Annotated in this window: 32 protein-coding genes, 1 tRNA gene and 2 pseudogenes (2 of these 35 running past the window's edge); 26 read left to right on the top strand and 9 right to left on the bottom strand. The window is 72.0% G+C overall.

Annotation, left to right across the window (positions count from 1 at the left end):
- Window positions 1–693 carry the 3' portion of an ABC transporter ATP-binding protein gene (locus D6270_RS15025; protein WP_109164935.1) on the top strand. 1,083 nt of this gene lie to the left of the window's left edge, so only the last 693 of its 1,776 coding nucleotides appear in the window; the start codon falls outside the window, past its left edge; its stop codon occupies window positions 691–693.
- Window positions 694–753: 60 nt separating this feature from the next.
- On the opposite strand, the gene D6270_RS15020 is transcribed toward D6270_RS15025, so the two are convergent.
- Window positions 754–5,775 (bottom strand): non-ribosomal peptide synthetase, encoded by a 5,022-nt coding sequence (locus tag D6270_RS15020; protein ID WP_109164936.1) that lies wholly within the window; start codon window positions 5,773–5,775, stop codon window positions 754–756.
- 478 nt (window positions 5,776–6,253) lie between these two features.
- Between D6270_RS15020 and D6270_RS15015 the strand changes: the two genes are divergently transcribed.
- The 8 genes from D6270_RS15015 (at window position 6,254) to D6270_RS33080 (ending at window position 14,264) form a co-directional block, all read left to right on the top strand.
- On the top strand, window positions 6,254–8,152 hold the full coding sequence (locus D6270_RS15015) for a hypothetical protein (RefSeq protein WP_158650520.1): 1,899 nt from the start codon (window positions 6,254–6,256) through the stop codon (window positions 8,150–8,152).
- A 403-nt stretch (window positions 8,153–8,555) separates the two neighbouring features.
- Window positions 8,556–8,939, top strand: coding sequence for a hypothetical protein (locus D6270_RS15010; protein WP_109164938.1), 384 nt, complete (start codon window positions 8,556–8,558; stop codon window positions 8,937–8,939).
- An 80-nt stretch (window positions 8,940–9,019) separates the two neighbouring features.
- Window positions 9,020–10,333: a radical SAM protein gene (locus tag D6270_RS15005; RefSeq protein WP_158650519.1), complete on the top strand. Its 1,314-nt coding sequence runs from the start codon at window positions 9,020–9,022 to the stop codon at window positions 10,331–10,333.
- A gap of 79 nt (window positions 10,334–10,412) precedes the next feature.
- Window positions 10,413–11,321: a radical SAM protein gene (locus tag D6270_RS15000; RefSeq protein WP_109164940.1), complete on the top strand. Its 909-nt coding sequence runs from the start codon at window positions 10,413–10,415 to the stop codon at window positions 11,319–11,321.
- Window positions 11,322–11,328: 7 nt separating this feature from the next.
- Complete coding sequence (locus D6270_RS14995; RefSeq protein ID WP_109164941.1) at window positions 11,329–12,084, top strand: aldo/keto reductase; 756 nt, start codon at window positions 11,329–11,331, stop codon at window positions 12,082–12,084.
- Window positions 12,081–12,749: a phytanoyl-CoA dioxygenase family protein gene (locus tag D6270_RS14990; RefSeq protein WP_109164942.1), complete on the top strand. Its 669-nt coding sequence runs from the start codon at window positions 12,081–12,083 to the stop codon at window positions 12,747–12,749. The genes D6270_RS14995 and D6270_RS14990 overlap by 4 nt, the downstream gene beginning before the upstream one ends.
- Before the next feature lies 1 nt (window position 12,750).
- Window positions 12,751–13,425 carry a phytanoyl-CoA dioxygenase family protein gene (locus tag D6270_RS14985; protein ID WP_109164943.1) on the top strand — a complete coding sequence of 225 codons (675 nt, stop codon included), beginning with the start codon at window positions 12,751–12,753 and terminating at the stop codon, window positions 13,423–13,425.
- A 512-nt stretch (window positions 13,426–13,937) separates the two neighbouring features.
- Window positions 13,938–14,264 (top strand): GNAT family N-acetyltransferase, encoded by a 327-nt coding sequence (locus D6270_RS33080; RefSeq protein WP_318780020.1) that lies wholly within the window; start codon window positions 13,938–13,940, stop codon window positions 14,262–14,264.
- A gap of 682 nt (window positions 14,265–14,946) precedes the next feature.
- On the opposite strand, the gene D6270_RS14975 is transcribed toward D6270_RS33080, so the two are convergent.
- Window positions 14,947–15,213, bottom strand: a complete 267-nt coding sequence (locus D6270_RS14975; protein ID WP_225976860.1) for an MIT C-terminal domain-containing protein — start codon at window positions 15,211–15,213, stop codon at window positions 14,947–14,949.
- On the opposite strand from D6270_RS14975, the gene D6270_RS14970 reads away from it, so the two are divergent.
- The 4 genes and pseudogenes from D6270_RS14970 to D6270_RS14955 form a co-directional block, all read left to right on the top strand.
- Window positions 15,212–15,469: a hypothetical protein gene (locus tag D6270_RS14970; RefSeq protein ID WP_225976859.1), complete on the top strand. Its 258-nt coding sequence runs from the start codon at window positions 15,212–15,214 to the stop codon at window positions 15,467–15,469. The two genes, D6270_RS14975 and D6270_RS14970, sit on opposite strands and share 2 nt — an antisense overlap.
- A gap of 11 nt (window positions 15,470–15,480) precedes the next feature.
- Window positions 15,481–16,068 carry a class IV adenylate cyclase gene (locus tag D6270_RS14965; protein ID WP_109164944.1) on the top strand — a complete coding sequence of 196 codons (588 nt, stop codon included), beginning with the start codon at window positions 15,481–15,483 and terminating at the stop codon, window positions 16,066–16,068.
- Window positions 16,069–16,087: 19 nt separating this feature from the next.
- Window positions 16,088–16,462 (top strand): hypothetical protein, encoded by a 375-nt coding sequence (locus D6270_RS14960; protein ID WP_030422580.1) that lies wholly within the window; start codon window positions 16,088–16,090, stop codon window positions 16,460–16,462.
- Between the two features lie 183 nt (window positions 16,463–16,645).
- Window positions 16,646–17,047 (top strand): annotated as a pseudogene (locus tag D6270_RS14955) (NUDIX hydrolase); the annotation flags it as partial.
- Between the two features lie 66 nt (window positions 17,048–17,113).
- Here the strand turns inward: D6270_RS14955 and D6270_RS14950 are convergent.
- The 3 genes and pseudogenes from D6270_RS14950 to D6270_RS14940 form a co-directional block, all read right to left on the bottom strand.
- A pseudogene (locus tag D6270_RS14950) lies at window positions 17,114–17,537 on the bottom strand (mobilization protein); the annotation flags it as partial.
- A 70-nt stretch (window positions 17,538–17,607) separates the two neighbouring features.
- Window positions 17,608–17,681 (bottom strand) — tRNA-Thr (locus D6270_RS14945).
- A 108-nt stretch (window positions 17,682–17,789) separates the two neighbouring features.
- Window positions 17,790–19,322 carry an alpha/beta hydrolase gene (locus D6270_RS14940; protein ID WP_109164945.1) on the bottom strand — a complete coding sequence of 511 codons (1,533 nt, stop codon included), beginning with the start codon at window positions 19,320–19,322 and terminating at the stop codon, window positions 17,790–17,792.
- Window positions 19,323–19,517: 195 nt separating this feature from the next.
- Between D6270_RS14940 and D6270_RS14935 the strand changes: the two genes are divergently transcribed.
- The gene (locus D6270_RS14935; protein WP_264081509.1) at window positions 19,518–20,324 is read left to right on the top strand and encodes a thioesterase II family protein; all 807 of its coding nucleotides are present in this window, start codon (window positions 19,518–19,520) and stop codon (window positions 20,322–20,324) included.
- A 272-nt stretch (window positions 20,325–20,596) separates the two neighbouring features.
- Here D6270_RS14935 and D6270_RS14925 read toward each other — a convergent pair whose 3' ends face one another.
- Window positions 20,597–21,724 carry a helix-turn-helix transcriptional regulator gene (locus tag D6270_RS14925; protein WP_158650518.1) on the bottom strand — a complete coding sequence of 376 codons (1,128 nt, stop codon included), beginning with the start codon at window positions 21,722–21,724 and terminating at the stop codon, window positions 20,597–20,599.
- A gap of 380 nt (window positions 21,725–22,104) precedes the next feature.
- Window positions 22,105–24,996, bottom strand: coding sequence for an AAA family ATPase (locus tag D6270_RS14920; protein ID WP_109164947.1), 2,892 nt, complete (start codon window positions 24,994–24,996; stop codon window positions 22,105–22,107).
- Between the two features lie 275 nt (window positions 24,997–25,271).
- On the opposite strand from D6270_RS14920, the gene D6270_RS14915 reads away from it, so the two are divergent.
- Window positions 25,272–25,856, top strand: a complete 585-nt coding sequence (locus D6270_RS14915; protein WP_202418668.1) for a TetR/AcrR family transcriptional regulator — start codon at window positions 25,272–25,274, stop codon at window positions 25,854–25,856.
- 109 nt (window positions 25,857–25,965) lie between these two features.
- On the opposite strand, the gene D6270_RS14910 is transcribed toward D6270_RS14915, so the two are convergent.
- Window positions 25,966–26,211 (bottom strand): PqqD family peptide modification chaperone, encoded by a 246-nt coding sequence (locus D6270_RS14910; RefSeq protein WP_225976858.1) that lies wholly within the window; start codon window positions 26,209–26,211, stop codon window positions 25,966–25,968.
- A gap of 288 nt (window positions 26,212–26,499) precedes the next feature.
- Entirely contained in the window at window positions 26,500–27,264 is a 765-nt protein-coding gene (locus tag D6270_RS14905) for a thioesterase II family protein (RefSeq protein WP_109164950.1), read from the bottom strand.
- Window positions 27,265–27,755: 491 nt separating this feature from the next.
- On the opposite strand from D6270_RS14905, the gene D6270_RS14900 reads away from it, so the two are divergent.
- From D6270_RS14900 to D6270_RS14855, 11 genes are all read left to right on the top strand, one after another.
- Window positions 27,756–28,703, top strand: coding sequence for an ACP S-malonyltransferase (locus D6270_RS14900; RefSeq protein WP_225976857.1), 948 nt, complete (start codon window positions 27,756–27,758; stop codon window positions 28,701–28,703).
- Window positions 28,704–28,814: 111 nt separating this feature from the next.
- Window positions 28,815–29,684 (top strand): sugar phosphate isomerase/epimerase family protein, encoded by an 870-nt coding sequence (locus D6270_RS14895; RefSeq protein ID WP_109164951.1) that lies wholly within the window; start codon window positions 28,815–28,817, stop codon window positions 29,682–29,684.
- A 61-nt stretch (window positions 29,685–29,745) separates the two neighbouring features.
- Window positions 29,746–30,978 carry a cytochrome P450 gene (locus D6270_RS14890; RefSeq protein WP_109164952.1) on the top strand — a complete coding sequence of 411 codons (1,233 nt, stop codon included), beginning with the start codon at window positions 29,746–29,748 and terminating at the stop codon, window positions 30,976–30,978.
- A 12-nt stretch (window positions 30,979–30,990) separates the two neighbouring features.
- Window positions 30,991–31,185, top strand: coding sequence for a ferredoxin (locus D6270_RS14885; RefSeq protein WP_109164953.1), 195 nt, complete (start codon window positions 30,991–30,993; stop codon window positions 31,183–31,185).
- Window positions 31,186–31,380: 195 nt separating this feature from the next.
- Window positions 31,381–33,024 carry an AMP-binding protein gene (locus D6270_RS14880; protein ID WP_109164954.1) on the top strand — a complete coding sequence of 548 codons (1,644 nt, stop codon included), beginning with the start codon at window positions 31,381–31,383 and terminating at the stop codon, window positions 33,022–33,024.
- A complete protein-coding gene (locus tag D6270_RS14875) occupies window positions 33,021–34,280 on the top strand; it encodes a type III PLP-dependent enzyme domain-containing protein (RefSeq protein WP_109164955.1) in 1,260 nt (419 codons plus the stop codon). Before D6270_RS14880 ends, D6270_RS14875 begins: the two co-directional genes overlap by 4 nt.
- Before the next feature lie 77 nt (window positions 34,281–34,357).
- The gene (locus D6270_RS14870; protein ID WP_109167436.1) at window positions 34,358–34,780 is read left to right on the top strand and encodes a cobalamin B12-binding domain-containing protein; all 423 of its coding nucleotides are present in this window, start codon (window positions 34,358–34,360) and stop codon (window positions 34,778–34,780) included.
- A gap of 83 nt (window positions 34,781–34,863) precedes the next feature.
- On the top strand, window positions 34,864–36,204 hold the full coding sequence (locus D6270_RS14865; protein WP_225977056.1) for a methylaspartate mutase: 1,341 nt from the start codon (window positions 34,864–34,866) through the stop codon (window positions 36,202–36,204).
- A 219-nt stretch (window positions 36,205–36,423) separates the two neighbouring features.
- The gene (locus tag D6270_RS33075) at window positions 36,424–40,599 is read left to right on the top strand and encodes a type I polyketide synthase (protein ID WP_225976855.1); all 4,176 of its coding nucleotides are present in this window, start codon (window positions 36,424–36,426) and stop codon (window positions 40,597–40,599) included.
- Window positions 40,500–52,811, top strand: a complete 12,312-nt coding sequence (locus D6270_RS14860) for a type I polyketide synthase (protein WP_225976854.1) — start codon at window positions 40,500–40,502, stop codon at window positions 52,809–52,811. The genes D6270_RS33075 and D6270_RS14860 overlap by 100 nt, the downstream gene beginning before the upstream one ends.
- A 4-nt stretch (window positions 52,812–52,815) precedes the next feature.
- Window positions 52,816–57,671, top strand: the 5' portion of a protein-coding gene (locus D6270_RS14855) for a type I polyketide synthase (RefSeq protein WP_413251964.1). Its footprint extends 469 nt past the window's final position; the window shows 4,856 of its 5,325 coding nt (coding positions 1–4,856); its start codon is at window positions 52,816–52,818; its stop codon lies off the right edge, out of view.

The following is a 57,671-nucleotide window of genomic DNA, read 5'->3' as shown; positions in this document are numbered from 1 at the left end:
CCGGCGGTCAGGGACGTGTCGTTCCAGGTCGAGCCGGGTGAACGCGTGGCGATCGTCGGGCCCAGCGGTGCGGGGAAGTCGACGGTCGTGGGGATCGTCACGGGTATGCACACGCCCAGCCGCGGCTGGGTGACGCTGGGCGGGGTGCCCGTCCAGCGGCTCGACCCGAGGGCGACAGGGCTGGTCACCCAGGAAAGCCACGTCTTCGCCGGTTCGGTCCGGGACAACCTCTCGATCGCCCGACCCGACGCCGACGAAGCCGCGCTGATCGCCGCACTGGCCCAGGTGGGTGCGGTGGACTGGGCCCTGGAGCTGCCCGAGGGCCTGGACACGGTGGTCGGGCGGAGCGGACGGACGCTGTCCCCCGTCCAACGGCAGCAACTCGCCCTGGCCCGGCTGGTGCTCGCGGATCCACCCCTGGCTGTTCTCGATGAGCCCACCGCCGAGAGCTACGGCGGGGACCGGGCGGCGGTGAACGCCGCCGTCGACGCCGCGCTCAAAGGGCGTACGGGAATCGTCGTCGCGCACCGGCTCAGCGACGCCCGCGCCGCCGACCGGGTCCTGGTCCTCGACGAAGGCCGGGTGGTCGCGTCCGGCACGCACGAGGAGTTGCTGCGGGACGGCGGTCTCTACGCCGAGCTGTGGTCCACCTGGCAGGCCTCTCGGTCTCCCGCCGGGCTCGGCGGCCCCTGAGGCGACAGGCGTGGGTGGGCCCGCCTCACGGGCCCACCCACGGGGGATTCCCGTACCCGCTCAGCGGTACCGGACGTCGCCGTCGGCTCGGGACTCGATCTCGCCGGCCAGCGACATGAGCCTCGGCTTCTTCATCAAGGTGCGCACGGGAACGCGTACACCGAAGTGCTCCTTGACGCGCGCGATGAGGCGCATGGCGGTGAGGGAGTGGCCGCCGAGGTCGAAGAAGCTGTCCTCGTCCCGGACGTCAGGCTGGTCCAGCACCTCGGAGAACAGCCTCCGCAACACGGCGACCGTCTCCTCGCCCGCCACCACGCCCGGCTCCGCCTCGGACGCGCCCTCGGTCACCGACGGAACCCGCTGGACCGCGCGGATCACCCGCTCCTCCCCGGCCACCGCACCGTCCAGCAGCCTCTCCATCCCGTCCACCACCGCTCCGACCGTCGAACGGTCCAACACCTCCGCACCGAACTCCACCGTCAACTCCATCCCCCCACGGGGAAGTTCACTGAAGGCAATCGCGAGGTCGAAGGCGGCTTCGCCGGAGGCGACAGGAAACGGCGTGCTGACGGCTCCCCCGTCGAGGTCGGGAACCAGTCGCGTGTGGTGCTGTTGGGCGAGGAGTACCTGGAAGAGCGGGTTACGGCTCGGGTGCCGCGGCGGGTTGACCGCCTCCACCACACGGTTGAACGGCACATCACCCCGATCGAACGCTCCCAGATCCGCATCCCTCACCCGCACCAACAGCTCACCGAACGACACATCACCGCCGACGTCACACCGCAGGGCGACCGTGTTCACGAAGAACCCGACGACGTCCTCCAGTTCCTCCCCTCGACGCGTCGACACCGGACACCCCACCACCACATCCGGACCCGCCCCCGACTCCGCCAACACCGCCGCCAGAGCCGCGTGCACCACCATGTACACACTCGACCCCGCCCCCCGCGCCAACTCCTTCACCCCCGCGTGGCGTTCATCCGACCACCGCCGGACCAACCGCTCCCCCCGCACCACCGGCACATCAGGCCGCACCCGATCCAACGGCACCCCCGACTCCACCGGCACACCACGCAAAACCCCCCGCCAAAAACCCACATCGGCAGAGTCCGGCTCGCTCCGCGACGTACGGCGCTGCCATCGGGCGTACTCCGCGAACTGCGGGTGAGCGGGGGTGCTCAGCACCGGGCCTCCTCGCAGCCGGGCCGCGTACGCCCGGGACAGCTCCGCGGCGAGCCGCGGCATCGACCGGTCGTCGGTGATGAGGTGGTGCAGGCACATCAGAATCACATGGTCGTCATCCTGGAGCCTGAACACTCTGACACGGAGGGGTGGTTCGTCCTCCAGGCGGAAGGTCGACCGGGCGGCGGCGGCCACCGCGTCCGCCACCTTCTCCTCGTCGGTCGAGAGTTCGGCGAAGTCCAGCGGCGAACGGCCGGGGGGAAGGACATCCTGCACGGGGACGCCGTCCACCTGGGGAAACCGGGTGCGCAGGATCGCGTGGCCGGTCGCCAGATCCTCCATCGCCCCGCGCAGCGCGGCCGTATCGAGCGGGCCACGGGTCCGCCACGCCCACGGGACGTGGTACAGCGTGCCGACGCCGGACATCGCCTCCAGGATCCAGAGCCGCTCCTGCTCGTACGAGAGCGGCACCGGCCCCCGGCCCGGCGCGGAGCCGCCCAGCTCCGGCGGAGCGGACGGATCGGCCGGGAGGTGGCGCGCCAGACCGGCCGGTGTCGGGTGGCCGAAGAGGGCGGCGACCCGGGGACGTACGCCCAGTTCGCGTTCGATGGCGTTGATGAGGCGCATGGCGGTGAGCGAGTGGCCGCCGAGGTCGAAGAAGCTGTCCTCGTCCCGGACGTCAGGCTGGTCCAGCACCTCGGAGAACAGCCTCCGCAACACGGCGACCGTCTCCTCGCCCGCCACCACGCCCGGCTCCGCCTCGGACGCGCCCTCGGTCACCGACGGAACCCGCTGGACCGCGCGGATCACCCGCTCCTCCCCGGCCACCGCACCGTCCAGCAGCCTCTCCATCCCGTCCACCACCGCTCCGACCGTCGAACGGTCCAACACCTCCGCACCGAACTCCACCGTCAACTCCATCCCCCCGCCGGGAAGTTCCTGGAAGTCGATGGCCATGTCGAAGATGGCCTTGCCGGTGCTGACCGGGAGGGGGGTACCGGGCGCGTCTCCAAGTCCGGGGGCGCGGCCCACGTGGTGCTGTTGGGCGAGGAGTACCTGGAAGAGCGGGTTACGGCTCGGATGCCGCGGCGGGTTGACCGCCTCCACCACACGGTTGAACGGCACATCACCCCGATCGAACGCACCCAGATCCGCATCCCTCACCCGCACCAACAGCTCACCGAACGACACGTCACCGCCGACGTCACACCGCAGGGCGACCGTGTTCACGAAGAACCCGACGACGTCCTCCAGTCCCTCCCCTCGACGCGTCGACACCGGACACCCCACCACCACATCCGGACCCGCCCCCGACTCCGCCAACACCGCCGCCAGCGCCGCGTGCACCACCATGTACACACTCGACCCCGCTGCCCGCGCCAACTCCCTCACCCCAGCGTGGCGTTCATCCGACCACCGCCGGACCAACCGCTCCCCCCGCACCACCGGCACATCGGGCCGCACCCGATCCAACGGCACCCCCGACTCCACCGGCACACCACGCAAGAATTCCCGCCAGAAACCCACACCACCGCTCTCGGGGCCTTCCGTGGGGGTGTCGTGGACGCGCCGCTGCCAGGTGCTGAAGTCCGCGAACTGGAGCGCCGGGCGGGCCGGGGGTGCGAGTCCCGGATCGAGCCGGGCCGCGTACGCCTGCTCAAGCTGCGTCGCCAGCCGGTCGACGGACCAGTCGTCGACGACCATGTGGTGCAGGCAGATCAGGACCGTCGGCGGGGTGTCGGGCGCGGTGAGGACCCGGACGCGCCACGGGGGCCGGGTCGCCAGGTCGAAGGACTCCCGGGCGGCCTCCTCCAGCGCGGCGCTCAGGTCCTGTCCGTCGACCGGAAGAACGGCGTAGTCCGGGGTGTATCCCTGCGGCGGGAGGATCTCCTGGCGCGGGGTACCGTCCACGGCCGGGAAGCGGGTGCGCAGGATGTCGTGGCAGGCGGCCAGATCCTCCAGCGCGCCGCGCAGGGCTTCCGGGTCCAGGTCGCCGTGCACCTGCCAGGCCCAGGGCACGTGGTAGTGCGTGCCACCGCCCGACAGTGCCTCCAGCAGCCAGAGCCTTTCCTGCTCGTGGGAGAGGAGGACGGGTTCACCCCCTCGTCGACCCGGCCGCGGCCGGTCCGGACCACTGCTGGCGAGACAGGCCAGGAGGTCGCCTGCCCGGCGGGCGGCGAAGACGTCCCGCATCGACGGTTCGCGCCCGAACAGCCGTCGGCACTCGGTGGCGAGCCGCATGGCTGTCAGCGAGTGGCCTCCGAGCGCGACGAAGTCGAATCCGTCGTCGAACTCCTCCTCGTCGCAGCCGAGCACGGCCGAAAGGAGTTGCCGCAGAGCCTCCTCACCGGCTTCACCGGCCTCGGCGGGCAGATGCGCCGCGGACGTCCGGAGGACGGCGCGCCGGTCGAGCTTGCCACTCGGCAGCGTCGCCAGACCGGACACCGGGACCAGGAGGCTGGGCACCATGTAGGGAGGCAGCGTCCGGGCCACATGACGACGCAGCTCCCGGGCGTCGATCTCCGCTCCTTCGGCCGGCACGACGTACGCCGCCAGCTCCGCGCCGCCCGTGGTGTCGTCGTGGGAGGTGACGACGGCCTGGGCGACCGAAGGGTGGCGCAGCAGGACGGACTCCACGTCGGTCGGCTCGATGCGGTGGCCGCGGATCTTCAGCTGGCCGTCGACCCGGCCGAGGAACTCCAGGACCCCGGAGCCGTGGCGGACGGCCCGGTCCCCGGTGCGGTACATCCGCGCACCGGGAGCGCCGTAGGGGTCGGCCACGAAACGCTCGGCGGTCAGCGCCGGGCGGTGGAGGTAGCCTCGGGCCAGTCCGTCACCACCGAGGTACAGCTCTCCCGGCTGCCCGGCGGGGACCGGTCGCAGGGAGTCGTCGAGGAGGTGGGCGACCGTGCCGGGGTCCTCGGTGCCGAGCGGCGCGACCGCTCCGTCCCAGGAGGCGTCGTAGTCCCAGAGGGTGGAGTTGACGGTGGCCTCGGTCAGGCCGTAGCACGCGACGACTCTGGCCCGCCGTGCCCAGCGGCCGGCCAGGGACAGCGGCACCTTGTCGGCGCCCGTCATGATGGTGAGGCCATCGGGCAGAGGGCTCTCCTCCGGCAGCAGTTCGAGAAAGGCCGGCGGCAACGCCGCATGGGTGACGCGCTGTTCGCGGAGCAGTTCGAGGAAGGCCGGTTCGGCCACCCGGCGTTCACCGGGGACCACGACGAGCGTTCCACCGAGCAGGAGAGCCATGGACATCTCCAGGAAGGCCACGTCGAAGCTCATCGACGTGAACTGCAGGACCCTGCTGTCCCGGCCCGCGCCGAACCCCTGAACCGCGGTGGCCAGCAGACTCCGCAGACCGGTGGACGTGAGGATCGTCCCTTTGGGGCGTCCGGTCGTTCCGGACGTGTAGATCACGTAGGCCGCGCTCTGCGCAGGGGCGGTCCGGCGCGGAGGCAGGGAGCGCGCGGTGTCCGGGGCGAGCGGTCCGGCGTCGGCGAAGGCCGGCCCGACGGTCACGGTGCGCAGGCCTTCGGCCAGCTCACGCGTCGCCCCGTCGGCGTCCGGTGCGATGACCAGAACCGTGGGCGCCGCGTCCGCGATCATGAAGGCGAGCCGATCGGCCGGGTAGTCAGGATCCAGCCAGAGGCATACGCCGTTGACCTTCGCGACCGCCAGCCAGACCACGGCACAGAGTTCCGACCGCCGCAGGGCGATGCCCACGATGTCGCCGTCCCCGACGCCGCTCTCCGCCAGACGCGCTGCGATCAGATCGGATTCCTGGTCGAGTCGTGCATAGGTCAGTCGGCGTCCCTCGCAGAGCACGGCGGGATGGTCTGCCCGCGCGGCGACCTGTTCGGAGAAGATCTCCGCGATGAGGGAACGGCTCTTTCCCGCCATGTTCGGTCCTTTCTCCGGAGGCGCCAGGACCCCGTTCGGCACGTGCGGCCGGGGTTCGCCGGGGGTCTCGGTGCGGGATGCTAGCCGGATCTCGGGGTGGCCGACGACGGTTCACCCAGGCCGTCCGAAAAGCGTTCACCATGCCGTTCTCCCGCGTCCAAGGCACCCTGGACAGCCGATCTGAGGGTGTGCCAGGGTGCTTGGACCTCCTCGCTCGACAACGTTGTACAGGTGTTGTGTCGAGCGTGATTGGTGAGATTGACCCGCCGGACGGTGGGGAAGTGACGATGACTGGAAGGCCTCTCTCCGCAGCCTTCCACGAGACCACGTCAGGCCAGGGGACGACCGCGTGCGGCCTCCCTCTCTGACCGCCGATTCCGGGATCGGCGGCCCGAGTTCCTACCCACCCCGGATGTCGGCGTCCGCTCTCGCGGGCGGCGGCACGAGAAAGTCCTCACCCTGAGCGAGGAGTAACTGGATGATAGGCAAAGCCGGCCGGGACACATCTGTGTTCACGTCCGAGGAAGACCTGGTCGAGGCGGCGCTGACCTGGAAACGGGGGGACCCCTTCCCCCTGTTGGAGGGCAGCGCGCTGAGACGCTTCCTCTCTCTCGGCGACGGTGCGTTACCCGCGGTGGTGACGACCCCACGGGCCGGATCCGTGGTGTCGACCGGTGGCGAGGTGGGCCGGGCCTGCGGGCGGCTGCTCGCCATCGCGACGGAGCGGCCGCATCTCCACGTTCCCGTCGGGGATGTCGTCCGCACCGTCGGGGAGCAGAGCGGCCCGGTCGCCGTGGTCGCCCTGGCGGACGAGCTGGAGAACGCCGGGGACTGGCCGGGAGCCCGCAACCCGAGGGCCGGCGTGGTGAGCGCCCGGACCCCGGCGTCGCTGGTCTGCCTGGTGTACCGGAGTCTGGTCCCCGAGCACCGTTCCAGCCCCGGCGCCTTCGTCGTGACCAACTCCTTCCACAGCGACGACCTGTCGGCCGACGCGGTCGAGATGGATGAGCTGGACGCCCTGTACGGGACACGGCACCAGCTCGTCACGTACCACCTCCACGGCCGCGAGTGCAGCCTCGGCCTGCCCGATGGGGTGATCTGCGGGCGGACGGACGAGGGGGCCGGCTTCCTGGGCCTGCCCTCACTCCCCGGTGCCGCCACCGCCCCGGGCCCGCTCGTCCCCGAACGCCCTCTCCTCGCCGATCTGCGCATCCCTTCCTGCCTGCGCGGCGAGGGCTGTTTCCGGGCCGACCTGGACGAAGGACAGCGCGTCCGGGCCGCCGATCTGCACGCGGTCCTCGTCTTCTCGCAGAGCTGCGGCGCGGTGTCCGCCGGTGTCAGCCCCTATCCGGAGGCGGTGGGTATCGGGGGCGGCTTCCTCGAAGGAACCGCCGTCGCGGTCATCGGCGGCATGGGCTCGCACAACGCCGAGCCCGGCGCCGAGCGACTGCTCGAACGCGGGCTGCGCGCCGGGCTGCCGCTGGGGGAGATCGTCGCGGAGATGAACAGCGGCCAGGACGGCGCGCGCGGCGGCCTTGCGGTGTTCGGCCTGGCGGGGGACCCCGGACTCGTACTCCGCTACACCGGCGGGCCTCCCGAGCCGGAGCAGGCCGCGACCACCGCCTCGGCCCTGGAGAGGCTGCACTACCTGCACGACTCCGTGATCCCCGGCTGCGAGCGGCTGGCGTGGCTGGAGGTCGACATCGACGAGGAACCGCTGCGGGCGGCACGCGCCCGCGTCCGCGCTCTGGCGGAGGAGCCGGACCGTCCCGGACTCGGCGAGGACGTGAGCGTTCTGGACGACGAGATCGCAGTCTTCCAGGAGGAGTTGATCGCTCGGACCGCAGCCATGATCCAACGGGACGGAGCCGATTTCCTCGGCGACGCCTCTCCCGCCTTCCACCGGATGGCGCGCCGTGACGCGCCCTGCACCAGCTGCGGGACCGACCGGGGCCAGCACCTCGTACTGCGGCACGCGGTGGACCACCGGCTGACCGTCCAGACCCTGCAGTGCCGCCGGTGCGGCGACGTCTGGTGGTCCACCGAGGAGGGTGAACCCACTCTCCTCATCGGCGGACGCGTGGACACCGACGCCGACCGGGCCGCACCCGGCACCCTGACCCGGACCGTCACCAACACCGGTGACCGCACGGTGCGCGGAGCGGTGGGTATGGCGTTCCGCGCCTTCTACGAGCCTCCCGTACTGCCGACGTGGCACAGCGAGGCGGTCACGATCCCGCCCGGAAGCTCCCACACCTTCACCGCCTCCCTGGCACTGTCGTCCCCAGGAGCGCGCCCCGATGTCCACTCGGGGTTCGTCATCGCCCTACTCGACGGCGTCCACCTGATGAGTCCGGTCATCCTGCGGCTCTCCTGAGCCCGTCAGTACCTCTCTTGCCAGATCTTTCCAGCCGATAAATCGACCGGCCCGACCCCTTTTCCCGACCTTTCATGGCCCGGCCGGTCGAAGGTGGACCAAGCGGCGGGAAAAGCCGACGGAGTGAGATCTCCCGCTCCCTTTTTCTTCTCCCCGCCTGACAGACATAAGACCACCCTTGTGGGAACGCCTTGAAGCCCACCGGGAATTCAACTCTGCCCAGCCTTACCGAACCCGCTGTCCGGGCACCACCAAGATCTGGTCACCTCCGAGAAATAGGAGGGGATGACATGAGCGCGACAACATGCAAGGATTCTTCTTGCAGAGCCCCACCTTCCTTTCGGCTAGCGGAAGAGTGGAACGCAGGCGCAACAAAATCGATCCATGGAAAGGGTGTATCTCTATGGCAGCGCCGAGGGAACGTAAGGACGACCATCTGCTGTACGCCGACGCCGTCGGCTCCCGTGGCAAGTCGGGCGTCTGGTTCGGTGAGCGCGAAGCCTTCCAGACGCGTCAGCAGGACGTCATGGAAGACGTCAAGGAAAAGATCAACTGGGTTCCGCTCGAAAACGCCGTCATGGCCGTGAGCCTGGACCCGCCGGGGATCGTCGTCATGGCCCCCAACCCCTCGCTCCCGGGGATCATCGTGCTGGCCGACGGAGCCACGCCGGAGAACTCCGAGCAGCTGAAGTCCCAGTACACCTCCATCGTCAAGGAGGTCATGGACAAGCAGGGCCTCACGGTCGAGACGTACGACGACGAGGCCGGGGAGCCGAAGGCCGGCTGAGCACTCCGGTCCGACGGTGGGGCCCGCACGGGCCCCACCGGTAAGAATCCGGCATGACCGAGCGAGTGAGGAAACTTCGAATGGACAAGGCGACGACTCGGCCGGTCGAACGGGCATGGGATCGGTATTTCCTGTTCGACCTCGGCGAGAGTGCAGCGATCTTCGACCCGGTCCGGTTGGAGACGGTGTACCTCGACGCCGCGGAGACCCGCGCGGTGCGCGAGGGCGACGACGGGCGGATCGCGGAAACACTCTCGGAGTACGGGTTCACCCCCGGAAACGGAGACGCCGTGGACCTTCCCGGCGATGTCGTGAACCACCTGGCACACCTGGGGATCAGCGGTCAGCCGAGCCACATCGCCGGATACCGCATTGTGGTGACGGACAAGTGCAACATGAAGTGCTCGTACTGTTTCGTCGACACCAATACGGGAGCACCGGACCTGACCGAGGAGGACTTGCGTCTCGGTCTCGACCTGCTGTTCGAAGTGAATCGGGGACGGCCGGAGGTCACTTACCAGTGGTTCGGCGGTGAGCCGACCATCCGGCCGGACCTGATGATGGCGGGCGACCACTACGCCCGCGAACTCGCCGAGAAATTCGACGTCGGCAGCATCCAGCCGACGGTCGTGACCAACGGGGCGAAGATCAACGATGATCTGATAGCCCACTTCAAGGAATTCCGGTACGGCGTCGGGGTCTCCATCGACGGCCCGCCGCCGACCAACTCCAACGAACGGCTGCTCCTGTCGGGCAAGCCCGCCGACGAGCGCATCCACCGCAATATCCAGCGGATGCTGGAAGCCGGCATCCACGTCGGCGCGAACGTCACCCCCACGCAGTGGAACGTGCACGAACTGCCCGAGATCGTGGACTACATCCTGTCGCTGGGCATCAAGTTCCTCTACGTGAACACGCCGATCCCCGCCCACGGCACCTGGATCGCCCACGGTCCGGAGTTGGCGCGCAACCTCTACCAGGCGCGTATGCGGGCCCTCTCGCGCGGCGGCATGCTCTTCTCCCACCTCGACCGCATCTACCAGGCGCTGGACTCCCGTCGCCCGCGGGTCTTCGAGCACCTCCAGGGATGCGGCGGCGTCAACGCGGCCCTGCTCCCCGGCGGCCGCATCAGCCTGCTCGACCTCAACTGGCGGGACCCACGCTTCATCTTCACCCTCGACCAGATCCGTAAGGACCACTCGCTGCTCGGGCGGGCCGCGAAGGACCTGCACCCCTTCGACGGCTGCAAGACCTGCCCGGCGCTCGCGATCTGCGGCGGTCCCTCGCAGAACGAACGGCTGCTGCGCCGCACCCAGATCCCCACCGACGACTTCTGCGGCTTCTTCAACGAGGGTCTCGCCCTCGCCGTCGCGGACAACACCGCACTTCAGTGATACGCGGGGGAGCTCCGGCCACCGGCCGGAGCTCCCCTCCCCGCACCATGACCGCCGATGAACAACGGAGGACGCCACGGTGACCGACCAACTCGTCCGGGGCGACCGGAACCCCGCCACGGCGGAGACGACGTCGCACCCCCCGGTGACCGGGCTCCTGGTCGCCGTCGACGAACGGTGCGACCTGGGCTGCAAGTTCTGCCTGCGTGCCGATGTCGGCCGCGCCGCGCTGGACCTTCCCACCTACGCCCGCGCCCTGTCCCGCTGCAAGGAGCTGGGGGCCACCTCGGTCTGCCTCACCGGTGGCGAGCCCACGGACCACCCGGACTTCAGGGAACTGGTCAGGGTGGCCGTCCAGTTCGGCTACGCCTGCTCCGTGGTCACCGCGGCCCGCGAAGGGCGCCGGCTCGACGCCTTGGCGTCCGTGGCGGGCCTGCTCTCCCATGTCACGGTCTCGGCGGACAGCCTGGGCGCGCAGCGGGTCGGAGCCACCGAAAGGACCATCACGGGCAGCGCCGCGGTGTTCGACGCGCTCGGTCACGGCCGCGCCAGTCTGCACGTCACCGTGTGGGAACTGGAGGACGCCGACCTGGAGGCGATGGCCGCCATCGACGCGGCCTTCGGGGTGGAGTTCGAGCTGAGCCCCCTGCTGCTCACAGACCATCAGCTCAAGAAGGCGACCCCCGAGGCGGTACGTAGCCGCTACGCGGGCGATCTGGCGGCGCTGCGGGATCGATTCGGCCTCTCGGACCGCTTCACCGACGCACTCGCCGCCCTGGACCGCAGCCTTGCCGGCACGCTGGACCGCACCTGCTCCAGCGACCGGCTCTACCTCTCCCCGCGAGGCGCGCTGCGCCGCTGTCCGTACGACAGGAAGAGCGAGGTCGACATCCGGCTGTCGCGCAAGGCCGTGGCCGACGGGGTGCGAGCCCTCCACGCGTCGCCTTCCGCGGTCGGGTCCCGTTGCGCACTGCTCTGTGGAGAGTGAGGAAGAGATGACACGCGTAGTCCTGGGCACCATGCGGACCTCGGGCAACTTCAACAGCCTGATGGTCGTCGACCGCGACACCCACCGGGCCGCCGAGGTCGTGCGGATGGCTCGCAAGCTGAACCTGGACGGGGTGGACACCGCACCGATCTACGCCCGCACGCTCGCCGAGAGCGACCTCGGCGAGCTCTGCCCCGACCTGCCGGTGTGGACCAAGGTGGGGGTGGACGTCCGTACCCCGTTGCCCACGCTCGACTACAGTCTGCCCACCATGGCCGCCACCTTGGCCGACTCCGGCCAACGCCTGCGGCGCTCGTCGGTCGACTGCGTCCTGGTCCACAATCCGCCGATCGAGGTCTTCAGGACGTTCGACTGGCCCGAGATGCACCGTCTCCTCGTGCAGGAGGGACCGGCCCGGGACCTGGGCGTCTCCGTGCTGGACCCCTCCGAGATCGCGCTGGTCGCGGACGTCGGCACTCCGCTGGTGACCATGGTCGAGACAGCCGTCCTGGAGCGGCATCCGGAGCTCGCACCCCGGCTCCGCGACGCCGGGCACAGGCTGGTCCTGAGAAGCCTCTTCGCCGGTGGCCGCTCCATCCGGACCCTGCCCGCGGAACGCCGGGCCCAGGCCGTGACCGAGCGCCTGACCGCGCTCACGGCCGCGTTCGACCCGTGGGCCGTGGTCATCGCCCCCAGGACTCCGGAGCAGTTCGCCGACTACCTCCCCGCCGTCGAGCAGCTGCGCGCGGAGACCTCCCCGTGACCTCCACCCCCCACCTCCTGCTGGAGCGGTTCGGCTTCTGCGTGCTGCCGGGCGCCGCTCTGCCCCTGCTGCCGGATCTCGAAGGGGCGTTCGCAGCACTGCTGCCCGAGGAGGAGGCGCCGGCCGCGGAGCGCCGCACGCGCTTCCACGCGGTCGAGCACGCTCCCGGGATGGCCGTCGCCGGACGCGTCCCCGCGCTGGACGACCTCCTGTCCCGCACAGGGGCCGCCTCCATGGTCACCAGCGACGTCAACGTCCTGGTCGGAGACTCGTACTGGCACTCCGACGGCTTCTACGCGGAGGGACTGTATCTGCGCGCCGTCGTCTACGGGGAACCCACGGACGCCGACACCGGTGCGCTGCGGGTCATCCCCGGCTCGCACCGGGTCGAGGGAGGGTGGCAGGGCGAGCCGGTACGGCAGTTGATGCGGCACGACCAGGCGCTCGGACTGCGCGGCGACCAGGTCCCCGCCACCGTGCTCCCCACCGACCCCGGCGACGTCATCGTCTTCAACACCAACGTCCTGCACTCCGCCTGGAACGGCGGCCGGCGTCGGCAGTGGGCGTGGAACTTCGCCCGGCAGCCGGTCACGGCCTCCGAACGGACGGCCGCCTCGCAGTACGTCCTGAACCGGTTCGTGAGCGGAACAGTGAGGTTCACCTGACATGACCACCGAGCAGCACTCACCGCGTCGACGGAGGTTCGACCTCTTCGGCTTCGAGGTCTTCCGGGGACTGCTCGCCGGATGCGCCGACGACGCCTTCGCCGATGTGGAGGCGGCACTCGCATCCGGCGGCAACGTCCGCGGCTCCCGGGAGCGCAGGGCCGTCCCGGGATTCCTGGGCCGCTCCGCCGCCCTGTCCCAGGGATGCGCCGACGTCCGCCTGGAGGCCTTGGCCGCTGAACTGCTCGGCGGTCCCTGTGTCTACCTCTACGGCGACGCGAGCGAGATCCACGGTGACACCTACTGGCACTCCGACACCGAGGGAACGGACGACGGCGCCTCCCGCACGACGGAGGGGTCGTCGGCGCGGCTGGTGAAGTTCGTCCTCTACGACACGGCTCTCGACGGCCCCAACGGTGCGCTGCGCCTGCTGCCGGGAAGCCACCGGGCCCCCGCCGCCTACCCCACCACCGACCTCGCCCCCGAAGATCTGCCGGCCCAGGTCCTGCCGGTCGAACCGGGAGACGTCATAGCGTTCGACCCACGCGTCCGCCACGCCGCGCTGGGCGGGGTGGTCCGCCGTCAGATCGCTGTGGCCTTCGCTCGCAGGACGGAACACGCGTCGGCACAGCAACAGTTGATGAGCCTCGTGATGGCGGACAAGACCGTGGTCTGAGTCCCCGGCAGGCACCCGAACGGCGGCCTGTGCGCGTACCCGCAACACCTCAGTGCCGACCGCCCCCACCAGCCGACCGTGCACCGGAAGCACGAGCCGATGAACCTCCACCTCCCTGCGACAGCCACTCACCCGGTCCTGCATGAGGCCCGGGCTGCCTGGGCCCTGCTCGCCGGACCGGACGCCTCCTTCCTCCCCGGCCGTACGAGCGTGGCCGTCGCCCCGGCCTCCCGGCTGAGTCCGCCGGGCTGGACGGCTGTGGTCGTCCTGGGGGACGCCGCGCTGGTGACCGTGGCCGATGCCCGTACGGCAGACCGGGCCACCACGGCTCTTCGTGGCCGCGGAACGAAGGAGTTGGCAGGCCCCGGCCGGCTCCAGGACCGGTTGCCGTTCACCGAGGTGCTGGGCCCACCTCACCTGCTGTTCCTCACACCGTCCCGGTTCCGCCCGGTCCCGTCTGTCGCCGAGGGGGCCCCCGCCGACGATCCCTCGCTCCTGGCGTTCCTGGACCGGTGCGGTCCCGGAGACGCCGACGAGAGCGCGCTCGCGGGTATCACGAGTCCGGCGAGGGCGGTGCGGTGGGACGGCAGGATCGTGGCCGCGGCGGACATGAACTCTGGCCACGGGGCACCGCCCACCTCAGTATCCTCACCAACCCCCGCCATCGCCGCCGAGGCCTCGCCGCCCGGGCAGTCGGGTCGGCCGCGGTCGGGGACGCACTGGCCCAGGGCCTCCTGTGCCAGTGGCGGGGGCGCACCGGGGCCTCCCGGAGGGTCGCCCATACGCTGGGCTTCCAGGGAACGGGTTTCCAACTCAGCCTGCGGCTCTCCGGAGACTGACGGCCAGGGGCTGTCCTGCGATTCCAGGCGAACCAGCGTGCGGCGCCGCACGCGGTACATCGCTGCGGAGGAGCGTTCGCATACCGAATGTGCGAGGGCATCCCGACAACGCGGCGAGGCGCCGAAGCTGTGGCCGTGCGCCCCCGGGGATCCAGGAACAGCCCTTCCGAACCGATCATGAAAAGCACAAAGGCCCAGGTCAGAGGCGTTCTGTCCTGGGCCTTCACTGAGCCGCCTTCGGGATTCGAACCCGAGACCTACGCATTACGAGGGCCTGCACGATCGTGACGGGTGGTGATTCATGATCATGCTTGATCCGGTTCTCCCTGGTCAGAGACCTCTCGGCCTCGTTGACGTGACGCTCAATCCAACGGGTGCTGTCCCGTCCGCTCACGCAACCCTGCCCCTAGCGCGAGAGGAGACTGCATTGAGCCGCTTCTACCTCTCCATCTCCGCGACGGGCGTCGTGTCGACTCCGCCGAGGCTGTCGTCAAGCTCGCCTCGCGAGCGCCAGGCATCCACTCGACGATCGAACAGCGGGCGACACCGCGCCTCTCCCTCGGCGGCGCTTCAAGGCATACGCAAGAGGTAGCCGCTGCTGAGCGGCCTCTCGGGCCCCTCTTGTTGACGTGGCATCGACTGCCCTCTCCGCCATGCCTTCGGACGAGTGGCCTCACCTCAATCACCGACCCGCACGGATGTAGGTCACGCTGAACGCTTTGACCTGGCGGTACTCCTGGTGCCTGGTAGCAAGGTCGAACGCGTCACCGGTGACGAACTGGAAGATGTCGAGACCGCGGCCGAGCAGGATCTTCCAGCCAGTGTCGGTGACGATCGAGCGGTCATGGATCGTGTCGTCGAACGAGATATCGAGATTGATGCCGCCAGCTGATGCGCCCTGCTTGACCTTGAGGAGGAACTCGAGCTGCTTACGGACCTTCGACCGCATGCAGCGCCTGGTCCGCCCAGACGGCGTGTTCGGCGCGGAGTTCATGATGCCCGTCGAAAGACGCCACCACATGATCGAGCACTACACCTCCCCGGAACGCCTTCACCCCCACTTCATCGGCGACTGGGAGGTCCTGCTCACCCTGCGGACCATCGAGTTCACGGAACGCGCCCACGTCGGCCAGCTGCACGACCACACCCACCGCATGGGCCTCCTGCTCGCGGCCCGGACGTCCACCCTCACCGACCACTTCTGAGAGAAGGCCCCATGAAGCACGAATACGAGGCGAAGTTCCTGGCCGTGGACGTCGCCAGCCTCCAGAACAAGCTGAGCGCCCTCGGTGCCGTCCAGGAGTTCCCCCGCACACTCCTCACCCGCAAGATCTTCGAGAACGAATCCCTCGACGGCGGAGCCTGGATCCGCCTGCGGGACGAGGGCACCCGCTCGACCCTCACGCTCAAGCAGGTCACCGACGCCACGACGATCGACGGCACCAAGGAGATCGAAACCGAGGTCACCGACCTGCACGCCATGGCCGACATCCTGCGCCGAGTCGGCCTCACCGAGGTCCGTTACCAGGAGAACTACCGCGAGGAATGGCGCCTGGGCGCGGTCGCCTTCGACTTCGACACCTGGCCCGACCTGCCCACCTTCCTGGAAATCGAAGGTCCCGACGAGGCATCGGTGCGCCAGGCCGCCGCGCTGCTGAAACTCGACTACTCCGAGGCCCGGTTCGGCAGCGTCGACGCAATCTACAAGAGCGAGGCCGACCGCGACATCCTCGCCGAGCCCACGCTCTTGTTCTCCGAAGCCGAGAAGCAGAAGGACGCTTCTCCCACGGCCCAGGACCGTTGATCGGGGAGGGAGACGAGCGATGCTGACGGAAGTCGCCCTACAGCACAGGGTGATCCCCGGGATCGCCGAGTTCGCCCGAGGAGGACTGCCCTCACCGGCGGCCACCGACGACGGCAACGAGTGGGTCGACGGACCCTGCTGGCTCTACTGCGGACAGCGGTGGACGCGCGTCCTGTGGATCGGCCCCGCCAGAGTCGCCGGGGCCCAGGCCCCGATGTACGCCTGCGGCGCCTGCATCGGCGAGCTGCAGGAACGGGTCTGGCAATCCTTCTTCAACGAGAACCGCCCGGCCGGCTCCACCCGGCCGAGCGATTCCGCCGAGGTGGGGCAGTCGGCCTCCGGCAGGAGAACCGGCAAGCATCGGGGCCAGAGCAGGCTCTTCCGCCGTAGTTAAGCCCCCGCCCCGGTCACGCTGGTGCCCGCTGTCCCCCGCAGCGAGAGCCCGTGGCCGGGGCGGGTCATTGGCGTGCGCGCCTTCGGCGGAAGCCCCGAGACGAACGGCCTGACAACACAGCGACCGTTTCACGTCCACCGATACGGTCTTCCCACCCACCCCGGGCCTCTTGGAGGAGCAGTCGTGAAGCAGCAGACCACGGACGAGCGGCCGGGCATCGCCGCCGCCATCGTCGTTCACGAGGGCCGCGTGCTCATGGTCCGCCGCCGGGTGAGCGAGGGGCAGCTCTCCTGGCAGTTCCCCGCCGGGGAGGTCGAGCTCGGCGAGGAACGTGAGGCCGCCGCTGTGCGGGAAGCCCAGGAGGAGACAGGGCTGACCATCGAGGCGGTCAAACTGCTCGGCGAGCGCGTTCACCCCAAGACGGGCCGCCTCATGTCCTATACCGCCTGCCAGACCCTGGGCGGCACAGCTCACGTCGCCGATACCGAGGAGCTTGTCGAGCTTGCCTGGGTATTCCATGGCGACATCCCGGAGTACGGGCTGTTCGAGCTGGTGCAGGACTACCTCGACGGGACCCTGTCCGTGCAGACCGTTCCAAGTTTCGGCGGGGGACTGAGGGGTCATGCCCTGGTGGAGGGGCCGAGAGCATGGGGCCTGGTGCCAGCGGGTGGTGGGGCGCTGTCGGCGTGCGGTGGTTTCCAGGCAGGCCTTGAGCATGGAGGGGGTGAGGTCGGGGGCGATCCGCCCGCCGGGGCGGAAGATCTGTTCCCCGCCCTTGTTGAGGTCGCCAGGGAGGTCGGCGGCGTAGCCGTGGAGATCTCCGGACGGTCCGCGGCGGGGCTTGATCGCGATGCCGCCGGCTTCGAGGGGAGGCGAGGAGTTCCTCGGCGTTGCCGGCGTGGGGGAGGGCGGCGCGGATGCGGTCCTGGAGCCAGTCGCGGCTGGTCTGCTCCCAGCCGAGGCGTTGGGCCTTATGCATCTCGGCCTGGGTGGGGCGCTTTCCGGCGGCGCGGTCGCCCTTCCTCGGCTGACGCAGGCCGTGGTCGGTCTCGATCTGGCGGCAGGCGTCGCCGACATCTCCATCAAGATGGTGCCGGACGACAGAAAACCCCAGGTCACGGGCTATGTGACCTGGGGTTCAACTGAGCCGCCTTCGGGATTCGAACCCGAGACCTACGCATTACGAGTGCGTTGCTCTGGCCAACTGAGCTAAGGCGGCGTGCCCTGTCGCACTATGGTGCGATCAGCAGCGGGCCCAAGTCTACACAGTTTCCGGGGGTGCTCCGTACACGGCGCCCCCGGAGGCGTTTTCCCTGGTCAGTGGGGGTCAGGTGCACTTCTTGTCATGGGTGGGCGGGGTGCCCTCCAGAAGGTAGGTGTTGATCGCCGTGTCGATGCAGTCGCTGCCCCGGCCGTACGCCGTGTGGCCGTCGCCGTCGTAGGTGAGCAGGGTGCCGGAGGAGAGCTGGGCGGCGAGGGCCTGGGCCCACTTGTACGGGGTGGCCGGGTCGCGGGTGGTGCCGACCACCACGATCGGGGCGGCGCCCTTCGCCTCGGTGCGGTGGGGGGTGCCCGTGGGCTTGGTGGGCCAGTATGCGCAGTTCAGGGAGGCCCAGGCGAAGCCCCGGCCGAAGACCGGGGAGGCCTTCTCGAAGTCGGGGACCGCCTTCTCCACCGCGTCGGGGCCGTCGAAGGCGGGCGGGAGGTCGAGGCAGTTCACGGCGGCGTTGGCGAACATCAGGTTCGCGTACTTGCCGTTCGGCTCGCGCTCGTAGTAGCTGTCCGCCAGCGAGAGGAGGCCCGAGCCGTCGCTGCGCTGGGCGCCCTCCAGCGCCTCGCGGAGCTGGGGCCAGGCCGCCTCGTCGTACATCGCCGCGATCACCCCGGTCGTGGCCAGTGACTCGCCGAGCTCGCGCTCGTCGTCGCCGGTCGGGACGGGCTTCGCGTCCAGGTCCTGGAAGAGCTGCTTCAGCGCGGTCGCCGCGTCCGCCGTGGACGTGGTGCCCAGCGGGCAGTCCGGCTGCTTGACGCAGTCGGCGGCGAAGGACTGGAACGCCCCCTCGAAGCCCGCCGTCTGGTCGCGGTTCATGTCGATCGCCGGGAGGGAGGGGTCCATCGCGCCGTCCAGGACCAGGCGGCCGGCCCGCTGCGGGAAGAGGTCCGCGTACGTGGCGCCCAGGAACGTCCCGTACGAGGCGCCCACGTAGTTCAGTTTTCCGTCGCCCAGCAGGGAGCGTAGGACGTCCATGTCGCGGGCCGTGTCGACGGTGGAGACGTACGGGAGGATCTCGCCCGAGCGCTTCTCGCAGCCTGCCGCGAACTTCTCGAAGGCGTCCGTGAGCTTCCGGACCTCCGCCTCGTCGTCCGGGGTCTGGTCGACCTGGGTGAAGGCGTCCATCTCCTTGCCCGTCAGGCAGTCCACCGGTTCGCTGCGGGCCACGCCGCGCGGGTCGATGGCCACCATGTCGTAGCGGGCCCTGACCTGGGCCGGGTAGCCGAGCGCCGCGTACCCCTGGAGATAGCCGATCGCGGAGCCGCCGGGGCCACCCGGGTTCACCAGGAGCGAGCCGATCCGTTTGCCGGGGCCGGTGGCCTTCTTGCGGGAGACGGCCAGGTCGATGTCGCCGTCATCCGGTCTGTCGTAGTCCCTCGGCGCCTTCATCGTCGCGCACTCGAACCCCTCCACCCCGCAGTCGCGCCAGCTCAGCTTCTGCGTGTAGTACGCCGACAGCCCCTCCGGCGCCGCTGTGCCGGTGGCGGAAGCGCTCGGCGACGAGCCGCCGCCGCTACAGCCGGAGACGAGCAGGCCGGCGGTGCCGAGCCCGATGGCGAGGGTGTGGAGCAGGCGCCTGGTGTTCATCCTCGGAGCGTATCCGGCGGGTGACGAGTCGTCCGATTCCCTGCTCATTCGGGTGAAGCGCGGCAGGCGGGTGCGGGGCCGTCCGACCCCTAAGCGGGCGCCCCGGCGATTAGGGGTTGTTGGCCTTCGGGGCGCGGAGGATCATCGGGCCGGAGAGCCGAAGCCGCCCTTCGGGTCTCCGGATTCAGTCGGCGCATGAAGGGTTCACTGGAGATGTCGGACGGTTCGCGTACCAAGGACAAGTGGATCTGCCGATTCCATGACGCGCCACAGGCCCGCGTCCGGCTGGTCTGTCTTCCCCACGCCGGTGGGTCGGCGAGCTACTTCTTCAATGTCTCCCGGGCGCTCTCGCCGGAGATCGAGGTGCTCGCCGTGCAGTATCCGGGCCGGATGGACCGGTACGCGGAACCGCTCGTCGACGACATGTCCCGCCTCGCGGACCTGGTGGCCGACTCCCTGCTGCCCCTCACCGACCGCCCGCTCGCGCTGTTCGGGCACAGCATGGGGGCCAGCCTCTCCTTCGAGGTGGCCCGCCGGCTGGAGCGGCGCGGTGTGCCGCCGTTCGCCCTCGTCGTCTCCGGGCGGCCCGCACCCCACCGTCTGCGGGAGGGCAGGCTCCACCTCAGCAGCGACGAGCAGCTGATCGGGGAGATCGCCCGGCTCAACGGCACGGTGCCCGCCTTCCTCGACGACCCGGAGCTGCTGGACATGTGGCTGCCGGTGATCCGCAAGGACTACCAGGTGATCGAGACGTACCGCTACGAGCCCGGCCCGCCGCTCACCGTGCCCATCACCGCGCATGTGGGGCTGAGCGATCCCAAGGCGCCGGTCGAGGACGTACGGGCGTGGCAGGAGCACACGACCGGGGAGTTCGCGCTGCACACCCACCCGGGGGGTCACTTCTACCTGGGCGGGCCCGACTCCCCGGTGATCCCGCACCTGGCCCGGCTCACGGAGGCGGTGCCGGTCCCGGCCGACCACCCGGGGCCGCACCACGGATAGCCGGTCCGGGCCGACCACCCGGGGCCGCACCACCGATAGCCGGTCGCGGTCCGGGAGGACCTGCGCGAAAACTTCCGGCCGACGAGCGGATTCGCCGTTGATCTGGTCAGTGGTGGCGGTGTTTTTCCGGTTGTTCGTCTGCGGTCATTTACGGTGCGTGTCGAGAGAGCCGATATCAATTCCACGGCTGTTTGAACCTCTGCGGGCGGGGTAATGGGCAAAATTCCCGGCCGTCGTCTGAGAGGCAGTGAAAAGTGCGGTGCCCGGTCCGCCTACGGGTTCCTGCCGGGTGGCGCCGCCGGGGTGAACAGCGCGGTCGAGTCCGGGGCGGAGTGGTCGAGGATGCCCGCCCGGGTCAGTCTCACCCCGGCCTGGAAGCGGCTCGTGGCGTCCGTCGTCTCCATGATCTCCGCTATGTGTCTTCGGCAGGTGCGGACGGACATGCCGAGGCGTCGGGCGACCATCTCGTCCTTGTGGCCGAGGGCCATGAGCCGGACGATCGCCGCTTTCAGATCGTCGATGACCGGCGCCGCGTCCTCGGTGGCGGGGAGGAAGGGGGTCGCGGCGTTCCACAGCCGCTCGAACGCCCCGCAGGTGAACGCCACCAGGGTGGGGTCCCGGATCACGGCCGCCTTGCCGCTGCACTCACCGGTCGCCGGGTCCGGCGCCTCGGGCAGGAACACGGTCTCCTGGTCGTAGGCGACGAGCGGCGCCGTCAGCTCCGCGTCCGTGCGCACCTGGGCGCCGTGGCGGCTGAGCTCGCGGACCAGGGCCCTGGTGACGGTGTCGCCGCGCGCCGCGTGCTGGTAGAGCACCCGCATGCGTACGCCGCGCTCCAGCAGGCTCAGCGCGGCCAGCCGGGCCGCCGGGAGGGTGGCCGCCGGGCGGGCTCCGCCGGGCTGGACGAGGAGCAGCTCCTGCTGGCAGTGGGCGTTCATCTCCTCCAGCCGGACGCGGAGCAGGGCGGGGTCGCTGACCGTCTCGACCTGGGGGGTTCCCGTCGTGGCCGGTCCGATCCGGCGGCTCGCCAGGCTGCGGGGCGCCGACGCGGGTGTCGGCGCCGGCGGCTGGGCCGTCTCCCGCTCGCGCAGCGGGGTGGCCTCTGTGGGCCGCCTCGGCGGGCGGGTGGGGGAGGCCGGGCGGGCGCTCCGGGTCAGCCGGGTCAGCTTGTCGAGGCTGACGGGCACCAACTGGTCCTTCCCGAAGGCCGGTTCGAGCAGGCCCAGCAGGCTGAGCACACGCTCCGCGCCGACCGACTCCTCGGGACTGAGCCCGAGGTCCTCCGCCACCTCACCGCGCCGGAAGCGGACCCTGCGTATGGGTGAACAGGGAAAAGAAGTGCCGTCCTGCTCGATGATCGGATATTCGCCGTTCTGGTGCGCCCCCGTGGCTGCCGGCATCCGCTCGCTCCCTCGAGTGCCTGTGGGTTGTCGTCGGCAACATTAGCCCATCGAGATTTCTCGCGAGTCGTCTCGATTCTTAATTCTTCGAGACGGGGCGGGGGCTGGTGATAGCAGTCCCCGGGAAATAGGGAATTACCCGGCGATAACCTGGCGCCACTCCTGACCATGGAGTGGCGGACAGGTTACTGTCAGTGGTGAAACGGCTATGGTAAAAGATTTCTATAATCGGAATTTTGCCTATATCGCGGCACGATGATAATTCGCCGTAGCCGATCTGGGAAGCCTGTCGGGTGCGCAGTGCCTGGGAAATCGCGGGAAAGTGCCGAATTTTTGCCTTTCCCTTGACTTCTTTGCATGTCCTTGACTGCTGTGGGCGGTCAGGCCACGTCCATGGCCGAAGCGGTCAACTGGAGGTCCACCGGCAGGTCCTGACGCCGGGTGATGTTGAGCTTGCGGTACACCCGGGTGAGGTGCTGTTCGACCGTGCTGACGGTGATGTGCAGCCGCAGGGATATCTCCCGGTTGGTGTACCCGCTCGCGGCGAGCGTCGCCACCCTGCGCTCGGAGTCGCTGAGCTTGGTGTCGGCGTCGGGCCGCTCGGATCTGTCGACCCGCTCGGGTCTGTCGACCCGTTCGGTGTGCAGGGACAGCGGGTGCGGCCGGTGGGCCGTCCGGTCCTCCGGGCCGAGTTCGGGGACGATCTCGGCACACAGCGGCTCCGCCCCGCAGTCCCGTGCCAGGTTCAGCGCCCGCCGGGTCACGGCGCTCGCCCGTACGTTCTCGCCCAGGACCCGCAGGACGCGGCCGAGGTCGGCCATCGTACGGGCGAGCTCCAGCAGGTCGCCGGAGCGGCCGAGTTCGTCGGCCGCCTCGCCGAGGAGCGCCGGCTGCTGCCTGGGATCGGAGATCAGCGCGCGTAGACGGAGGGAGATGCCGCGCACCCAGGGACGTCTGGCGTCGGGCATGGCCAGCTGCTGCCGGATGAGCTGCTCGGCCTGGCGGGTGTCGCCGAGCCGGATCAGCGCCTCCGCGGCGTCCGAGCGCCACGGCAGCAGGGTGGGACGGTCCATCCCCCAGTGCTGGGCCAGCCGTCCCGCTTCGAGGAAGTCGCCCAGCGCGGCGTGGTGTTGGTGGTTGGCCGCGTGGTACAGGCCGCGGGCCCGCAGATAGAACAGGCCGTGCACGCTTCTCAGGAGTGTGTCGGCGACCGGCTGCTGGAGCTGGCGGGCGACGGACGCGTGCTTGCCCATCAGGGTCCGCGCCCGGATCAGGGTCGCCGTCGGGCCGCCCGCGAAGGCGCTGTTGCCACGCTCGGGGAGGTGGGCCAGTGCGCTCAGCGCGTGCCCCTCCGCCGCCTGGAGGTCGCCGAGGCGCAGCAGGACGTCCGCCCGCAGCGCGGTGAACAGGGCCTGCCAGGCCGGGGCGCCGTGACGTTCCGCCGCCTCGATCAGCTGCCGGCACCGGTGCGCGGCCAGCTTGGGCTGACGGGAGTGGGTGAGGACCCGTACGGCCTGCACGATCGGGTCGAGGGTCGCCTCGGAGAGGACGGTCGTCTCCAGGAACCGGTCGGCGACCGCCGTCTCGACGCGGCTCTCCGTCTCGGGCAGGTCCCAGGTGTGCGCCCGGGGCGGGCGCTCCTCGCCCCGCTGCGAGGGGATGGCGGGAGCGCCGGACGGGCTCCGGTCGAGTACGTCGGTGCCGGGGGCCCCGTTCGCGGGGCGCGGGGCCTCGGCGCCGTATCCGGCCGTGGCGTGGACGACCCGGGAGCGCAGCTCGGCCGCCTCCGCGATACGGCCCTGGCCCACCAGCAGCGTGGTGACGGGCGTCAGGCACTCGGCCGGCAGCAGTCCGGAGCGCAGCGCTTCGAGCGGGGCGGACAGGTGCCGCTCCGCCGTGCCGGGGTCGACCCGCCAGGTGATCGCGGCGAGCCGGGTCTTGATCTCGGCCCGCTGGCGCTCCTCGCGGCTCAGCTCGTGGGCGAGTTCGAGCGCGGCGGTGGCGTGCGCCGCCTCCTCGTCCATTAGCAGGTGCTCGGCCGCCGCGCGCAGTACGTCCACGGCCCAGTCGGCGCCGTCGAGGGAGCCGCCGTGCCGGGCGGCAGCGATCAGATGCCGGGCCACCGTGGGAATGGTCCGGCCGCCGCCCCCGTGCAGGAGTTCCGCGCTGCGCAGGTGCAGCGCGGCCAGCACGTGCGGCGGTGTGTGGTCCAGCACGGTGGCCTCGGCCGCCGGGTGCCGGAAGCGGTGCCCCCGCAGGATGCCGGAGGCCGCGAGCGACGCGACCGCCCTGGCGACGGTGAACGCCGGGGCGTCGATGAGCCGCCCGGCCCGCTCGGGTGTGTAGGCGTCGCCGAGTACGGCCAGGGCCGCGCCCAGCGACGAGGCGTGCGGACCGCTGAGTCGCAGGCAGGTGAGGACGGCCTGGCTGAACAGGCCGCCGGGCGCCGGCGGCACCGTACCTTCGTCGAGGTCGGCCGGGTCGGCCGAGCGGTGCTCCTCCAGCAGGGCGCGGAGCAGCAGCGGGTTGCCGCCGCTGATGGTGTGCAGTTCGTTCGCGAGTCCTTCGCGGCGGCCGGGCCAGGAGGTGTCGGCCAGTACGTCGGCCGTGCCCGCCGGGCTCAGCCGCCGCAGCAGCACGCGCTGGACGTTGCCGCGGCGCAGCAGTTCGGTCTCGAAGGCGGCGTCCTGCCGGTCGTCGCGCAGCGGCGCGGCGAGCACGAGCAGCAGCCGTGCCGAGCGCAGATGGCGGACGATGTGCTGGAGATAGCAGAGCGAGGCGACGTCGGCGTGGTGCAGGTCGTCAACGGCGATCACCACCGGTGTGGTGGCGCTCAGTTGGTGCAGCGCCGTCTGGAACTCCCGCATCGCTCCGACCCGGGGCCGCCCCTCCGGCGCGACCGTCACCTCGGGGAGCGCGCCGTCCGGCGCGTCCCCGGCGAGCTGCCGGACGAGGCCCAGCGGCAGCTCCCGTTCCTCGCTGGAGCCGAAGCCGCGGAGGACCAATGCCCCCGCGTCGTCAGCCCATTCGGCGACGGTGTCGATCAGTTCACTCTTGCCGCACCCCGCAGCCCCCTCGATGAGGACGATGCCCGCTGTTCCGGCGACACAATTCGCCAGCGCCAAGCGCAACGTCCTTGACTCCGGATCCCTTTCGACCAGTACCACTTTGTCCCCCGGCACTTCACTGGACAGATCCTGCTGACCGGCCTGCTTCCGCCGTTGGCGTCGTTGTCCGCGGCGGGGTGACCGTGTGGCGTACGTGGAACGCATCTGCGTACACCGCTACCCCCGGGAGTTTGGCGCATCATCGGCCGATCCTCTAGTGGTCACTAGTTGCACCGTGCAGAACAATCCGGCGCCCGCCGCGATGAGCAGGCACGACTCACGTACGGTGGGCCGGGTTCCGTCCCCGAGGCGGGGGCCGTGGCCGGAAATCGAGGGTCGGTGCCCGGCGTCGCGGACCCGGCCCTGATCCGCCGGACACGCCCTAAGATGGCCGCCACGACCGCGAGACGAGGGGGTGTGCCGTGGGTCACCGTGAGGACTTGTTGGAGGGTGCCAAGCGCTGCCTGCTGGAGAAGGGGTTCGCGCGGACGAGCGCCCGGGACATCGTGGCGGCGTCGGGGACGAACCTCGCGTCCATCGGCTATCACTACGGTTCGAAGGACGCTCTGCTCACCGAGGCGTACGTCCAGGCGATCCAGGACTGGGGCGACGAGTTCGGCCCCGGCACGGCCATCAGCGCCGACCTGGAGTCGATGCCCGCCACCATCGAGCGGTTCGAGATGGTGTGGAACCGGATCATCGAGCTGTTCCCGGCGCGGAAGCCGCTGTGGGCGCTGAACGTCGAGGTCGCGGTGCACGCCGCGGTCCTTCCCGAGGTACGGGAGGGCCTGGCCAAGGTGCAGCCGCGCGGCTGGTCGGCGCTGGTGGCGCTGTTCCACGGGGTCGACGAGAGCGAGATCGACGAGGAGACGGCGGCCACGCTCGGCAGCTTCTACGCGGCGCTGCTCAACGGGGTGATGACGCTCTGGCTCTTCTCGCCGGAGACGGCGCCCTCGGGCCGGGACCTCGCCGACGCGATGCGGGCGACGCTCCATCTGCACGGCAACGAGGCCGTCGTGAAGTGACGGCCGGGACCGTGGAGCGGGTGGTCCCCGCCGGGTGAACAGCCGAACGGCCGGGACCGCACGCCGCGCCCCCTGGGTGCCCGGCCGGACGGCCGGCTCCCGCGATCTTCTACGGCTCGTCGCGGACCAGGCCGGCGTCCCGCAGTTCGCTCACCCAGATGTCCATGTCGCTACGAGTGTTCTCGGGGGCCGTGCCCCACAGCTCGGCCAGCATCCTGGACGCCGCGCCCACATGGCCGTCGTGCTGGCGCAGGGCGATCCACATCGCCGCCGCGACCGGGCTGCACCGGAACGTCGTGTCTCTCGCCCCGGTCAGGAGCACCAGACAGCCGTCCTCGGCAACCTGCGTCGTCACGCCGCGCTCGGGTCGAACCGGCACTGTGTCCTCCGTGGTCGATAGCCGATCAGCGACGGCCGGAACCGGTGTGCGCGCATGACCGTGAACGTAGCGATTACGTGGAAGGGATGGGGCGCTTGGCTGGGCCCGGGTGCCGATGATCAGGATCTCGTACCGTGGTTAGACGAAAGTATAGTACGGCCGTATAGCTTCCGGGGCGGTCTTGTCGAAACGGAACGAAGCATGGCACCCCGGAGGTAATTCCCTGCCCCCGCAACGCCGTTGGACCGGTCGGCGGGCCGCCGCTCAGTGCGCGGGGGAGACCTCGGCGAGGTGGCCGCGCAGCGCGCCGAGCACCGCGGCGGCCTGCTCGTCGAGGTAGAAGTGGCCGCCAGGGAAGGCCCGCAGGGCGAAGGGGCCCGTGGTGTGCTCCCGCCACGCCCGCGCCTCGTCGAGGGTGACGTAGGGGTCGTCGTCGCCGAGCAGCGCGAACACCGGTGCCGTCAGCGGCGGTCCGGGACGGTAGCGGTACGTCTCCACGGCCCGGTAGTCGCTCCGTACGGCGGGCAGGATCATCCGCAGGATCTCGGGGTCGCGGAGCACGGCGGAGGCCGTTCCGTTCAGCCCGGTGAGGTCGGCGACGAGCCGGTCGTCGTCGGCGGTGTGCGCGGACTCGTCCCTGACCCGGGAAGGCGCGCGGCGGCCCGAGGCGAACAGGGCGGTCGGCGCGGTGCCCGCGCGTTCCAGCCGGCGGGCCACCTCGAAGGCGACCATGGCCCCCAAGCTGTGCCCGAACAGCGTCAGCGGTACGTCGGACCAGGGGAGCAGCTCGGCCGTGATCAGGTCGGCCAGCGTCTCGATGTCCTCGACGCACGGCTCCGACCGGCGGTCCTGGCGGCCGGGGTACTGCACGGCCAGAACGTCCGCCGCCGGTGCCAGCGACGCCGACAGGGGGAAGTAGTACGTCGCCGAGCCTCCCGCGTGCGGGAAGCAGACGAGCCGTGCGGGCGCCTGGGGCGCGGGGTGGAACCTGCGTATCCAGGGGCTGTTCTCTCGGAGGCCCACCGTCATCTCTCCTCGGCTCTCTTCACGTGTCCCGTCGGCCGGGGCCGGCCCCGGTGGCCCGGTCGTCCCAGGTCGCCGCCCGGTCGTTCCGTACGCGATTGAACCCGCCGGGCGGTGCCCGCCGCCTCCCCTAAGTCCCGCCGTGGACCCCTAAGGCCGGCCGCCCGTCCCCGGACCGGCACGGCCGCTGTACGGCCCCCGGCTACCGGCGGCGGCCCGACCCTTAGGGGCCGTACGGGGCACCGCGCGGCGGAGCCGAACTCCGTGGACGGTCGTGGCGCCACGCGGGGCCGGGGGCCTCGACCCCCGGTCAGACCCCGGAGTGTGAAGGGACTTCCGCCACGGAACCTTAGGGGTTTTGGCATGGGTGCGGCAGCCCGCAGCCTGTGTGGGCCGGTCCAGGGCCGGCAGCGGGTCTCTCCGACAGGGAGGTCCGGCGGGTCTCTCCGACGGGGAGGTCCCGAGCAGTGCCGACGTGCTGAAGGGCAGGGAGCCGGATGTCGACCGAACTTCGGACGGGCAGTGCGCTGGTCTTTCCCGGAATGGGTCCGTTGCCGTTCCGGGAAGCGGCCAGGTTCATGCTCGTCAACCCGGTGGCCCGCCGCCTGGTCGCACAGGCCGACGACGTGCTCGGCTACTCGCTGATCGACCGCTACCGCGACGCCGAGGGCGACTACTCGGAGTACGCGCAGGTCGCCTTCTTCCTCAACTGCCTGGCGCTCGCCGAGTGGGCCGAGGACGTCCACGAGATGGTGCCCGACCTCTGCGCCGGCCCCAGCTTCGGCGGGAAGGCCGCAGCCGTGCACACCGGCGTCCTCGGCTTCCCGGACGCGGTGCTGCTGACCGCGCGCTGGGCCCGGCTCCTGGAGGAGTGGTTCGCCGAGCACCACCGCGACATCGTGACCCACTCCTTCACCCGCGTCCGCCCCGACGAGCTGGAGAAGATCCTCGGCGAACTCGACGAGCACGGCGAGTGGTCCGAGATCGCCTGCCACGTCGACGAGGACTTCACCATGGTCTCGCTGCGCGAGGGCCGGCTGGAGTGGCTGGAGAAGCGGGTGCGCTCCGTCGGCGGGCTCCCGCTCTACACGATGCGGCCGCCGCAGCACGCGAGCCTCTTCGCCCCGCTGCGCGAGCGCGCCGAGGCGGAGCTGTTCGACGGGCTCACCTTCGCCGACCCCCGGCTGCCGGTCGTCGCCGACCAGGACGGTTCGCTGCTGACCACCGGTGCGCAGGTGCGCACCATGCTCCTCGACTGCGTCACCCGCCAGGTCCGCTGGCCCGATGTCGTCTCGTCGCTGCGGCTGCGCGGCATACGGCGGCTCTACGTCGCGGGGCCCGACGCCCTGTTCGGCCGGGTCCCCGTCACCACACGGAACTTCGAGGTCGTCGCGCTCAACCCGCGACTGGCGCTCCAGCCCCGGCGCAGGCAGCTCGCTGCGTGACGCCACTCCTCCGGTCCCGCACCGGAACCCCGGTGGGACGCGCCCTCGGCCGGCGCCGCGTCCCGGACACCCCACGGTCGGCCGTGAACTGTCGAAGGCGAGAGGTACCCCATGACCATCCTGGACCGGGACGAACTGAACTTCAGCTATCTGCATCTGACGGGTTCCTCCTGGCAGGAGCTCGTACGCCACAGCCTTGAGGAGCGCCTCGCCGGCCTGGCCGAGAACGGCTGCACCGCCATGGGCATGAGCATCGAGGAGCTGGACGCCCTGGTCGCCCAGCACTCGGCGGACAAGATCCGCGGCCTGCTCGACGAGTACGGCGTCCGGTTCAGCGAGCTGGAGGTCCTGTTCGGCTGGAACTCCGGCCCGGACGAGATCGCCGCCGCCCTGGAGGGCGAGAAGCACTTCTTCTCGCGGGCCGAGGAGTTCGGCATCCCGCTGGTCAAGTCCTGCGCCGTCTATCCGCCGGGGACGGACATGCCGCCGGTCGACGTCCTCGCCGAGCGCTTCGGTGCCCTCTGCGACCGGGCGGCCGCCCGGGAGCTGGACGTCGCGCTGGAGTCCATCGCCGTCCTGCCCGGCTTCACCTACCAGGTGGCCGCCGATGTCGTCCGCGGCGCCGACCGCTCCAACGGCCGGCTGCTCATCGACATGTGGCACCTGTTCCGCGACCCGGACGGCCCGGCGGCGATCGAGGAGCTGTCCGGCGCGCAGATCGCCGGTGTCGAGTTCGGCGACGGCCCGCTGGCCGCGTCGGACGACATCATGGACGAGGTCCTCAACCGCCGACGGCTCCCCGGTGACGGCGAGTTCGACATCACGGGGCTGCTGCACACCCTGGTCGCCAAGGGCGTCGACGTCACCCCCTCGGTGGAGGTCCTCTCCTCGGAGCTGCGTGGTCTGACCGTCGCCGAGAACGTCGCCCGCACCCGCGCCGCCGTCCGAGCCTCCGTCGAGGCCGCGCGCGCCGCGCTCTAGGCCCTCACCGAGCCCCCCTCACCGCCACCGAACTCCGCCAAAGAGCTGAAGAGAGGCCACCATGTCGGATACCGCCGCCGAGGCATGCCCCGTACGGCAGCCCCGCCTGTTCCCGCTGGAGCGGACCGGCTGTCCGCTGGACCCCGCGCCCGAGTACGCCGAACTGCGGGAGAAGGAGCCCGTGCCGTGGGTCAAGCTGCGGTTCAACGGCCGTGAGGCCTGGCTGCTCACCCGTTACGACGACGTACGGCAGATGCTCAAGGACCCCCGGTTCAGCTCCGACATGGCGGACCCGGGCTACCCGCTCCAGTTCCACTTCCCGATGGAGCTGCTGGGCAAGGTCAAGCCGGCGCTGCTGCACATGGACCCGCCGGAGCACACCGCGCACCGCATGATGCTGATGCCGGAGCTGAGCGTGAAGCGCGTCGAGGCCATGCGCCCGCGCACCCAGGAGATCGTCGACGGGTGCGTCGACGCCATGCTGGAGCACGGCGGCCCGGTCGACCTGGTGTCCATGCTGTCGATGCCGGTGCCCTCGCTCGCGATGTGCGAACTGGTCGGCGTGCCCGTCGAGTACGTCGACCTCTTCCACCGCTGGGTCACGCTGCTGGTCACCCAGGGCAGCGCGGAGGAGCACGCCTCGGCCAACGCCGAGGTCGAGGTGCTGCTGTACAAGCTCATCGCCGAGCGGCAGGAGAACCCCGGCGACGACCTGATCAGCAGCCTGCTCCAGCGCAACGAGAAGGAGGGCGAACTGGAGCCCGCCGACATCAGCGCCCTGGTCCGGGCCATGATCGCCGCCGGTCACGAGTCGACCGTCAACGGCATCTCGATCGGCTCCCTCGCCCTGCTCCACCACCCCGAGCAGGCCGACTGGCTGCGCGAGCACCCGGAGATGTCCGGCCAGGCGGTCGACGAGCTCTCCCGCTACTCCTCCATCTCCGACCACGGCACCGTCCGGGTCGCCCTGGAGGACGTGGAGATCGGCGGCCAGCTGATCCGCAAGGGCGAGGGCGTCATCTGCTCCCTGTCCGCCGCCAACCACGACCCGGCGGTCTTCGAGGAGCCCAACAAGCTGGACCTGACCCGCCGCGAGTCGCGCCGCAACGTCGCGTTCGGCTTCGGCAGGCACCAGTGCGCCGGCCAGATGCTCGTCCGGATGCAGCTGGAGGTCGTCTTCACCACCCTGCTGCGCCGCATCCCGACCCTGCGACTCGACGCCGAACTCGACGAGCTGCCCTTCAAGGCGAAGGCGCTCATCGACGGCCTCCACGAACTCCCGGTGACCTGGTAAAGGAGCGGTTCCATGCGTGTGATCGTCGACAAAGAGCGCTGTGTGGCGGCGGGAGCGTGTGTCATCACCTCTCCCGCCGTGTTCGACCAGGACGACGAGGACGGCAAGGTGGTGCTCCTGATCGGGACACCGGACGAGCGGCTGCGCGACGAGGTCGTGGAGTCCGTCAACGTCTGCCCCGTCGCCGCGCTCAGCATCGCCGAGTAGCGCGGCCCCCCGCGCACCCGGACCACCGACCGGGCGTCCGGCCGCAGGCCACCGAGCACGTACCCCACGGGATCAGGAACCCCCGCCACGGTCCCGTGGGGCCGGCCCGCGCCGGACGCCCCTCCTACTTCGGCAGCTGCCGCGCGGCGGCGCGAGAGCCGCGCGCCGTCCTCACCCGAAAGCGATGTTGGACACGTGGAGAATCCGAACAGAACCGACTCGGGAGCGTCGCCCGGGAAGGGCGCGACGGTCCATTCCCTTCTCGACGAGGCCGTCGCCGAGGTGCCGGACCGGCAGTGCCTGCGCGACAGCCGCACCCGTCTGACGTACCGTCAAATTGCGTCCCTCAGCCACGCCTTCGCGGCCTGGCTGGACCGCGCGGGTGTACGCGGGGGCGACCGCCTCCTCGTCCAGCTGGCGAGCGGCCACGAACTGGTCGCCATGGTGTACGGGGCCTCCCGGGCCGGTGTGGTCCTCGTCCCCGTCAACCCGGCGATGAAGGAGTACCACCTCAGGTCGGTGATCGGGGACGCGGAACCCGCCCTGGTCATCGCGAGCGGCACCGCCACCGCCGTCCTGGAGTCACTCGCCCCGGTCCCCGTACGCGACCTGGCGGAGCTGTGGCCCGAGGTGACGGCGCTCGCCGCCCAGGACCCGGCACCGGTCGTGGAGCGGCACACCGCACCCGACGACCTCGCCTTCCTGGTGTACACCTCCGGCAGCACCGCCGCCCCCAAGGCCGTCATCTGCCCGCACGCCCAGGTCACCTTCGCCTCCCGGGCCATCCAGCAGGTGCTCGGCTACCGGCCCGACGACGTGGTCTTCTGCCGCTTCCCGCTCTCCTGGGACTACGGCCTCTACAAGGTGCTGCTCGCCTGCCTCGGCCGCAGCGAACTGGTCCTGGCGGGCGACGAGTCCGACCTCGTCCTGCTCCGGCGTATGCGCGAGACCGGCGCCACCGTCGTCCCCATCGTGCCCTCCCTCGCCACGATGATCGGCTCACTGGCCCGGCGCGACGGCGAGAACCCGCCGCCGGTACGGCTGTTCACCAACACCGGTGCCGCGCTGCCCGCCCATGCGATCGCCACCCTGCGCGAGGCGTTCCCCGGCGTCCGGGTGGTCCGCCAGTTCGGCCAGACCGAGTGCAAGCGGGTCTCGGTCATGCCGCCCGACGAGGACGGCGAACGCCCCGACTCCGTCGGCCTGCCGCTGCCCGGGACGCGCGTCCTCCTCCTCGACCCGGACGGGCATCCGGTGCCCCAGGGCGAGGTCGGGGAGATCGTCGCCGTCGGCCCGCACGTCATGCCCGGCTACTGGCGGCGTCCCGAACTCACGGCGGCCACCTTCAGGCCCGACCCGGAGACCGGTGAACGGCGCCTGCACACCGGGGACTACGGCCGTTTCGACGAGGACGGCTACCTCTACTTCGAGGGCCGGCGCGACGACATGTTCAAGCGCAAGGGCATCCGGATGAGCACGGTCGAGATCGAGGCCGCCGCCATGGACATCCCCGGCGTCCGCACCGCCACCGCGCTCCCGCCGACCGGCGGCCGGGACCTGGTGATCTTCGCCGAGACCGAACTGCCGCCGCACACCGTGCTCAAGGAGCTGGCCCAGCGGCTGGAGCAGGCGAAGGTGCCCGCGCTCTGCCGCACCCTCACCGAACTGCCGCTCAGCCTGCACGGCAAGAACGCCCGGCAGGTCCTGGCCGAGATGGTCGACGCCGAGGCCGAAGGCTCCCGCCCCGAAGGCTCCCGCCCCGAAGGCTCCACGACCGGCGGCGCCGGGCCCGACGACTCCACGACCGACGGCTCCACGACCGACGGGGAAGGCCGATGAGCCGCTACGAGGAACTGGCCGAACGATTCGGCACACCGCTGTACGTCTACGACCTGGACGAGATCGAGGCGGCCCGGCGCGACCTGACCGGCGCACTCCCCGAGGAGGTCACCCTCTTCTACGCGCTGAAGGCCAACCCGCACCCCGACCTCGTCCGGGCCCTGCGCGAGAACGACCGCCCCTGCCGCCCCGAGATCAGCTCCACGGGCGAACTGGCCGCGGCCCTGGCCGCCGGGTTCCGGGGCGCGGACTGCCTCTACACCGGCCCCGGCAAGACCCCCGACGAACTGCGTGAGGTGATCGGCCTCGGGGTGCGCCTGTTCTCCACCGACTCCGCCACCGACGTCCGGCACGTCGGCGAGGCGGCCCTCGCCCACGGGGTGACCGCCGACTGCCTGCTGCGCGTCAACAGCGTCGCCGCGAGCGCCACCAGCAGCATCCGGATGACCGGCACCCCGTCGCAGTTCGGCTTCGACAGCGAGACCCTGGCGGAGGTGCTGCCGCTCCTGCGCGCCACCCCGGGCGTCCGCGTCAGCGGGATGCACTTCTTCCCGCTGAGCAACGCCAAGGACGAGGACAGCCTGATCGGCGAGTTCGAGCACACCATCGCACTCGCCGCCACGCTCAGCGCGGACCTCGGCCTCCCGCTGCGCCTCCTCGACATCGGCGGTGGCTTCACCGTGCCGTACGCGGTGCCCGGCGACCGGGGCTCCTACCCCCGGCTGTGCGCCGCGCTCACCGCCGCACTCGACACCCACTTCCCCGACCGGCACACCGAGGGCCCCGAGATCGCCTGCGAGTCCGGGCGCTACCTGGTGGGCGCGAGCGGCACCCTGCTGGCCCGCGTCAGCAACGTCAAGGTCAGCCGCGGCCGCAAGTTCGTCATCCTCGACGCCGGGATCAACACCTTCGGCGGCATGTCCGGCCTCGGCCGGCTGCTCCCGGTCTCCGTACGCCTGGACGGGGACGCGCCCGTCGAACCGGCCAGCCTGGTCGGCCCGCTCTGCACGCCCGGCGACATCCTCGGCAGGGAGATCGACCTGCCGGTGCTGGAGAGCGGCGACCTCGTCACCATCCCCAACGCCGGGGCCTACGGTCCCACCGCGAGCCTGCTGATGTTCCTCGGCAGGCCCGCGCCCACCGAGGTCGTCGTCCGGGGCGACGAGGTGGTGTCCGTGTCGCGGATCGAGCCGCGCCGCGCCTACGACACCGTCACCGGGACACGCCCGCCGACCACCGCCGGAGCGGCACGGTGAACCTCACCCCTCTCGCGCCCCCGCCGCCGCACGCCCCGGCCGCCGCCCGGCGGCGCGGCACCGTCGTCGTCACCTCCATGGCCTCCGACTCGCACACCTGGAACCTGGTCTACCTCCAGCTGCTGATCGAGGAGCTCGGCTACGAGGTCGTCAACCTGGGCCCCTGCGTCCCCGACGACCTGCTCGTCACCTCCTGCCGCGACCTGGCCCCCGAGCTGGTCGTGATCAGCAGCGTCAACGGCCACGGACACCAGGACGGACTGCGGGTCATCGCCGCGCTGCGCGCCGCCGGCGAGCTGTCCGCGACCCCCGTGGTGATCGGCGGGAAGCTCGGCGTCACCGGCCGGCAGAGCCCCGAGGAGCTGGCCGCGCTGACGGCCGCCGGATTCGATGCGGTCTTCGACGACGCCTCCACCGGCATCGCCGACTTCAGCCGGTTCGTGAGCTCGGTCGAGTCGGCCGCGCTCCGCCCGGCCGAACGGGCCGGAGTACCGGCGTGAGCCACGGGGCGGTGCCCGCGGAGGTCCCCGGTCCTCCGCGGGCGCCCGACGACGCCGGGCACCCCGCGCGGCGCCCGGACCCCGTGGACTTCGGTACGTTCGTCCGCGCCCACGGCGGCCACGGCTCCCTGGTGGTGCAGCCCCGTATGGGCTTCGGCGACCCGCTGCGGATGCGGGAGGGCCTGATCGCCACCAAGGGCGCCGACGCCGTCACCGTCGGCACGATCACCCTCGACAGCTTCACCCGGGTCGGCGAACTGGCCTCCGTCGAGGCCGCGTTGCGCGACGGGTCGGGGCTCAACGGCTACCCCGTCGTCACCTATCCGCCCCGGGTCACCGAACGGGTCCTCGACGGTGTCCGGGCCCCGGACTTCCCCGTCCAGGTCCGCCACGGCTCTGCCGTGCCCGGCGACATCTTCACCGCCCTCAGGTCGGCGTACCTCAACGCGACCGAGGGCGGCCCCGTCTCGTACTGCCTCCCCTACGGGCGCACCCCGCTGCACGATTCCGTACGCAACTGGGAACGCTGCACCCAGGACTTCGCCCGGCTGCGCGACACGGGGGTGGAACCGCACCTGGAGACCTTCGGCGGCTGCATGCTCGGCCAGCTCTGCCCGCCCAGCGAACTCGTCGCGATCAGCCTCGTCGAGGCCCTCTTCTTCTGCCAGCACGGAGTGCGCAGCGTCTCGCTCAGCTACGCCCAGCAGACCCACCCCGGCCAGGACCGCGAGGCGATCGCCGCCCTGCGCCGCCTCTGCCGCGAGCTGCTGCCCACCGACAACTGGCACGTCGTCGTCTACGCCTACATGGGGGTCTACCCGCAGACCGACGCGGGCGCCTACCTGCTCCTGGACGAGGCCGCCGAACTCGCCGTCGACTCCGGCTCCGAGCGCCTCATCGTCAAGACCGTCGCCGAATCGCGCCGCATCCCCACGATCGAGGAGAACGTGGCGGCGCTGGAGTCGGCCGCCAGGAAGGCCCGCCCCGGCCGCGCACCGCTCGCCGCCCCCCGCGCGGCCGCCGCCCCGGATCTCGCGGACTCGCAGACGTACCAGGAGGCGAGAGCGCTGGTCGAGGCCGTACTCGACCTGTCCTCCGACATCGGGACCGCGCTGCGCCTGGCCTTCGCGCGGGGGCTGTTCGACATCCCGTACTGCCTGCACCCCGACAACCACGGGCGCACCCGCTCCTACATCGACGGGGACGGACGGCTGCGCTGGGCGGCCGTGGGCGGGCTCCCGTTCGGCGGGCTGGTCCGCGCCGGACGCACCCGTGACGTCTCCTCCTCGGGGCTGCTGGCCGATCTGTCCTACGTCCGCAGGACGTTCGACGAGCGGGCCGCGGCCGGCGGGGGACGCCTGGAGCGGGCGGGCCCCCGGCGCGACGACAACGACGGGGGGAGCCCGGTCCGGTGGGACCCATGAGGAGTCCCAGGGGTGCCCGCAGGGGCCGTTCCCGCGACTCATAGGGGTGCTCAAGGGGCTGCGTACGCCCACCCCTTCCTCCCTAACGTGGCTGCGGAGCCCGCTTCCCCGGCCCCTTCCCCCGGCCTTCCCTTCGGCCCTTCCCTCTGGCCTTTCCGGCCTCCTTGGTTTTCCTGGTGAGTTCCGTCCCGTTGCGGACGACGATGGTGTGGAGTGCAGATGACTGAGTCGGGAAACTTCGTCTCCGGCCCCGACGGCGCGCCGGCCGGCGGCACCGGCCCGCACGAGGCGCTCGTGCGGGAACTGTCGGCGCTGCCCACCACCGAGCAGACGCATGTGCTGCTCGGCCTGGTGCGGGAGCACACCCTGGAGGTGCTGCGCGCGACCCGCCCCGGGACCACCGCCTTGGAGACCGGGCGGCCCTTCCGCGAACTGGGCCTCGACTCGGTGGCCCTGGTGGAACTGCACACCCGGCTCTCCGCCGCGACCGGCCTCTCGCTGCCGCCGACCGTCGCCTTCGACCACCCCTCGCCCGCCGAACTCGCCGCCCACCTGCGCACCGAGGCCCTGGAGCTGCCCGAGCGGGACGGGCCCGCACCGCGCCCCGGCCGCCACTCGGACGACCCGATCGCCGTCGTCGGCATCGGCTGCCGCTACCCCGGCGGGGTCGCCTCGCCGGAGGACCTGTGGCGGCTGGTCGACGACGGCACCCACATCCGTGACACGTTCCCCGACGACCGGGGCTGGGACCTGGACCGGCTCTTCGACGAGGACCCGGCGACCCCCGGTACGACCTATGCGCGGCACGGCGGATTCCTGCCCGACGCCGCCGACTTCGACGCGGACTTCTTCGGCATCAGCCCCCGCGAGGCCCTGGCGATGGACCCGCAGCAGCGGCTGGTCCTGGAGGCCGTGTGGGAGGCGGTGGAGCGGGCGGGCATCGACGCGGCCACCCTGCGCGGCAGCGGTACGGGCGTGTTCGTCGCCGCCGAGCCGCAGGAGTACGCGATGCGGCTGCACGAGGCGCCCGACGGCCTCGACGGCTACCTCCTCAGCGGCAACGCGCCCAGCGTCGTCTCCGGCCGCGTCGCCTACACCCTCGGCCTCGAAGGCCCCGCGCTGACCGTGGACACCGCCTGCTCCGGCTCCCTGGTCGGGCTGCACCTGGCCGTACGGTCCCTGCGCAGCGGTGAGTGCGGCCTCGCCCTGGCCGGGGGCGTCGCCGTCATGGGCAGCCCCGGAACGTTCACCGCGTTCAGCAGGCAGCGCGGTCTGGCCCCCGACGGCACGGTGAAGGCGTTCGCCGCCGCCGCCGACGGCACCGCCTTCGCCGAGGGCGTCGGCGTCTTCGTCCTGGAGCGGCTCTCCGACGCGCAGGCCAACGGCCACCCCGTCCTCGCCGTCCTCCGCGGCACCGCCATCAACCAGGACGGCGCCTCCAACGGACTGACCGCGCCCAGCGGCCGGGCCCAGCGGCAGGTCATCCGCCAGGCCCTCGCCGACGCCGGGCTCGCCGCCACCGACGTGGACGCCGTGGAGGCGCACGGCACCGGCACCACCCTCGGCGACCCGATCGAGGCGCAGGCCCTGCTGGCCACCTACGGGCAGGACCGGCCGGAGGACAGCCCGGTGTGGCTCGGCTCGGTGAAGTCCAACATCGGGCACACCCAGGCCGCGGCGGGCTCCGCCGGACTCATCAAGATGATCATGGCGATGCGCCACGGCAGGCTCCCGGCGACCCTGCACGTCGACGCCGCCACCCCCGCCGTCGACTGGTCGGCGGGCGACGTCCGGCTGCTGACGGGACCCGTCGACTGGACCCCCGGCGACCGGCCGCGGCGTGCCGGTGTCTCCTCCTTCGGGGTCAGCGGCACCAACGCCCACCTCATCGTCGAGGAACCCCCGGCCGCCGGGCAGCCTCCCGCCGGCCACGACCGGGCGCCCGCCGACGCCGGGACCCCCGTACCGCTGACGCTCTCGGCCAGGAACGCCACCGCCCTGCGCGCCCAGGCGCGCCGCCTCCTCGACCGGGTCGAGGGCGACCCCGCACTCCGCCCCGCCGACCTCGGCCACTCGCTGGCCACCACCCGCACCGCACTCGGCCACCGCGCCGTGGTGCTCGCCGATGACCACGGCAGCGTCCTGGCCGGGCTGCGCGCGCTCGCGGAGGGGCAGGACACCCCCGGCGTGCACACGGGTGCCGTCACCGGCGGCAGGCTCGCGTTCCTGTTCTCCGGGCAGGGCAGCCAGCGCCTCGCCATGGGCCGCCGCCTGTACGAGACCCACCCCGTCTTCGCCAAGGCCCTCGACGACGCCATCGGCTACCTCGACCTCCAACTCGACCGGTCGCTGAGGGACGTCCTGTTCGCGGACGAGGGCTCGCCCCTGGCCGCTCTGCTGGACCGCACCGGGTACGCGCAGGCCGCCCTGTTCGCCGTCGAGACCGCGCTGTTCCGGCTGCTGGAGGCGTGGGGCGTACGCCCCGACTACGTGGCGGGCCACTCCATCGGCGAGCTGACCGCCGCACACGTCGCAGGGGTCCTCTCCCTGGACGACGCGGCCACCCTGGTCGCCGCCCGTGGCCGGCTGATGGACGCGCTGCCCGAGGGCGGCGCCATGATCGCCGTCGACGCCTCCGAGGAGACGGTGGCGCCCCTCCTCGCCGACCGCCGCGACCGGGCGGGCATCGCCGCCGTCAACGGCCCCACCTCCCTCGTCCTCTCCGGCGACGAGGAGACGGTCACCGCGATCGCCGCGCTGCTGGCCGACGCCGGACACCGCACGAAGCGGCTGCGGGTCTCGCACGCCTTCCACTCGCCGCTGATGGAGCCGATGCTCGCGGAGTTCCGGCAGGTCGCCGAGATCCTCAGCTACGCACCGCCGACCATCCCCGTGGTCTCCCACCTGACCGGACGGCTCGCCACCACCGACGAACTGTCCTCCCCCGAACACTGGGTGCGCCACGTCCGCGAGGCCGTACGGTTCCGCGACGGGATGGACTGGCTCCTCGCGCAGGGCGTCGACACCTTCCTCGAACTCGGCCCGGACCCCGTCCTCAGCGCCATGGGCCGCGACTGCGCCCCCGACACCGGCACCGCGTTCGTGTCCGCCCTGCGCCGGGGCCACGACGAGCCGCGCCAGCTGCTGTCCGCGCTGGCGGTGGCGTACACACGCGGCACCGCACCCGACTGGCGCGCCTTCTTCGCCGCCTACGACGCCCACCGCGTCGACCTGCCCACCTACGCCTTCCAGCGCGAGCGGTACTGGCTGAGCGCCCCGGGGTCCGCCGCCGACGCCACCGCCTTCGGCCAGGTCGACGCCGCCCACCCGCTGCTCGGCGCGGTCGTCGGCCTCGCCGACTCGGAAGCCGTCGTCCTCACCGGCCGGATCTCCCTGCGCTCCCACCCCTGGCTCGCCGACCACACCATCGCGGGCCATGTGCTGCTCCCGGGCACCGCCTTCGTCGACCTCGCGGCGTACGCCGGGGAGCAGACCGGCTGCGAGCGGATCGACGAACTCCTCATGGAGGCGCCGCTGGTGCTGCCCGCCACCGGGGGCGTCGCCCTCCAGATCGTGGCCGAGGCCCCCGACCAGGCCGGCCACCGGGCCGTCGCCTGCTACGCGCGGGACGAGGACGCCCCCGCCGACGCCCCCTGGACCCGGCACGCCACCGGTCGGCTCGCCCCCCGGACACCGGACGGCGGACCGGCCGCGTTCGCCACCGGTCCCTGGCCGCCGCGCGACGCCGAACCCGTCGACATCTCCGGCCTCTACGAGGACCTGACCGCTCAGGGCTACGCCTACGGCCCCGCCTTCCACGGCCTGCGCGCCGTGTGGCGCACCCCCGACGGCGCCGTCCTCGCCGAGGTCGCGCTGCCCTCCTCCGACGACCGGGGCGTGTCGCCCGCGGGGTTCGGCCTCCACCCGGCGCTGCTGGACGCCGTGCTGCACGCCACCGACTTCGCCACCGAGGGGCCCCGGGACGAGCGGATCCGGCTGCCGTTCGCCTGGAACGGCGTCACCGTGCACGCGACCGGCGCCGACACCCTGCGGGTACGGATCACCGCCACCGGTGCCGAGCGGGTGGCGCTGGAACTGGCCGACCCCACCGGGGCGCCCGTCGCCTCCGTCGACGCGTTCCTGGTCCGCCCGGTCGACGCGGCCCGACTCGGCGCCACCCGCCCCGACGCCCTCTTCCACGTCACCTGGACGCCCCTGCCCGCGCCCGGGGCCACCCCTGCCGAGGGGCCCCGGCCGCCGAACTTCACCGGTGCGCCCGGCCGTCCGGCGACGATGTGCCCGGCGCCGTCCGTGCCGTCCTGTCGGACACCCTCACGGCCGTACGGTCCTGGACCGACGACGAACGCTCCGCGACCGGGCGGCTCGTCGTCCTGACGAGCGGCGCGGTCACCACCGCGCCCGGCGACGCGATCGACCTCGCCCAGGCGCCGGTCTGGGGCCTGGTGCGCTCGGCGCAGGCGGAGAACCCCGGCCGGTTCACCCTCCTCGACACCGACGGCTCGCTCGACCCCGCCGAGGCGCTGAAGATCGCCGCCGCCACCACCGAACCCGAACTCGCCCTGCGTAACGGCCAATTCCTCGTCCCCCGGCTCGCCAGGGCCGAGCAGACCCCGGACCGGGACCGGGCCCCGTGGCGCCCCGACGGCACCGTCCTGATCACCGGTGGCACCGGCGGCGTCGGCGCCGCCCTCGCCCGCCACCTGGTGACCGTGCACGGCGTACGCGGCCTGCTGCTCACGGGCCGCCGGGGTCTGGAGGCCCCCGGAGCCGCCGCGCTGCGCGACGAACTGACCGCCCTGGGCGCCGAGGTGACCGTAGCCGCATGCGACGTCGCCGACCGTACGGCGCTGGCCGCCGCGCTCGCCGCGATCCCCGCCGCGCTGCCGCTGACCGCCGTGGTGCACGCGGCCGGTGTCCTGGACGACGGGCTCGTCGCCTCCCTCGACGACACCCGGCTGGACACCGTCCTGCGGCCCAAGGCGGACGGCGCCTGGCACCTGCACGAGCTGACCCGCGACAGCGACCTGTCGGCGTTCGTCCTCTTCTCCTCGACGGCGACCCTCCTCGACGGCGCGGGCCAGGGCAACTACGCGGCCGCCAACGTCTTCCTCGACGCCCTCGCCGCCCACCGCACCGCCGCCGGACTGCCCGCCACCTCCCTCGCCTGGGGCCTGTGGACCGGCACCGGCGGCATGGGCGGCGGGCTGGACGAGGCGGCGCTGCGCCGCATCGAACGCCTGGGCCTCCAGCCGCTGACCGCCCCGGAGAACCTCGCCCTCCTCGACCGGGTCCTGACCACGCCCGGCACATCGGCGGTCGTCCCCGTACGCTTCGACCTGCGCTCCCTCCAGGCCCGCTCCGGCGGCGGCCTTCCGGCGCTGCTGCGCGGCCTGGTCAGGCCGGCCCGGCGCGCCGTCGGCACCGACGGGGCCGACGGCGTCGAGGTGGCGCACTCCCTCGCCCGCAGGCTCGCGGGGCTGACCCGCGCCGAACGCGGGGAGGCCCTGCTCGACCTGGTACGCGGCCAGGTCGCCGCCGTACTCGGGCACGAGGGTGCCGAACGCATCGCCCCGGCCCGCGCCTTCAACGAGATGGGCTTCGACTCGCTCGCCGCCGTCGAACTGCGCAACCGGCTCAGCGCCGCCACCGGCATCCCGCTGACCGCCACCCTCGTCTTCGACCACCCCACGCCCGGCGCGCTCGCCGACCACCTCGCGGGACGACTCGGCACCACCACCGAGGAGGCCGACCGGACCCGTACCCCGGCCACCACCGTCGTCGCCGACGACGAGCCCATCGCGATCGTCGCCATGGCCTGCCGCTACCCTGGCGGCGTCGCCTCGCCCGAGGACCTGTGGCACCTGGTGGAGGAGGGCCGGGACGCCGTCTCCGGGTTCCCCACCGACCGGGGCTGGGACTCCGACCTCTACGACCCCGAGCCGGGCAAGCCCGGGAAGACCCTCTCCGACCAGGGTGGATTCCTCTACCAGGCGGCCGGTTTCGACGCCGAGTTCTTCGGCATCAGCCCGCGCGAGGCCCAGGCCATGGACCCGCAGCAGCGGCTCCTGCTCGAAGTGTCCTGGGAGACGTTCGAACGCGCCGGTCTCGACCCGCACTCCCTGCGCGGCAGCGACACCGGCGTCTTCGCCGGGGTGATGTACCACGACTGGGGCCTGCGCCTGGGCCCGCTGCCCGAGCACATCGCGGGCTACCACGGCAACGGCAGCCTCGCCAGCGTGGTGTCGGGCCGGGTCGCCTACGCGCTCGGCGTCGAGGGCCCCGCCGTCACCGTCGACACCGCCTGCTCGTCGTCCCTGGTCGCCCTGCACTGGGCGGCCCAGGCGCTGCGCCGGGGCGACTGCACCCTGGCCCTCGCGGGCGGCGTCACCGTCATGTCGACCCCGGACACCTTCGTGGACATGAGCCGGCAGCGCGGCCTCGCGGCCGACGGCCGGTGCAAGTCGTTCGGCGCCGCCGCCGACGGCACCGGCTGGAGCGAGGGCGTCGGCATGCTGCTCCTGGAGCGGCTCTCCGACGCCGAACGCAACGGCCACCGGATCCTCGGCGTCGTACGCGGTTCCGCCGTCAACTCCGACGGTGCGTCGAACGGTCTGACGGCGCCGAACGGTCCTTCGCAGCAGCGGGTGATCCGCCGGGCGCTGGAGAGCGCGGGCCTCGTGCCGGGTGATGTGGACGCGGTGGAGGGGCACGGTACGGGGACCCGTCTCGGCGACCCGATCGAGGCGCAGGCGCTGCTGGCCACGTACGGCCAAGACCGCCCGGCGGACCGGCCGCTGCGGCTGGGCTCCGTCAAGTCCAACATCGGCCACAGCCAGGCTGCCGCCGGAGTCGCCGGTGTCATCAAGATGGTCGAGGCGATACGGCACGGCGTCCTGCCCCGGACGCTGCACGCGGACGAGCCCTCCCCGCAGGTCGACTGGGACTCCGGCGCCGTCGAGTTGCTGACCGAGCCCGCGGAGTGGCCCGCCGCGGACCGGCCCCGCCGCGCCGCGGTGTCGTCGTTCGGCATCAGCGGCACCAACGCCCACGTCATCATCGAGGAGCCGCCCGCCCGCGACCACGCCGCCACCGAGGACGGCGGCCCGCAGGAATCTCCGGCTGCCGCACCGCCGGTGCTGGCCTGGCCGCTCTCCGCCAGGACCCCGCTGGCGCTGCGCGCCCAGGCCGAACGGCTCCGCGCCCACCTGGACACCCTCACCGACGACCGCCTCGCCGCCGCGGGCCACGCCCTGGCAACGGCCCGCGCCGGACTCGACCACCGGGCCGTAGCCCTGGGCGCCGACCGGGACGAACTGGCCGCCGCCTTGGACGCGTTGGCGCTCGGGCGGGGCGCGGTGGTGGACGAGGTCCGGGAGGGCAAGACGGCGTTCCTGTTCACGGGGCAGGGTGCGCAGCGGTTGGGGATGGGCCGTGAGTTGTACGAGGCGTATCCGGTGTTCGCGGAGGCGTTTGACGCCGTGCTCGCTGCGGTGGATGTGCACTTGGGTCGTTCGTTGCGGGAGGTCATCTGGGGTGTGGATGAGGGGGCGTTGAATCGTACGGGGGTGGCGCAGCCGGCGTTGTTCGCGGTGGAGGTGGCGCTGTTCCGGTTGGTGGAGTCGTGGGGTGTGCGGCCGGACTTCTTGGCGGGGCACTCGGTGGGGGAGATCGCCGCTGCTCATGTGGCGGGGGTGCTCTCGCTTGCGGATGCGGCTCGACTGGTGGTGGCGCGTGGTGGGTTGATGGAGGCGTTGCCTGAGGGTGGCGCGATGGTGGCGGTGGAGGCGACGGAGGCGGAGGTCGTACCGCTGTTGTCCGATTTGGTGAGTATCGCTGCGGTGAACGGGCCGCGTTCGGTGGTGGTTTCGGGTGCTGAGGACGCTGTCGTGAAGGTTGCGGACGCGTTTACCGCGCTGGGGCGGAAGTCGTCGCGTCTGAGGGTGTCGCACGCGTTCCATTCGCCGTTGATGGAGCCGATGCTCGCGGAGTTCGAGAAGGTCGTCTCGGGGCTGTCGTTCAGTGCCCCGATGATTCCGTTGGTGTCGGGTGTCATGGGCGAGGTGTCGTCGGACGTGGCGACGGCCGGGTACTGGGTACGGCATGTCCGCGAGGCGGTCCGGTTCGCGGACTGCGTCAGCCATCTCGAAGCACGCGGTGTCCTCTCGTACCTGGAGATCGGTCCGGACGGTGTGCTGAGCGGGATGGGTGCCGAGTCCGTCACCGACTCCTCCGATGCCGCCTTCGTCCCGGCGCTGCGCCGCGAACGCCCAGAGCTCCGCGAGCTGGTGGCGGCGCTCGGCCGGCTCCACACGCGCGGCGTCCCGGTCGACTGGTCCGCCTTCCTCGGGGTCCCCGCACGCTTCACCGAGCTGGGCACCGAACTGCCCACGTACGCCTTCCAGCACCAGCGGTACTGGCTGGACGGGGGCAGCGGTGTCGGCGGTGGTCTCGACTCCGTGGGCCTCGAACCGGTGGGCCACGCGCTGCTGAGCGCGGCCGTCGAAGCCCCCGAGACCGGCGGCGTCGTCCTGACCGGACGGCTCTCCGTGGACACCCAGCCCTGGCTGGCCGACCACGGTGTGCTCGGCGGCGTCCTGCTGCCCGGGACCGGCTTCGTGGAGCTGGCCGTACGCGCCGGTGACCGGGTGGGCTGCGGCCGCGTGGAGGAACTCCTCCTGGAGGCGCCCCTGACCGTGCCCGAGCGGGGCGGGCTCGCCCTGCGGGTCTCCGTCGGCGGCGCCGACGCGTCCGGCGCCCGCTCGGTGAGCATCCACTCGCGCGGCGGCACCGACCCGGACGGGCCCTGGACCCGGCACGCCCACGGCACCCTCACCACGGAACCCGCCGCCCCCGCCTTCGACCTCACCCGGTGGCCGCCGCCCGGTGCGACGCCCCTCGACGTGAGCGGCGCCTACGAGCGGCTGCGCGAGCGGGGGTACGCCTACGGGCCCGCGTTCCAGGGACTGCGGGCGGCCTGGCGGCGCGGCACCGATGTGTACGCGGAGGTGGCGCTCGCCGAACCGGCGCGGACGGAGGCGGCCTCCTTCGGCCTGCACCCCGCGCTGCTGGACGCCGCCATGCACGCCGACCTGCTCACGGACCCCGCGCCCGACGCACCGACCCTGCTGCCGTTCTCCTGGAACGGCGTGACCCTCCATGCGGCCGGTACGGCGACGCTGCGGGTGCACATCCAGCGGGTCAAGGGCGATGAGGTGTCGGCCATCATGGTCGCCGACGACAGCGGCACCCCGGTCGCCACCGTCGAGTCGCTGGTCTCCCGGCCGGTCTCCGCCGAGCAGATCGCCGCCGCTGCCTCCGGGACGTCCGGCACCCTGCACCGCATCGCCTGGCAGCGTGCCGTCCCCGCGCCCGACGCGGCGGACGAGCCCGGCGGCCCCGTGATCCTGCACTGCCCGGCCGCGCCCGACGGCACCGACGTGCCCGACGCGGTGCGCGCCGTGACCCATCACGTGCTCGGCGAGGTCCAGGCGTTCCTCGCCGACCCCGCCTCGGACGGGCGGAGGCTGGCCGTGGTGACCCGGCGGGCCGTGTCCGTGCTGCCCGGCGAGGTCATCGACCTGGCCCAGGCGCCCGTGTGGGGCCTGGTGCGGGCGGCGCAGGCCGAGCACCCCGGCCGGTTCGTCTTGGTCGACCTCGCCACGGACAGCCCCGCCCCTGCCCCCGGTGACGCCGACGTCCTGGCCGCGCTCACCTCCGGGGAGCCCGAGGCCGCCGTGCGCGCCGGGGAGGTGTGGATACCCCGGCTGGCGCCTGCGGTCCAACCGGCCGAGCCGCTCCCCGCCCCGTGGGACACCACCGGCACCGTCCTGATCACCGGCGGCACCAGCGGCCTCGGCGCCCTCGTCGCCCGCCGCCTCGTCACCGGGCACGGCGTGCGCCACCTGCTGCTGCTCGGCCGGCGCGGCGCCGCGACCCCGGGCGCCGACGCGCTCGTCGAGGAGCTGACCGCGCTGGGCGCCCGGGTCGAGGTCGCCGCGTGCGACATCGCCGACCGGGACCGGCTCGCCGCCGTCCTCGCCGCCATCGATCCCGGCCGTCCGCTGCGCGGTGTCGTGCACGCCGCCGCCACCGCCGACGGCGGCCTGATCGAGAGCCTGGCGCCCGAGCGGTTCGACGCCGTCCTGCGCCCCAAGGTGGACGGCGCCTGGCTGCTCCACGACCTCACCCGGGACCATGACCTCACCGCGTTCGTCCTCTTCTCGTCGGCGGGCGGCCTCGTCCTCGCCGCCGGACAGGCCGACTACGCTGCGGCCAACGTTTTCCTCGACGCGCTCGCCGTCCACCGGGCCGCTGCGGGACTGCCCGCCACCTCGCTGGCGTACGGCATGTGGGAGGTCAGCACCGGACTCGGCGGTGACCTGACCGGGGCCGACCTGGACCGGATGCGGCGCCTCGGCCTGCCCGCGCTGCCCGCCGACCGGGCGCTGGCCCTCTTCGACGCGGCGCTCGGCACCGGAGGTCCGCTGGTCGTCCCGCTCGCCGTGGACGCCGCCGCCCTCGCCGCCCGCGACCGCGCCCACGACGAACTGCCCGCCCTGCTGCGCGGCCGCACCCGAGGCCCGGCCCGCCGTACCGTACGGGAGCGGACCGGCGACCCCGACCTGCGGCAGCGCCTCGCGGGCGCCACCGCCGACGAGCGGGCCCGCGTCCTGCTCGGCCTGGTCAGGGCGCAGGTCGCGAGCGTCCTCGGCCACACCTCGCAGGACGCGGTCGGCCCCGACACCGCCTTCCGCGACCAGGGCTTCGACTCCCTCGCCGCCGTCGAACTGCGCAACCTGCTCATGGGCGCCACCGGGCTGCGGCTGCCGGCCACCCTCGTCTTCGACTACCCCAACGCCAGCGCGGTGACGGGCTACTTGGACACCGCGCTGACCGGCCACCTGGACACCGCGCTCGTCGGAACGACGACGGCGGCGCCCGCTGTCGCCCCCGCCGCCCGCATGGCCACCGACGACGACCCCATCGCGATCGTCGCGATCAGCTGTCGCTTCCCCGGCGGGGTCCGCTCCGCCGAGGAGCTGTGGGACCTGGTCGCCGACGGCCGGGACGCCATCGCCGGATTCCCCACCGACCGGGGCTGGGACGGCGACGCCCTCTTCCACCCGGAGCCGGGACTGCCGGGCAGGACGTATGTCCGCGAGGGCGGATTCCTCTACGACGCCGCCGAGTTCGACCCCGAGTTCTTCGGCATCATGCCGCGCGAGGCCCTCGCCATGGACCCGCAGCAGCGACTTCTGCTCCAGTCCGCGTGGGAGGCGTTCGAGCGCGCGGGCATCGACCCGGCGACGCTGCGCGGCAGCCAGACCGGCGTCTACGCGGGCGTGATGTACCACGAGTACGGCAGCCGGGTCACCGACGTCCCGGACGACCTCGCCGGCTACCTGGGCAACGGCAGCGCGGGCAGCATCGCCTCCGGCCGCGTCGCCTACGCCCTGGGCCTCGAAGGTCCCGCCGTCACCGTCGACACAGCCTGCTCGTCCTCCCTGGTCAGCCTGCACATGGCCTGCCAGGCGCTGCGCGCGGGCGAGATCGACCTCGCCCTCGCCGGTGGTGTGACGGTCATGCCGACCCCCGAGATCTTCGTCGACTTCAGCAGGCAGCGCGGCCTCGCCGCCGACGGCCGCTCCAAGGCGTTCGCCGGCGCGGCCGACGGCACCAGCTGGGCCGAGGGCGTGGGCCTGCTGCTGGTGGAGCGCCTCTCGGACGCCGAGCGCCAGGGCCACCCCGTGCTCGCGGTGGTCAAGGGCAGCGCGATCAACCAGGACGGTGCGTCGAACGGTCTGACGGCGCCGAACGGTCCTTCGCAGCAGCGGGTGATCCGCCGGGCGCTGGAGAGCGCGGGGCTGGTACCGGGTGATGTGGACGCGGTGGAGGGGCACGGTACGGGGACCCGTCTCGGCGACCCGATCGAGGCCCAGGCGCTGCTGGCCACGTACGGCCAGGACCGCCCGGCGGACCGGCCGCTGTACCTCGGTTCCATCAAGTCCAACATCGGGCACGCGCAGGCGGCGGCCGGGGTCAGCGGCGTCATCAAGATGGTCATGGCCCTGCGCAACGGCGTCCTGCCCCGGACGCTGCACGTGGACGAGCCGTCACCGCAGGTGGACTGGGACTCCGGTGACGTACGGCTGCTGACCGAGCCCGTCCCCTGGAATCCGGGGGAGCGCCCGCGCCGGGCCGGTGTCTCGTCGTTCGGGCTCAGCGGCACCAACGCGCACGTCATCATCGAGGAGGCGCCGGGCGGTGCCCTCGCTGAGCCCGCCCCCGCTGAGCCTGCCGCCCCCGAGGCCGCGCCGCTCCCTCTCGTACCGCTGGTGCTGTCCGCGCGGAGCGCCCAGACGCTGCCCGCGCAGGCGGACCGGCTGCGCGCCCACCTCGTGGCGCACCCCGAGCACTCCCTGACGGACACCGGCTTCTCGCTGGCCACCACGCGTGCCGTCCTCGACCACCGTGCCGTCGTCCTCGCCGAGGACCGCGAAGACGCCCTGGCCGCCCTGGCGGGACTCGCCGCAGGCCGCCCGACCGCGCACACCGTCACCGGCTCCGCCGAGGAGCCGCCCGGTGCGACGGCGTTCCTGTTCTCGGGTCAGGGTGCGCAGCGGTTGGGGATGGGTCGTGAGTTGTATGCCGCGTTCCCGGTGTTTGCGGAGGCGTTTGACGCTGTGCTCGCCGAGCTGGACGTGTACTTGGGTCGTTCGTTGCGGGAGGTCATCTGGGGTGTGGATGAGGGGGCGTTGAATCGTACGGGGGTGGCGCAGCCGGCGTTGTTCGCGGTGGAGGTGGCGCTGTTCCGGTTGGTGGAGTCGTGGGGTGTGCGGCCGGACTTTCTGGCGGGGCATTCGGTGGGGGAGATCGCTGCGGCGTATGTGGCGGGGGTGTTCTCGCTTGCGGATGCGGCTCGACTGGTGGTGGCGCGTGGTGGGTTGATGGAGGCGTTGCCTGAGGGTGGGGTGATGGTGGCGGTGCAGGCCTCGGAGGAGGAGGTCGTGCCGTGGTTGGTGCCGGGTGTGTCGGTCGCGGCGGTGAACGGTCCTTCGGCGGTGGTGGTCTCGGGTGCCGGGGACGCGGTGGATGGGGTGGTGCATCGCTTCAGGGAGCTGGGGCGCAAGACGAGCGCGCTGCGGGTCTCCCACGCCTTCCACTCACCCCTCATGGACCCCATGCTGGAGGAGTTCCGGCAGGTCGCCCAGGGCCTCACCTACCGCGCCCCGTCCCTGCGGGTCGTGTCCAACGTGACCGGCGACATCGCCGGAGAAGGTCTCCTCACCTCGCCGGACTACTGGGTCCAGCACGTGCGGGACGCCGTCCGCTTCGCCGACGGTGTCGGCCGGCTCCGGACGGACGGGGTCACCCGCTTCGTCGAACTGGGCCCGGACGCCGTCCTGACCGCGCTCACCGAGACCTGCCTCGACGAGCCCGACGCCCTGGTCGTACCGGCCCTCCGCAAGGGCCGCCCCGAGGTCCGCACCCTGCTCACCGCGCTCGCCCGGCTGCACACCGCCGGGGCCCGGCCGAGCTGGGCCGCGGTCCTGGAGGGCCGCGGCGGACACCGCGTCGACCTGCCCACGTACGCCTTCGCCCGTGACACGTACTGGCTCGACGCCCCCGCCGCCGCCCCCGACGGCGATGTGACCAGCCTCGGCCAGACCGCGGCGGGACACCCGCTGCTCAGCGCCGTCGTCGTGTCGCCGGAGGCCGGTGGGGTCGTGCTGACCGGGCGGCTGTCCGTGCGCACCCACCCCTGGCTCGCCGACCACGACGTGCTCGGCACGGTGCTGCTGCCCGGCACCGGATACATCGAACTCGCCATCCGCGCCGGTGAGGAGGTCGGCTGCGATGTCGTCGAGGAGCTGACCATCGAGGTCCTGATGCCGCTGCCGCCCCACGGCGGCCTGGCACTCCAGGTCGTCGTCGACCCCGAGGACAGCACGGGGCGGCGCTCGCTCGCCGTGTACTCCCGCGCCGACGACGCGCCCTCGGACACCCCCTGGACCCGGCACGCCAGCGGGGTGCTCGCCATCGGCGGGCAGACAGCCCCGGCGCCGGAGACCTTCGGCGTCGGCACCGGCGTCTGGCCCCCGGAGGGCGCGCGGGTCGTGGAGACCGATGGCGTCTACGACTACCTCACCAGCCAGGGATACGGTTACGGGCCGATGTTCCGAGGCCTGCGCGGCGTCTGGTCGCGCGGCAAGGAGACCTTCGCCGAGGTGTCGCTCCCCGAGGACTCCCTCGACGTGGGCGCCGACTTCCGGCTGCACCCCTCCATCCTCGACGCGGCGCTCAGCGCCACCGACTTCATGGACGGGCGCAAGCCCCAGGACGTCGGCGGCACCCAGCTCCCCTTCGCCTGGTCCGGCGTCACCCTGCACGCCGCCGGGTCCTCACGGCTGCGGGTGCGCATCACCCCCGTCGAGTCCCACCGTTCGGAGGGCTCGGACGCCGTACGGCTGGAGCTGTCCGACCCGTCCGGCACGCCCGTCGCCACCATCGAGTCCCTGGTGGTGCGGCCCGTCACGGCGGCGCGCGTCAACGCCGCGGCAGCCGCGGGCGACGGTGAGCGGGAGGCGATGTTCCGCCTGGTGTGGAACCAGCTGCCGCTGGGTGGAGCCGTCGCCGCCGTCGCGGACGACTGGGCCGTCATCGGGCCGGAGCCGGCCGCCGGCCCCGTCCACCCGGACGGCGTGGGGCGCCACTACCCGGACCTGGCCGCACTCGGCGGAGCCGTCACCGGCGGGGCGCCCGTCCCCGCCGTCGTGGTGCTGCCCGTCCCTGCCGCGGACCACACCGACGACGTCCCCGGCGCGGTCCGCTCGGTCACCTGGCAGGTCCTGGACGCCGTCCAGGGCTGGCTGGACGACACCCGGTACGCGGACTCCCGCCTGATGGCGGTGACCCGTAACGCCGTCACCGTCACCGGGGACGAGACCGTCGACCTCGCCCAGGCACCCGTGTGGGGCCTGCTGCGGTCCGCGCAGGAGGAGAACCCGGGGCGGTTCGTCCTCGTGGACTCCGACGGTTCCGGTCCGGCACGCGACGCGCTGCCCGCCGTCGTCACCTCCGGGGAGCCCGAGGTGGCCCTCCGGGGCGCCGAGGTCCGGGTCCCCCGGCTGGCCCGGGTCGGCGCGGGCACGGTCACCACCCCCGTGGCCTGGGACCCCGAAGGCACCGTCCTCATCACCGGCGGCACCAGCGGCCTCGGCGCCGTCGTCGCCCGCCACCTCGTGACGGAACACGGCGTCCGGCACCTCCTGCTCACCAGCCGGCGCGGCGCCGGCACCCCCGGCGCCACCGGCCTGCGCGACGAACTCGCCACGCTCGGAGCCGTGGTCACCCTGGCCGCCTGCGACGTGGCCGACCGCGCCGCCCTCGACGGCCTGCTCGCCTCGCTGCCCGCCGACCGCCCCCTGACCGCCGTGGTGCACGCCGCGGGCGTCATGGACAACGCGATGGTGGGCGCCCTGACCCGGGAACAGTTCGACACCGTGCTGCGGCCCAAGGTCGACGCCGCATGGCACCTGCACGACGCCACCCGCGAGCTGGACCTCGCGGCGTTCGTCCTCTTCTCCTCCTGCGCCGGGCTCGTCGTCGGGGCGGGACAGGGCAACTACGCGGCTTCCAACCGCTTCCTCGACGCGCTCTCCGCCCACCGGCGCGCCCTCGGCCTGCGGTCCGTGTCCCTGGCGTTCGGGCTGTGGGAGACGAAGACCGGCCTGGGTGGCGGCGTCACCGACGCCGACCTGCGCCGGATGCGGGCCCTCGGCATCCCGGCTCTGCCGACCGCCGAAGGCCTGGAACTCCTGGACGAGGCGCTCACCCTCGACGAGGCGTTCCTCGCCCCGATCCGGGTGGAGGCTCCGGGAGACCCCGCGACCGAACCCCCTGTCCTGCTGCGGGAGGTGATGCGCGCAGCGGCTGCCGCGCCCCAGCGCCGTGAGGTCAGGGCGCCTGCGGTCACCGCCGCCACCGCCGCGGCCCCGGCCGCCGAGGAACTGCCGCTGGCGCGCCGCCTGTCCGGCCTGACGGCGGTCGCGAGGGAGCAGGCCGTACTCGATGTCATCAAGGCCCAGGTCGCCGCCGTCACGCACGGCGACCCGGACACCGTCGACGTCACCAAGGGCTTCACGGCGCAGGGACTCGACTCCCTCGCGGCGATCGACCTGCGCAACCGGCTCCAGAAGGCGGTCGGGACCCGGCTGCCGGCGACCCTGATGTTCGACTACCCGAGCCCGGTGGTCCTCGCCGAGTTCCTGCTGGAGGAGCTGGCTCCGGACATCGACGACAGTTCCCCCGACGCGCCGCGGGAGACGGCCGCCCAGGACGAGGCGTCGATCCGCCAGGCCCTGGCATCCGTGCCCCTGGACGCGCTGCGCGGCGCGGGACTCCTGGACGCACTGCTGGCACTCGCCGGCCCCGCCGCGTCCACCCCTCCCACCACGTCTCCCGCCACCCCTCCCGGCGCCGCGCCCCAACCGGCCGCGTCCGAGGAGGCGATCAGAACCATGGACATCGACGACCTGGTGCGCGCGGCCCTCGCGTCCGCCGACCCGAACCCGAGCGAGGGCTGAGGACATCGTGGAAGCATCTGTCGAGCAACTCGTCGCCGCCCTCCGCGCGGCCATGTCGGAGAACGAGCGCCTCCGCAGCCGCAACGACCAGCTGACCGAGGACGCCGGGGAGCCGTTGGCGATCGTGGGGATGGCGTGTCGTTATCCGGGTGGGGTGCGGTCGGCTGAGGGTTTGTGGGAGTTGGTTGCTGGGGGTCGGGATGGTGTGTCGGGGTTTCCGGTGGATCGTGGGTGGGATGTCGAGGGGTTGTATGACCCGGTGGGTGGGCGTCCTGATCGTTCGGTGACGCGTGAGGGTGGGTTTCTGTACGACGCGGGTGATTTTGATGCTGAGGTGTTCGGTATCTCGCCGCGTGAGGCGTTGGGGATGGATCCTCAGCAGCGGTTGTTTCTTGAGGTGTCGTGGGAGGCGGTGGAGCGGGCGGGTATCGACCCGTTGTCGTTGCGTGGCAGCCGTACGGGCGTCTTCGGCGGCCTGATGTACCACGACTACGGCCCCGGATCGAGTGACGGCAGCCTCGTCACCGGCCGCGTCGCCTTCACCCTCGGCCTCGAAGGCCCCGCCGTCACCGTGGACACGGCGTGCTCGTCATCGCTGGTCGCCCTGCACTGGGCGGGACAGTCCCTGCGCCGGGGCGACTGCTCGCTGGCGCTGGTGGGCGGTGTGACGGTGATGACGGAGCCGGACATGTTCCTCTACTTCAGTCATCAGCGGGGGATGGCGGCGGACGGCCGGTGCAAGTCCTTCGCGGCGGAGGCGGACGGTACGGGCTGCTCGGAGGGGGTCGGTGTCCTGCTGGTGGAGCGTCTGTCGGACGCCCGGCGGAACGGTCACCCGGTCCTCGCGGTGGTCCGGGGCAGCGCGGTCAACCAGGACGGCGCCTCCAGCGGCATGACCACCCCCAACGGCCCCTCGCAGCAACGCGTCATCCGCGCGGCACTGGCCGACGCGGGCCTCACCACCGCCGATGTCGACATGGTGGAGGCGCACGGTACGGGGACGCGTCTGGGTGATCCGATCGAGGCGCAGGCGGTGTTGGCGACGTATGGGCAGGGGCGTCCGGAGGGTGATCCGGTGTGGTTGGGGTCGCTGAAGTCGAATCTGGCGCATACGCAGGCTGCCGCGGGTGTGGGCGGTGTGATCAAGGCGGTGGAGGCGATCCGGCACGGTGTGATGCCGAAGACGCTGCACGCGGGGACGCGTTCACCTCACGTCGACTGGGAAGCGGGTGCGGTTGAGCTGCTGACGGAGGCGCGTGCGTGGCCTGAGCGTGGGCGTCCGCGTCGGGTGGGTGTGTCGTCGTTCGGGCTGAGTGGGACGAACGCGCACGTGATTGTGGAGCAGGCCCCGGAGGTTGATGTGCCGGTGGGGGCCGCGGTGCCTCCGGTGGTGGTGCCGGTGGTGTTGTCGGCGCGGGGTGAGGCGGCTCTGTCGGCGCAGGCGGAGCGGTTGTTGGCGTTGGTGGAGGAGGGTGACGCGGACGTCTCGTTGTTGGATGTGGGGTTCTCGTCGGTGGTGTCGCGTGCGGTGCTGGAGCACCGTGCGGTGGTGACGGCGGGGGACCGTACGGAGCTGGTGGCGGGCCTGCGGGCGCTGGTGGAGGGCGGGGTGTCGGCGAGCGCGGTGCGGGGTGTGGCGCGCTCGGGGCGGACAGCCTTCTTGTTCACGGGTCAGGGTGCGCAGCGGTTGGGGATGGGCCGTGAGCTGTACGAGGCGTATCCGGTGTTCGCGGAGGCGTTTGACGCTGTACTCGCCGAGGTGGACGTGTACTTGGGTCGTTCGTTGCGGGAGGTCATCTGGGGTGCGGACGAGGATGCGTTGAATCGTACGGGGGTGGCGCAGCCGGCGTTGTTCGCGGTGGAGGTGGCGCTGTTCCGGTTGGTGGAGTCGTGGGGTGTGCGGCCGGACTTCTTGGCGGGTCACTCGGTGGGGGAGATCGCTGCGGCGTATGTGGCGGGGGTGTTCTCGCTTGCGGATGCGGCTCGACTGGTGGTGGCGCGTGGTGGGTTGATGGAGGCGTTGCCTGGGGGTGGCGCGATGGTGGCGGTGGAGGCGACGGAGGCCGAGGTCATGCCGCTGCTGTCGGATTCGGTGAGTATCGCTGCGGTGAACGGGCCGCGCTCCGTGGTGGTTTCGGGCGTGGAGGACGCTGTCGTGAAGGTTGCGGACGCGTTTACGGCGCTGGGGCGGAAGTCGTCGCGTCTGAGGGTGTCGCACGCGTTCCATTCGCCGTTGATGGAGCCGATGCTCGCGGAGTTCGAGAAGGTCGTCTCGGGGCTGTCGTTCAGTGCCCCGATGATTCCGTTGGTGTCGGGTGTCATGGGCGAGGTGTCATCGGAGGTCGCGACGGCCGGGTACTGGGTGCGGCATGTGCGTGAGGCGGTGCGGTTCGCGGACTGCGTCAGCCACCTTGAAGCGCGCGGCGTCCTCTCGTATGTGGAGGTCGGCCCGGATGGTGTGTTGAGTGGGATGGCGCAGCAGTCGGTGACCTCGGATGCGGCGGTGTTGGTGCCGTTGGTGCGTAAGGGGCGTGCGGAGGTTACGACGGCGGTGTCGGCGCTCGCCCGGCTGCACGTCAGTGGCGTACGGGTCGATTGGGCGGCGTGCTACGCGGGCACGGGGGCTCGGCGGGTTGATCTGCCTACCTATGCGTTTCAGCGGCGGCGGTTCTGGTTGGAGTCGGGTGGTGGTGGCTCTGGTGTGGTGGGTGTGGGGCAGGGGGTGGTGGATCATCCGCTGGTCGGTGCGGTGGTGTCGTTGCCGGATGCGGGTGGGGTGCTGCTGACGGGTCGGTTGTCGGTCGATGGTGTGCCGTGGCTGGCCGATCATGCGGTGCTGGGGAGGGTGTTGCTGCCGGGGACGGCGTTTGTGGAGTTGGCGGTGCGGGCGGGTGATGAGGTCGGCTGTGGTGTGGTGGAGGAGCTGACGTTGCAGGCTCCGTTGGTGTTGCCGGAGCGGGGAGGAGTGGCGCTTCAGGTCGCGGTGGGCACCGCCGACGACACCGGATGCCGCACCCTCCGGGTCCATTCCCGTCCGGAGAACACCCCCGTGGACACTCCGTGGACCCTGCATGCCGAAGGCGTCCTCAGTGCCGACGGACCCGAGCCGGAGCCCACCGGGCTTGATGTGTGGCCCCCCGCCGGGGCGACCGAAGTACGCGTGGACAACGCCTACGACCTGCTCGCCCGGCAGGGGTACGACTACGGCCCCGCCTTCCAGGGGCTGCGGTCCGTCTGGCGGCGCGGCGACGACGTGTTCGCCGAGGTCGCGCTGCCGGAGTCCGCGCATGCGGACGCGGAGCGGTTCGGGCTGCACCCCGCCCTGCTGGACGCCACCATGCACGCCTTGGGCGTCGGCGACCACATCACCGGCGACGAGCCGACCGAACTGCCCTTCTCCTGGTCCGACGTCTCCCTCCACGCCGTCGGCGCTCGCACCCTGAGGGTGCGGCTGTCCCGGCAGGAGGGCAGCAGCCTGTCCCTGACGATCGCGGATGGTGCGGGTGCGCCGGTGGCGTCGGTGGGTGGTCTGACGCTGCGTCCGGTGTCGGTGGAGCAGTTGGGTGCGGGTGTGGGGGAGTCGTTGTGGGAGGTGGTGTGGCGTCCGTTGACGGGGCCGAGCAGTGGTCCGTCTTCGTGGGTGCGTTGGGGGGATGTGCCTGCGGTTGGGGATGTTCCTGGGGTGGTGGTGTTCGAGGTTGCGGATGCCTCGGGTGATGTGCCGGATGCTGTGCGGTCGTGTGCTGGGGCTGTGTTGGACGTCGTGCGTGACTGGCTTGCGGATGAGCGGTGTGCGGGGTCGCGGTTGGTGATCGTGACCCGGGGTGCTGTGGACGCTGGTACCGGTACCGGTTTGGGTGTGGTGCTGGGTCAGGCTCCGGTGTGGGGTGTGGTGCGTGCGGCTCAGGCGGAGCATCCGGGGCGTGTGGTGCTGGTGGACGGGGACCCGGACATGGACCCGGACTCGGATGGTTTGTCCGGGCTGGGGTGGGTGGTGGCGTCGGGTGAGCCGGAGGCGGCGTTGCGTGGCGGCGGGGTGGTGGTGCCTCGGCTGGTGCGGGTGAGCCCTTCCGAAGCATCCGTAAGCGATGTTCGTTCTGATGGCGTGGTGCTGGTGACGGGCGGTACCGGTGGCCTGGGCGCCTTGGTGGCCCGGCATCTGGTCACCGAGCGGGGTGTACGCCGTCTGGTGCTGACCAGCCGCCGTGGCCTGGCAGCCCCGGGAGCGGAAGAGTTGGTGGCCGAGCTGTCCGGGCTGGGCGCCGAGGTCTCCGTAGCGGCCTGCGACATGGCCGACCGCAACGCCGTGGTGGCTCTGGTGGCCGGTTTGGCAGGTCAGTTGGCCGGTGTGGTGCACGCGGCCGGCGTAGGTGACAACGGCCTGATCGCGTCGATGGATGCGGCCCGGCTGGATCGGGTCCTGGGCCCGAAGGCGGACGGAGCCTGGTATCTCCACGAGGCGACACGGGAGCTGGATCTTGGTTTCTTCGTGATGTTCTCGTCGGCGGGCGGGATGGTGCTGGCTGCGGGTCAGGCGAACTACGCGGCGGCGAACGTGTTCCTGGACGCTTTGGCGGTGCATCGCCGGGCGCGGGGGCTGCCCGCCACCTCCCTCGCCTACGGCCTGTGGGACGTGGAGACCGGGTTGACCGGGTCCCTGGACGAGGACAGCCGGCTGATGGCGGCCCGGGGGCTGCCCGCACTCGACTCGAAGGAAGCACTCGCCCTCTTCGACGCCGGGCTCCACTCCGGGCTCCCCGCCCTGGTCCCCCTCGCCGTGGATGTCCCCACCCTGCGGGCCAGGTCCGAGGAACTGCCCGCGTTGCTGCGCGACATGGTGCGTACCGGGGACCGTGCGGC

This window comes from Streptomyces griseus subsp. griseus, assembly GCF_003610995.1.
Taxonomy (GTDB): Bacteria; Actinomycetota; Actinomycetes; order Streptomycetales; family Streptomycetaceae; genus Streptomyces.
Note: the sequence above shows the minus strand (reverse complement) of the source record. Positions and strands in the feature narration are given on the sequence as shown.

What these genes read in the sequence shown, in the direction of transcription:
- D6270_RS15020 (WP_109164936.1), bottom strand. Translation starts at nt 5,775, where the DNA reads ATGGCGGGAAAGAGCCGTTCCCTCATCGCGGAGATCTTCTCCGAACAG.
- D6270_RS15015 (WP_158650520.1), top strand. Translation starts at nt 6,254, where the DNA reads ATGATAGGCAAAGCCGGCCGGGACACATCTGTGTTCACGTCCGAGGAA.
- D6270_RS15010 (WP_109164938.1), top strand. Translation starts at nt 8,556, where the DNA reads ATGGCAGCGCCGAGGGAACGTAAGGACGACCATCTGCTGTACGCCGAC.
- D6270_RS15005 (WP_158650519.1), top strand. Translation starts at nt 9,020, where the DNA reads ATGGACAAGGCGACGACTCGGCCGGTCGAACGGGCATGGGATCGGTAT.
- D6270_RS14995 (WP_109164941.1), top strand. Translation starts at nt 11,329, where the DNA reads ATGACACGCGTAGTCCTGGGCACCATGCGGACCTCGGGCAACTTCAAC.
- D6270_RS14985 (WP_109164943.1), top strand. Translation starts at nt 12,751, where the DNA reads ATGACCACCGAGCAGCACTCACCGCGTCGACGGAGGTTCGACCTCTTC.
- D6270_RS14970 (WP_225976859.1), top strand. Translation starts at nt 15,212, where the DNA reads ATGCAGCGCCTGGTCCGCCCAGACGGCGTGTTCGGCGCGGAGTTCATG.
- D6270_RS14975 (WP_225976860.1), bottom strand. Translation starts at nt 15,213, where the DNA reads ATGCGGTCGAAGGTCCGTAAGCAGCTCGAGTTCCTCCTCAAGGTCAAG.
- D6270_RS14965 (WP_109164944.1), top strand. Translation starts at nt 15,481, where the DNA reads ATGAAGCACGAATACGAGGCGAAGTTCCTGGCCGTGGACGTCGCCAGC.
- D6270_RS14960 (WP_030422580.1), top strand. Translation starts at nt 16,088, where the DNA reads ATGCTGACGGAAGTCGCCCTACAGCACAGGGTGATCCCCGGGATCGCC.
- D6270_RS14940 (WP_109164945.1), bottom strand. Translation starts at nt 19,322, where the DNA reads ATGAACACCAGGCGCCTGCTCCACACCCTCGCCATCGGGCTCGGCACC.
- D6270_RS14935 (WP_264081509.1), top strand. Translation starts at nt 19,518, where the DNA reads ATGAAGGGTTCACTGGAGATGTCGGACGGTTCGCGTACCAAGGACAAG.
- D6270_RS14925 (WP_158650518.1), bottom strand. Translation starts at nt 21,724, where the DNA reads ATGCCGGCAGCCACGGGGGCGCACCAGAACGGCGAATATCCGATCATC.
- D6270_RS14920 (WP_109164947.1), bottom strand. Translation starts at nt 24,996, where the DNA reads ATGCGTTCCACGTACGCCACACGGTCACCCCGCCGCGGACAACGACGC.
- D6270_RS14905 (WP_109164950.1), bottom strand. Translation starts at nt 27,264, where the DNA reads ATGACGGTGGGCCTCCGAGAGAACAGCCCCTGGATACGCAGGTTCCAC.
- D6270_RS14900 (WP_225976857.1), top strand. Translation starts at nt 27,756, where the DNA reads ATGTCGACCGAACTTCGGACGGGCAGTGCGCTGGTCTTTCCCGGAATG.
- D6270_RS14895 (WP_109164951.1), top strand. Translation starts at nt 28,815, where the DNA reads ATGACCATCCTGGACCGGGACGAACTGAACTTCAGCTATCTGCATCTG.
- D6270_RS14890 (WP_109164952.1), top strand. Translation starts at nt 29,746, where the DNA reads ATGTCGGATACCGCCGCCGAGGCATGCCCCGTACGGCAGCCCCGCCTG.
- D6270_RS14885 (WP_109164953.1), top strand. Translation starts at nt 30,991, where the DNA reads ATGCGTGTGATCGTCGACAAAGAGCGCTGTGTGGCGGCGGGAGCGTGT.
- D6270_RS14875 (WP_109164955.1), top strand. Translation starts at nt 33,021, where the DNA reads ATGAGCCGCTACGAGGAACTGGCCGAACGATTCGGCACACCGCTGTAC.
- D6270_RS14870 (WP_109167436.1), top strand. Translation starts at nt 34,358, where the DNA reads ATGGCCTCCGACTCGCACACCTGGAACCTGGTCTACCTCCAGCTGCTG.
- D6270_RS33075 (WP_225976855.1), top strand. Translation starts at nt 36,424, where the DNA reads ATGACTGAGTCGGGAAACTTCGTCTCCGGCCCCGACGGCGCGCCGGCC.